This window comes from Motilimonas cestriensis (assembly GCF_021295315.1).
In the GTDB taxonomy this organism is placed as follows: domain Bacteria; phylum Pseudomonadota; class Gammaproteobacteria; order Enterobacterales; family CBDFNC01; genus Motilimonas; species Motilimonas cestriensis.
This window is the reverse complement of the sequence record NZ_JAIMJA010000004.1, coordinates 115344-173014: the sequence shown is the minus strand read 5'-3', so window position 1 is coordinate 173014 and position 57671 is coordinate 115344. Positions and strand designations below refer to the sequence as shown.

General features: G+C 45.0%; 60 protein-coding genes (2 of these 60 cut by a window edge). 23 read left to right on the top strand and 37 right to left on the bottom strand.

Features of this window, described 5'->3' with window-relative positions; translation table 11 throughout:
* The 23 genes from secY to K6Y31_RS05425 form a co-directional block, all read right to left on the bottom strand.
* Positions 1 to 756 carry the 5' portion of a preprotein translocase subunit SecY gene (gene secY / locus K6Y31_RS05535; protein WP_233051836.1) on the bottom strand. The gene continues 570 nt to the left of window position 1, outside the view, so 756 of the gene's 1326 nt are visible here — the first part of the coding sequence; it begins with the start codon at positions 754 to 756; its stop codon lies beyond the left edge, outside the window.
* 6 nt (positions 757 to 762) lie between these two features.
* Positions 763 to 1197, bottom strand: coding sequence for a 50S ribosomal protein L15 (rplO, locus tag K6Y31_RS05530; RefSeq protein WP_233051835.1), 435 nt, complete (start codon positions 1195 to 1197; stop codon positions 763 to 765).
* A 3-nt stretch (positions 1198 to 1200) separates the two neighbouring features.
* Positions 1201 to 1380, bottom strand: coding sequence for a 50S ribosomal protein L30 (rpmD, locus tag K6Y31_RS05525; protein ID WP_232800692.1), 180 nt, complete (start codon positions 1378 to 1380; stop codon positions 1201 to 1203).
* A gap of 6 nt (positions 1381 to 1386) precedes the next feature.
* Positions 1387 to 1887 carry a 30S ribosomal protein S5 gene (gene rpsE / locus K6Y31_RS05520; RefSeq protein ID WP_232800693.1) on the bottom strand — a complete coding sequence of 167 codons (501 nt, stop codon included), beginning with the start codon at positions 1885 to 1887 and terminating at the stop codon, positions 1387 to 1389.
* Between the two features lie 10 nt (positions 1888 to 1897).
* Positions 1898 to 2248, bottom strand: coding sequence for a 50S ribosomal protein L18 (gene rplR / locus K6Y31_RS05515; RefSeq protein ID WP_233051834.1), 351 nt, complete (start codon positions 2246 to 2248; stop codon positions 1898 to 1900).
* Between the two features lie 9 nt (positions 2249 to 2257).
* Positions 2258 to 2791, bottom strand: coding sequence for a 50S ribosomal protein L6 (gene rplF, locus K6Y31_RS05510; protein ID WP_233051833.1), 534 nt, complete (start codon positions 2789 to 2791; stop codon positions 2258 to 2260).
* A gap of 9 nt (positions 2792 to 2800) precedes the next feature.
* Positions 2801 to 3193 carry a 30S ribosomal protein S8 gene (gene rpsH, locus K6Y31_RS05505; RefSeq protein WP_233051832.1) on the bottom strand — a complete coding sequence of 131 codons (393 nt, stop codon included), beginning with the start codon at positions 3191 to 3193 and terminating at the stop codon, positions 2801 to 2803.
* A gap of 24 nt (positions 3194 to 3217) precedes the next feature.
* Positions 3218 to 3523 carry a 30S ribosomal protein S14 gene (gene rpsN / locus K6Y31_RS05500; RefSeq protein ID WP_232800697.1) on the bottom strand — a complete coding sequence of 102 codons (306 nt, stop codon included), beginning with the start codon at positions 3521 to 3523 and terminating at the stop codon, positions 3218 to 3220.
* 11 nt (positions 3524 to 3534) lie between these two features.
* Positions 3535 to 4074 carry a 50S ribosomal protein L5 gene (gene rplE, locus K6Y31_RS05495; protein ID WP_232800698.1) on the bottom strand — a complete coding sequence of 180 codons (540 nt, stop codon included), beginning with the start codon at positions 4072 to 4074 and terminating at the stop codon, positions 3535 to 3537.
* Between the two features lie 12 nt (positions 4075 to 4086).
* Positions 4087 to 4401: a 50S ribosomal protein L24 gene (gene rplX / locus K6Y31_RS05490; protein ID WP_233051831.1), complete on the bottom strand. Its 315-nt coding sequence runs from the start codon at positions 4399 to 4401 to the stop codon at positions 4087 to 4089.
* 15 nt (positions 4402 to 4416) lie between these two features.
* Entirely contained in the window at positions 4417 to 4785 is a 369-nt protein-coding gene (gene rplN / locus K6Y31_RS05485) for a 50S ribosomal protein L14 (RefSeq protein ID WP_232800700.1), read from the bottom strand.
* A 164-nt stretch (positions 4786 to 4949) separates the two neighbouring features.
* Positions 4950 to 5198: a 30S ribosomal protein S17 gene (gene rpsQ / locus K6Y31_RS05480; protein ID WP_233051830.1), complete on the bottom strand. Its 249-nt coding sequence runs from the start codon at positions 5196 to 5198 to the stop codon at positions 4950 to 4952.
* A complete protein-coding gene (gene rpmC, locus K6Y31_RS05475) occupies positions 5198 to 5389 on the bottom strand; it encodes a 50S ribosomal protein L29 (protein WP_232800702.1) in 192 nt (63 codons plus the stop codon). The genes rpsQ and rpmC overlap by 1 nt, the downstream gene beginning before the upstream one ends.
* Positions 5389 to 5799, bottom strand: a complete 411-nt coding sequence (gene rplP, locus K6Y31_RS05470) for a 50S ribosomal protein L16 (protein ID WP_232800703.1) — start codon at positions 5797 to 5799, stop codon at positions 5389 to 5391. Before rplP ends, rpmC begins: the two co-directional genes overlap by 1 nt.
* A gap of 12 nt (positions 5800 to 5811) precedes the next feature.
* Positions 5812 to 6501, bottom strand: coding sequence for a 30S ribosomal protein S3 (gene rpsC, locus K6Y31_RS05465; RefSeq protein ID WP_232800704.1), 690 nt, complete (start codon positions 6499 to 6501; stop codon positions 5812 to 5814).
* 3 nt (positions 6502 to 6504) lie between these two features.
* On the bottom strand, positions 6505 to 6840 hold the full coding sequence (rplV, locus tag K6Y31_RS05460) for a 50S ribosomal protein L22 (RefSeq protein WP_232800705.1): 336 nt from the start codon (positions 6838 to 6840) through the stop codon (positions 6505 to 6507).
* Positions 6841 to 6850: 10 nt separating this feature from the next.
* Positions 6851 to 7129: a 30S ribosomal protein S19 gene (gene rpsS, locus K6Y31_RS05455; RefSeq protein ID WP_233051829.1), complete on the bottom strand. Its 279-nt coding sequence runs from the start codon at positions 7127 to 7129 to the stop codon at positions 6851 to 6853.
* 15 nt (positions 7130 to 7144) lie between these two features.
* Entirely contained in the window at positions 7145 to 7972 is an 828-nt protein-coding gene (gene rplB, locus K6Y31_RS05450; protein WP_232800706.1) for a 50S ribosomal protein L2, read from the bottom strand.
* Positions 7973 to 7986: 14 nt separating this feature from the next.
* Positions 7987 to 8286, bottom strand: a complete 300-nt coding sequence (gene rplW, locus K6Y31_RS05445; RefSeq protein ID WP_232800707.1) for a 50S ribosomal protein L23 — start codon at positions 8284 to 8286, stop codon at positions 7987 to 7989.
* The gene (gene rplD / locus K6Y31_RS05440) at positions 8283 to 8888 is read right to left on the bottom strand and encodes a 50S ribosomal protein L4 (protein WP_233051828.1); all 606 of its coding nucleotides are present in this window, start codon (positions 8886 to 8888) and stop codon (positions 8283 to 8285) included. Before rplD ends, rplW begins: the two co-directional genes overlap by 4 nt.
* A 12-nt stretch (positions 8889 to 8900) precedes the next feature.
* The gene (gene rplC, locus K6Y31_RS05435; RefSeq protein WP_233051827.1) at positions 8901 to 9539 is read right to left on the bottom strand and encodes a 50S ribosomal protein L3; all 639 of its coding nucleotides are present in this window, start codon (positions 9537 to 9539) and stop codon (positions 8901 to 8903) included.
* Positions 9540 to 9563: 24 nt separating this feature from the next.
* Positions 9564 to 9875, bottom strand: a complete 312-nt coding sequence (gene rpsJ / locus K6Y31_RS05430) for a 30S ribosomal protein S10 (RefSeq protein ID WP_119909477.1) — start codon at positions 9873 to 9875, stop codon at positions 9564 to 9566.
* Positions 9876 to 10110: 235 nt separating this feature from the next.
* The gene (locus K6Y31_RS05425) at positions 10111 to 11601 is read right to left on the bottom strand and encodes a GGDEF domain-containing protein (RefSeq protein WP_233051826.1); all 1491 of its coding nucleotides are present in this window, start codon (positions 11599 to 11601) and stop codon (positions 10111 to 10113) included.
* 375 nt (positions 11602 to 11976) lie between these two features.
* On the opposite strand from K6Y31_RS05425, the gene K6Y31_RS05420 reads away from it, so the two are divergent.
* On the top strand, positions 11977 to 14118 hold the full coding sequence (locus K6Y31_RS05420) for a tRNA(Met) cytidine acetyltransferase TmcA (protein WP_233051825.1): 2142 nt from the start codon (positions 11977 to 11979) through the stop codon (positions 14116 to 14118).
* Between the two features lie 11 nt (positions 14119 to 14129).
* Here the strand turns inward: K6Y31_RS05420 and K6Y31_RS05415 are convergent, their stop codons facing one another.
* The 4 genes from K6Y31_RS05415 to aroE form a co-directional block, all read right to left on the bottom strand.
* A complete protein-coding gene (locus tag K6Y31_RS05415) occupies positions 14130 to 15341 on the bottom strand; it encodes a succinylglutamate desuccinylase/aspartoacylase family protein (protein WP_233051824.1) in 1212 nt (403 codons plus the stop codon).
* Between the two features lie 81 nt (positions 15342 to 15422).
* A complete protein-coding gene (dapB, locus tag K6Y31_RS05410) occupies positions 15423 to 16154 on the bottom strand; it encodes a 4-hydroxy-tetrahydrodipicolinate reductase (RefSeq protein WP_233051823.1) in 732 nt (243 codons plus the stop codon).
* A 115-nt stretch (positions 16155 to 16269) separates the two neighbouring features.
* Positions 16270 to 16533 (bottom strand): DUF1488 family protein, encoded by a 264-nt coding sequence (locus tag K6Y31_RS05405; RefSeq protein ID WP_233051822.1) that lies wholly within the window; start codon positions 16531 to 16533, stop codon positions 16270 to 16272.
* Between the two features lie 13 nt (positions 16534 to 16546).
* Positions 16547 to 17365, bottom strand: a complete 819-nt coding sequence (gene aroE / locus K6Y31_RS05400) for a shikimate dehydrogenase (protein ID WP_233051821.1) — start codon at positions 17363 to 17365, stop codon at positions 16547 to 16549.
* Positions 17366 to 17490: 125 nt separating this feature from the next.
* Here aroE and K6Y31_RS05395 point away from each other — a divergent pair, with 125 nt between their 5' ends.
* Complete coding sequence (locus K6Y31_RS05395) at positions 17491 to 17919, top strand: group II truncated hemoglobin (RefSeq protein ID WP_233051820.1); 429 nt, start codon at positions 17491 to 17493, stop codon at positions 17917 to 17919.
* Positions 17920 to 18163: 244 nt separating this feature from the next.
* Here K6Y31_RS05395 and hemF read toward each other — a convergent pair whose 3' ends face one another.
* The 5 genes from hemF to K6Y31_RS05365 form a co-directional block, all read right to left on the bottom strand.
* Positions 18164 to 19069 carry an oxygen-dependent coproporphyrinogen oxidase gene (gene hemF, locus K6Y31_RS05385; protein WP_233051819.1) on the bottom strand — a complete coding sequence of 302 codons (906 nt, stop codon included), beginning with the start codon at positions 19067 to 19069 and terminating at the stop codon, positions 18164 to 18166.
* Between the two features lie 94 nt (positions 19070 to 19163).
* Positions 19164 to 19718 (bottom strand): DNA topoisomerase family protein, encoded by a 555-nt coding sequence (locus K6Y31_RS05380; RefSeq protein WP_233051818.1) that lies wholly within the window; start codon positions 19716 to 19718, stop codon positions 19164 to 19166.
* Positions 19719 to 19869: 151 nt separating this feature from the next.
* Positions 19870 to 20343 carry a DUF494 family protein gene (locus K6Y31_RS05375; protein ID WP_233051817.1) on the bottom strand — a complete coding sequence of 158 codons (474 nt, stop codon included), beginning with the start codon at positions 20341 to 20343 and terminating at the stop codon, positions 19870 to 19872.
* A gap of 2 nt (positions 20344 to 20345) precedes the next feature.
* The gene (gene dprA / locus K6Y31_RS05370; RefSeq protein WP_233051816.1) at positions 20346 to 21452 is read right to left on the bottom strand and encodes a DNA-processing protein DprA; all 1107 of its coding nucleotides are present in this window, start codon (positions 21450 to 21452) and stop codon (positions 20346 to 20348) included.
* Positions 21439 to 22530 carry a LysM peptidoglycan-binding domain-containing protein gene (locus tag K6Y31_RS05365; RefSeq protein ID WP_233051815.1) on the bottom strand — a complete coding sequence of 364 codons (1092 nt, stop codon included), beginning with the start codon at positions 22528 to 22530 and terminating at the stop codon, positions 21439 to 21441. Before K6Y31_RS05365 ends, dprA begins: the two co-directional genes overlap by 14 nt.
* 102 nt (positions 22531 to 22632) lie before the next feature.
* Here K6Y31_RS05365 and def point away from each other — a divergent pair, with 102 nt between their 5' ends.
* The 6 genes from def to K6Y31_RS05335 all read left to right on the top strand — a co-directional run bounded on the left by def (position 22633) and on the right by K6Y31_RS05335 (position 29107).
* On the top strand, positions 22633 to 23133 hold the full coding sequence (gene def, locus K6Y31_RS05360) for a peptide deformylase (RefSeq protein WP_233051814.1): 501 nt from the start codon (positions 22633 to 22635) through the stop codon (positions 23131 to 23133).
* A 104-nt stretch (positions 23134 to 23237) separates the two neighbouring features.
* Positions 23238 to 24182 (top strand): methionyl-tRNA formyltransferase, encoded by a 945-nt coding sequence (gene fmt, locus K6Y31_RS05355; RefSeq protein WP_233051813.1) that lies wholly within the window; start codon positions 23238 to 23240, stop codon positions 24180 to 24182.
* Positions 24139 to 25476 carry a 16S rRNA (cytosine(967)-C(5))-methyltransferase RsmB gene (gene rsmB / locus K6Y31_RS05350; RefSeq protein WP_233051812.1) on the top strand — a complete coding sequence of 446 codons (1338 nt, stop codon included), beginning with the start codon at positions 24139 to 24141 and terminating at the stop codon, positions 25474 to 25476. The genes fmt and rsmB overlap by 44 nt, the downstream gene beginning before the upstream one ends.
* Before the next feature lie 58 nt (positions 25477 to 25534).
* Positions 25535 to 26911 carry a Trk system potassium transporter TrkA gene (gene trkA / locus K6Y31_RS05345; RefSeq protein ID WP_232800732.1) on the top strand — a complete coding sequence of 459 codons (1377 nt, stop codon included), beginning with the start codon at positions 25535 to 25537 and terminating at the stop codon, positions 26909 to 26911.
* 20 nt (positions 26912 to 26931) lie between these two features.
* On the top strand, positions 26932 to 28377 hold the full coding sequence (locus K6Y31_RS05340; RefSeq protein WP_233051811.1) for a TrkH family potassium uptake protein: 1446 nt from the start codon (positions 26932 to 26934) through the stop codon (positions 28375 to 28377).
* 1 nt (position 28378) lies between these two features.
* Positions 28379 to 29107, top strand: a complete 729-nt coding sequence (locus tag K6Y31_RS05335; protein WP_233051810.1) for a glycerophosphoryl diester phosphodiesterase — start codon at positions 28379 to 28381, stop codon at positions 29105 to 29107.
* Between the two features lie 463 nt (positions 29108 to 29570).
* Here K6Y31_RS05335 and rmuC read toward each other — a convergent pair whose 3' ends face one another.
* Positions 29571 to 30959 carry a DNA recombination protein RmuC gene (rmuC, locus tag K6Y31_RS05330; RefSeq protein ID WP_233051809.1) on the bottom strand — a complete coding sequence of 463 codons (1389 nt, stop codon included), beginning with the start codon at positions 30957 to 30959 and terminating at the stop codon, positions 29571 to 29573.
* On the bottom strand, positions 30959 to 31192 hold the full coding sequence (locus K6Y31_RS05325) for a hypothetical protein (protein ID WP_233051808.1): 234 nt from the start codon (positions 31190 to 31192) through the stop codon (positions 30959 to 30961). Before K6Y31_RS05325 ends, rmuC begins: the two co-directional genes overlap by 1 nt.
* A 376-nt stretch (positions 31193 to 31568) precedes the next feature.
* Here K6Y31_RS05325 and K6Y31_RS05320 point away from each other — a divergent pair, with 376 nt between their 5' ends.
* The 3 genes from K6Y31_RS05320 (at position 31569) to K6Y31_RS05310 (ending at position 34125) form a co-directional block, all read left to right on the top strand.
* Positions 31569 to 31778, top strand: a complete 210-nt coding sequence (locus tag K6Y31_RS05320) for a hypothetical protein (RefSeq protein WP_233051807.1) — start codon at positions 31569 to 31571, stop codon at positions 31776 to 31778.
* 516 nt (positions 31779 to 32294) lie between these two features.
* The gene (locus K6Y31_RS05315) at positions 32295 to 33359 is read left to right on the top strand and encodes a sensor histidine kinase (protein ID WP_233051806.1); all 1065 of its coding nucleotides are present in this window, start codon (positions 32295 to 32297) and stop codon (positions 33357 to 33359) included.
* Positions 33349 to 34125 (top strand): LytR/AlgR family response regulator transcription factor, encoded by a 777-nt coding sequence (locus K6Y31_RS05310; protein WP_233051805.1) that lies wholly within the window; start codon positions 33349 to 33351, stop codon positions 34123 to 34125. Before K6Y31_RS05315 ends, K6Y31_RS05310 begins: the two co-directional genes overlap by 11 nt.
* A gap of 3 nt (positions 34126 to 34128) precedes the next feature.
* On the opposite strand, the gene K6Y31_RS05305 is transcribed toward K6Y31_RS05310, so the two are convergent.
* Positions 34129 to 35049, bottom strand: a complete 921-nt coding sequence (locus K6Y31_RS05305) for a LysR family transcriptional regulator (protein WP_233051804.1) — start codon at positions 35047 to 35049, stop codon at positions 34129 to 34131.
* A 119-nt stretch (positions 35050 to 35168) separates the two neighbouring features.
* On the opposite strand from K6Y31_RS05305, the gene K6Y31_RS05300 reads away from it, so the two are divergent.
* Positions 35169 to 39737 (top strand): ATP-binding protein, encoded by a 4569-nt coding sequence (locus K6Y31_RS05300; RefSeq protein ID WP_233051803.1) that lies wholly within the window; start codon positions 35169 to 35171, stop codon positions 39735 to 39737.
* A gap of 344 nt (positions 39738 to 40081) precedes the next feature.
* On the opposite strand, the gene K6Y31_RS05295 is transcribed toward K6Y31_RS05300, so the two are convergent.
* Positions 40082 to 42508: a cation:proton antiporter gene (locus K6Y31_RS05295; protein ID WP_233051802.1), complete on the bottom strand. Its 2427-nt coding sequence runs from the start codon at positions 42506 to 42508 to the stop codon at positions 40082 to 40084.
* A 183-nt stretch (positions 42509 to 42691) separates the two neighbouring features.
* Positions 42692 to 43273 (bottom strand): HD domain-containing protein, encoded by a 582-nt coding sequence (locus K6Y31_RS05290; protein ID WP_233051801.1) that lies wholly within the window; start codon positions 43271 to 43273, stop codon positions 42692 to 42694.
* 363 nt (positions 43274 to 43636) lie between these two features.
* Here K6Y31_RS05290 and cspE point away from each other — a divergent pair, with 363 nt between their 5' ends.
* From cspE to K6Y31_RS05235, 11 genes are all read left to right on the top strand, one after another.
* Complete coding sequence (cspE, locus tag K6Y31_RS05285; protein ID WP_232800758.1) at positions 43637 to 43846, top strand: transcription antiterminator/RNA stability regulator CspE; 210 nt, start codon at positions 43637 to 43639, stop codon at positions 43844 to 43846.
* Between the two features lie 590 nt (positions 43847 to 44436).
* A complete protein-coding gene (locus K6Y31_RS05280; protein WP_233051800.1) occupies positions 44437 to 48672 on the top strand; it encodes a VanZ family protein in 4236 nt (1411 codons plus the stop codon).
* 165 nt (positions 48673 to 48837) lie between these two features.
* Positions 48838 to 50646: an asparagine synthetase B family protein gene (locus tag K6Y31_RS05275; protein WP_233051799.1), complete on the top strand. Its 1809-nt coding sequence runs from the start codon at positions 48838 to 48840 to the stop codon at positions 50644 to 50646.
* On the top strand, positions 50643 to 51878 hold the full coding sequence (locus tag K6Y31_RS05270) for a hypothetical protein (RefSeq protein WP_233051798.1): 1236 nt from the start codon (positions 50643 to 50645) through the stop codon (positions 51876 to 51878). Before K6Y31_RS05275 ends, K6Y31_RS05270 begins: the two co-directional genes overlap by 4 nt.
* A 42-nt stretch (positions 51879 to 51920) precedes the next feature.
* Positions 51921 to 52856, top strand: a complete 936-nt coding sequence (locus K6Y31_RS05265; protein ID WP_233051797.1) for a sulfotransferase family protein — start codon at positions 51921 to 51923, stop codon at positions 52854 to 52856.
* On the top strand, positions 52849 to 53853 hold the full coding sequence (locus K6Y31_RS05260) for a glycosyltransferase family 2 protein (protein ID WP_233051796.1): 1005 nt from the start codon (positions 52849 to 52851) through the stop codon (positions 53851 to 53853). Before K6Y31_RS05265 ends, K6Y31_RS05260 begins: the two co-directional genes overlap by 8 nt.
* A 2-nt stretch (positions 53854 to 53855) precedes the next feature.
* Entirely contained in the window at positions 53856 to 53993 is a 138-nt protein-coding gene (locus K6Y31_RS05255) for a hypothetical protein (protein WP_233051795.1), read from the top strand.
* 2 nt (positions 53994 to 53995) lie between these two features.
* Positions 53996 to 55138 carry a glycosyltransferase family 4 protein gene (locus tag K6Y31_RS05250; protein WP_233051794.1) on the top strand — a complete coding sequence of 381 codons (1143 nt, stop codon included), beginning with the start codon at positions 53996 to 53998 and terminating at the stop codon, positions 55136 to 55138.
* 1 nt (position 55139) lies between these two features.
* Entirely contained in the window at positions 55140 to 55745 is a 606-nt protein-coding gene (locus K6Y31_RS05245; protein ID WP_233051793.1) for a hypothetical protein, read from the top strand.
* 73 nt (positions 55746 to 55818) lie between these two features.
* Positions 55819 to 57324 carry a lipopolysaccharide biosynthesis protein gene (locus K6Y31_RS05240; RefSeq protein WP_233051792.1) on the top strand — a complete coding sequence of 502 codons (1506 nt, stop codon included), beginning with the start codon at positions 55819 to 55821 and terminating at the stop codon, positions 57322 to 57324.
* Between the two features lie 4 nt (positions 57325 to 57328).
* Positions 57329 to 57671 carry the 5' portion of a polysaccharide deacetylase family protein gene (locus tag K6Y31_RS05235; RefSeq protein ID WP_233051791.1) on the top strand. The gene runs 446 nt beyond the window's last position, so the window shows 343 of its 789 coding nt (coding positions 1-343); the start codon lies at positions 57329 to 57331; its stop codon lies beyond the right edge, outside the window.

Here is a 57671-nt window from a genome sequence, read left to right as displayed (position 1 = left end):
ACCTTGTTGACGCTTGGCATAGTTAACAACAATACGTCGCTGACCACGTTCAACAAACACCACAAAGTAGGTTACTGCAAAAACAATTGCTGCAAGCAAAAATAACAGTAACAAGTGTAATTCACCTTGACGAGCTTGCTCCGCCGTCTGACCAATGGCCGACGGAAGACCAGCAACAATACCTACGAAGATAAGGATCGAGATACCATTACCGATGCCACGTTCGGTGATTTGTTCACCTAGCCACATTAAGAACATCGTTCCTGTGACTAAACTGATTACAGCTGTCAAATAGAAGCTCATACCTGGATTAACAACCAGACCTGGGATCATATTTGGCAAACCAGTAGCAATACCAATTGCTTGGAATGTACCGAGCACCAATGTACCGTATCGGGTATATTGGCTAATCTTGCGTCGCCCTGACTCGCCTTCTTTCTTTAATTCAGCAAGTGGGGGGTGAACTACTGTTAGTAGTTGCACAATAATCGATGCCGAAATATACGGCATGATACCTAACGCAAGAATAGATGCACGTTCAAGCGCACCACCAGAGAACATGTTAAACATTTCAATGATGGTGCCTTTAGACTGCTGCATCAACTCAGCGAGGACAGCGGCGTCAATACCAGGAATTGGAATAAAGGAGCCCGTACGAAACACCAATATGGCACCTAGTACAAATAACAAGCGAGATTTAAGTTCACCTAAACCGCCTTGTGAGCCCTTCCCTTCTAACCCTGGTTTCTTAGCCATTTAATCTTATTCCTCGATTTTTCCGCCGACAGCTTCAATTGCAGCACGCGCGCCTTTAGTTGCCTTAAGGCCTTGTACTGTTACTTGGCGAGAAACCTCGCCAGACAATACAATTTTCGCGAACCGAATATTATCAGCAATGATACCGGCTTTTTTCAGAGTTTCTAGAGAAACTACATCACCTTCAACTTTCGCCAATTCACTTAGGCGAATTTCAGAAGTTACTAAACTCTTGCGAGAAGTAAAACCGAATTTAGGTAGACGTTGTTTCAAAGGCATTTGACCGCCTTCAAAACCTGGACGAACAGAACCGCCAGAACGAGACTTCTGACCTTTATGTCCGCGGCCACAGGTTTTACCTAGACCAGAACCGATACCACGACCTACACGTCTTGCTGCTGGTTTTGAACCTGCTGCTGGAGATAGAGTATTAAGTTTCATCAATTAATCCTCCACTTTAACCATGTAGTAAACTGAATTAACCATACCGCGAACAGAAGGAGTATCTTCTAGTTCAACAGTGTGGCCAATGCGGCGTAGACCTAAACCAGTTAACGTAGCTTTATGCTTCGGTAAACGGCCGATCGCGCTTTTAGTTTGAGTTACTTTAATCGTCTTAGCCATGGTCAATTACCCTAAAATCTGGTCAACAGTCAGACCACGCTTAGCTGCAACTTGCTCAGGAGCATTCATGCTCTCAAGCGCGTCGATAGTAGCGCGAACGATGTTGATTGGGTTAGTAGAACCGTAAGCTTTAGCAAGTACGTTTTGTACACCTACTACTTCTAGTACTGCACGCATCGCACCACCGGCGATGATACCTGTACCTTCAGATGCTGGCTGCATGTAAACTTTAGAGCCAGAGTGGCGACCCTTAATAGGGTGCTGAAGTGTAGTACCATTAAGCGTTACAGTCGTTAGATTACGGCGCGCTTTTTCCATAGCTTTCTGGATAGCTGCTGGCACTTCACGTGCTTTACCGTAACCAAAACCTACACGACCATTGCCGTCACCAACTACTGTTAGTGCCGTGAAGCTAAAGATGCGACCACCTTTAACTACTTTTGAAACTCGGTTAACTGCGATAAGTTTTTCGTTCAGTTCACCGGCTTGAGTTTGTTCTTTTGCCATGACCCGCCCCTTAGAACTGAAGACCAGCTTCACGAGCCGCTTCAGCTAATGCTGCAATGCGACCGTGATATTGAAAACCGCTGCGATCAAAAGATACTTTAGCAATACCTTTTTCTACAGCACGCTCAGCAACCAATTTACCGATTAGCTTAGCCGCTTCAACATTACCACCGTTTTTAACTTGACTAGCAACGTCTTTTTCAACTGTTGATGCAGTTGCAATAACTTTTGCTTCTGGCGAAATCACCTGCGCGTAAGTGTGGCGCGGAGTACGGTGAATCACCAGGCGAGTTGCTCCCAACTCTTGCAATTTCTTACGCGTGCGAGTTGCACGACGTAGACGAGATGCTTTCTTATCCATAGTGTTACCTTACTTCTTCTTAGCCTCTTTACGACGCACGTTTTCGTCAGCATAACGAACACCTTTACCTTTGTAAGGCTCTGGTGGACGGTAACCACGAATATCGGCGGCAACTTGTCCAATCAACTGTTTATCAGTACCTTTAAGTACGATTTCAGTATTTGATGGACACTCGGCAGTGATACCTTCAGGTAGTGCGTGCTCTACAGGGTGAGAGAAACCTAATGTAAGGTTTACTACTTTACCTTGAACAGCTGCACGGTAACCAACACCTAGTAGTTGAAGTTTGCGTTCGAAACCTTTCGAAACACCTTCAACCATGTTGTTAACGAGTGAGCGAGCAGTACCAGCTTGAGCACTTGCTCCAACTACACCCTCAACCCAAGAAAAAGTTAGTTTACCTTCTTCTTCTTTAACAACAACAGCGTTGTTAATAACACGGCTTAATGTACCGTTGTTACCTTTAACTGTGATTTCCTGGCCGTTAATTTTAACTTCTACGCCAGCTGGAATAGCAACAGGCGATTTAGCAACGCGTGACATATCTACTCCTTAAGCTACGTAACAGATGATCTCACCACCGATGCCGGCTTTACGCGCAGCACGATCGGTCATCACACCATTTGAAGTTGAAACAATTGCAACACCTAAGCCATCAAGAACTTTTGGTAGTTCTGAAGAGCTCTTATAGATGCGCAGACCTGGACGACTAACACGTTTAATGCTGTCGATAACTTTTTTACCTTGGAAGTACTTAAGAGTTACTTCCAATTCTGGTTTAGCTTCACCAACTACAGCGAAATCAGCGATGTAACCTTCCTCTTTAAGCACAGCAGCGATTGCTACTTTTTGCTTAGAAGATGGCATTTTCACTGCAACTTTGTTGGCCGCTTGACCGTTGCGAATGCGTGTTAGCATATCAGCAATAGGATCTTGCATGCTCATATTTGCTTACTCCGTGATAGTGGATTACCAACTAGCCTTTTTAAGGCCAGGAACTTCACCGCGCATCATGTGTTCACGCAGCTTAATACGGCTCATGCCGAATTTACGCAGGTAACCATGTGGGCGACCAGTAACGTTACAGCGGTTACGCTGACGACTCTTACTGGAATCACGAGGTAGCGTTTGTAGCTTAAGCACTGCAGCCCAACGGTCTTCATCTGATGTATTCACATCAGTGATCGCCGCTTTAAGCGCTGCACGTTGTTCAGCGTATTTGCTAACCAGTTTCTCACGTTTTGCTTCACGTGCTTTCATGGATTGTTTAGCCATAACCCTACACCTTATTTACGGAATGGGAAGTTGAATGCAGCTAACAGTGCACGACCTTCTTCATCTGAAGCAGCAGTAGTAGTGATAGTAATATCAAGACCACGTACTTTATCGACTTTATCGTAATCGATTTCAGGGAAGATGATTTGCTCGCGTACACCCATGCTGTAGTTACCACGGCCGTCGAATGACTTAGGATTCAAGCCGCGGAAGTCACGTACACGTGGTAGCGAAATGCTAACCAAGCGTTCGAAAAATTCCCACATCCGTTCACCGCGTAAGGTCACTTTACAACCAATAGGGTAGCCTTCACGGATCTTGAAGCCCGCAACAGATTTGCGCGCCTTGGTGATTAGTGGCTTTTGACCAGAAATTGCAGCCATATCAGCAGCCGCATTCTCTAGTGCTTTTTTATCAGCCAGAGCTTCACCAACACCCATATTTAGGGTGATCTTTTCAATCCGAGGGACTTGCATGACAGATTTGTAACCGAACTTCGTTTGAAGATCAGACGCTACTGTCTCTTTGTAAAAATCATGCAGTTTCGCCATCGTAAACTCCAATTACTTCACAGTTTCATTATTAGATTTAAAGAAACGAACTTTTTTGCCGTCTTCAAGTCTAAAACCAACACGATCTGCTTTACCCGTAGTAGGGTTAAGGACCGCAACGTTTGAAGCGTCAATTGCCGCTTCTTTTTCAACGATGCCACCGGCTACGCCCAATTGAGGGTTTGGCTTGGTGTGCTTCTTGATAGTATTTACGCCTTCGACGAACACTTTGCCGTTAGGTAGAACTTTGGTAACTTTACCTGTTTTACCTTTATCTTTACCGGCTAGTACGATCACTTCGTCGTCACGAATAATTTTTGCTGCCATTATTGACTCCGCCTTTTACAGTACTTCAGGTGCCAGAGACACAATTTTCATAAATTGCTCTGAACGAAGTTCACGAGTCACAGGCCCAAAGATACGTGTACCAATTGGTTGTTTGTTTGCATTCAAGATAACCGCAGCATTGCGGTCAAAACGAATCAAAGAACCATCAGGACGACGTACACCTTTTCTGGTACGCACTACCACAGCATTGTAAACATCACCTTTTTTAACTTTACCGCGAGGAATTGCTTCCTTAACAGTAACTTTAATGATGTCACCAATGGCTGCATAACGGCGGTGCGAGCCACCAAGGACCTTAATACACATTACGCTACGTGCGCCTGAGTTATCAGCCACGTCAAGCATACTTTGCATCTGGATCATTTCAGTGCTCCGCTATTATTACAACAAGATTTCAGCCTAATCTGAAATCATGGCTACCTTCCCTTTAGAGGGCGGCGCATTATAACACCACATTCTGGGAAAAGGTAGTATAAATAAAAAGCGGCCCCAATAAAGGCGCCGCTTTTTTTGAAAAAGCTCAAAAATTAAGCTTTTGCAATTACTTCAACCAATGTCCAAGACTTAGTCTTAGATAGAGGACGACATTCACGGATAATAACCCAATCGCCTTCAACACATTGATTTGTTTCGTCATGTACGTGTAGCTTAGTAGTACGCTTGATGAACTTTCCGTATAGCGGATGTTTCACTTTACGTTCAATCGCTACTGTGATGGACTTGTCCATCTTGTCGCTGATGACTTTCGCTCGAAGAGTACGAGTATTTTCGCTCATTACGCATCTGCCTTCTGAGTTAGCAAAGTTTTAACACGCGCGATGTTACGGCGTACTTCTTTTTGCAAGTGAGTTTGAGCCAATTGGCCTGTGCTCGCTTGCATGCGTAGGTTGAACTGCTCGCGTAATAGGCTTAACAGTTCAGCATTCAGCTCTTCAACGCTCTTAGTTTTAAGTTCGCTTGCTTTCATTACATCACCGTTCTAGTTACGAAAGTAGTACTGATAGGCAGTTTAGCAGCTGCTAGAGCAAATGCTTCACGTGCTATCGCCTCTGGAACGCCTTCCATTTCGTAAAGGACTTTACCAGGTTGAATTTGAGCAACCCAATATTCTACGTTACCTTTACCTTTACCCATACGAACCTCAAGAGGTTTTTCTGTAATAGGCTTATCAGGGAAAACGCGGATCCAGATTTTACCTTGACGCTTAACCGCACGAGTCATCGCACGACGTGCAGCTTCAATTTGACGCGCAGTCAAACGGCCACGTCCTGTCGCTTTAAGACCAAATTGGCCAAAGCTAACGTCTTGTCCTTTAGCTAGACCACGGTTACGACCGGTGTGCTGCTTACGGAATTTAGTACGTTTTGGTTGCAACATTTCTGAATCTCCTTACTTACCACGGCCTTTGCGTTTAGGCTTGGCAGGTGCTTCTGGTTGACCACCTAATGGTAGCGCGCCAAGAACTTCACCTTTAAAGATCCAAACCTTAACACCAATGATACCGTAAGTAGTTAAAGCTTCAGACGTCGAGTAATCGATGTCTGCACGTAGTGTATGTAGAGGCACACGACCTTCACGATACCACTCAGTACGTGCGATTTCAGCACCACCAAGACGACCACTTACTTCAACTTTGATACCTTTAGCACCAAGACGCATTGCATTTTGAACTGCGCGCTTCATAGCACGACGGAACATAACACGACGCTCTAGCTGAGAAGAGATGCTGTCAGCTACTAGCTTGGCATCTAACTCTGGCTTACGCACTTCGGAAATGTTGATTTGTGCAGGTACACCAGCCATTTTAGCCACTGCATTGCGCAATTTTTCTACGTCTTCGCCTTTCTTACCAATAACAACACCAGGACGAGCAGTGTGAATAGTCACACGGATACTCTTAGCTGGGCGTTCAATAGTAATTTTAGACAATGACGCATTTTTCAGTTCTTTAGTAAGGAACTGACGCACTTCGAAATCACCGTATAGGTTAGCAGCGAAGTCTTTTTCGGCATACCAGGTAGAGCTAAAAGGCTTAGTGATACCTAGGCGAATACCGTTAGGATGTACTTTCTGACCCATTACTTATCCCCTGTCCGATACCACAATTGTGATGTGGCTTGAACGCTTAAGAATGCGATCAGCACGGCCTTTAGCACGAGGCATAATACGCTTCATGGTTGGACCTTCATCAACAAAAATTTTGGCAACTTTTAGTTCATCAATATCAGCGCCTTCATTGTGCTCAGCGTTAGCAATAGCAGAATCAAGAACCTTCTTAACTAAATCAGCAGCTTTTTTGTCGCTGAAAGTTAAAATGTTTAGCGCTTTTTCAACTGGTAGACCACGGATCTGGTCAGCAACTAGACGTGCTTTTTGCGCCGAAGTACGAGCAAACTTATGTTTAGCTAAAGCTTCCATTATCTACTCCTTACTTCTTCTTCGTTTTCTTATCTGCGACATGGCCGCGATAAGTACGAGTTGGTGCAAACTCACCCAATTTTTGGCCGATCATTTCATCGGTTACAAATACTGGTACGTGCTGACGACCATTATGGACAGCGATGGTCAAACCAATCATATCTGGAATGATCATTGAACGACGGGACCAAGTCTTAACAGGCTTTTTGTCACCGCTTTCCAACGCTTTCTCTACCTTCTTCAACAAGTGTAGGTCAATAAATGGACCCTTCTTGAGAGAACGTGGCATGGCGTATTCCTCTAATTATTTCTTATTACGACGACGTACAATGTACTTATCAGTACGCTTGTTCGAACGAGTCTTGTAGCCCTTGGTTGGCACACCCCATGGTGAAACAGGATGACGACCACCAGAAGTACGACCTTCACCACCACCGTGTGGGTGATCAACCGGGTTCATTACAACACCACGTACTGTAGGGCGAACACCGCGCCAGCGGCTTGCACCAGCTTTACCTAGACGGCGAAGCATGTGCTCAGCGTTACCAACTTCACCAATCGTCGCGCGACAATCTGACTGAACTTTACGCATTTCGCCAGAGCGAAGACGTAGCGTTACATAGTCACCATCACGAGCGATGATTTGTGCGTAAGCACCTGCTGAACGTGCTAATTGAGCACCTTTGCCTGGTTTCATCTCAACCGCGTGCACAGTAGAACCTACTGGGATATTACGCATAGGAAGAGCGTTACCTGCTTTGATTGGCGCATCAATACCAGATAGTAGTGCATCGCCAGCTTGAACACCCTTAGGTGCTAAGATGTAACGACGCTCACCGTCTGCATAAAGTACTAGTGCGATATTCGCAGTACGGTTTGGATCATATTCCAAACGCTCTACTTTTGCAGGGATGCCATCTTTATTACGTTTAAAGTCGATTACACGATAGTGTTGCTTATGACCACCACCGATGTGACGAACTGTAATACGACCGCCGTTGTTACGACCACCAGACTTAGACTTAGTCTCAAGTAGTGGTGCGTATGGCTTGCCTTTGTACAGGTCGTTGTTTACCACTTTAACGACGTGGCGACGACCTGGAGATGTAGGCTTACATTTTACAATAGCCATTGATAAAGTTCCTCTTACTCAGCGCCAGCGAAATCGATTTCAGCACCGTCTGCCAGAGTCACGTAAGCCTTTTTCCAATCGGAACGACGGCCTACACGTTGACCATGACGCTTGGTTTTACCCTTAACAACAAGAGTGCTAACGCCAGTCACTTCAACTTCAAACAGTTTTTCAACTGCTGCTTTGATTTCTGCTTTAGTTGCAGTAGTTGCAACTTTGAACACAACTGTGTTGTCTAGTTCAGCAGAACGAGTGCTCTTCTCAGAGATATGTGGAGCACTCAGTACTTTCAGTAAACGTTCTTCACTGATCATGCTAAAGTCTCCTCAATCTTCTTAACTGCAGCAGCAGTAACAAGAACTTTCTCAAAGCCGATTAGGCTAACAGGGTCGATACCAGCAGCATCACGTACGTCAACTTTGTATAAGTTGCGCGCAGCTAGGAACAAGTTCTCATCTACTTCTTCAGTGATGATAAGAACGTCGTTTAGCTCAAGCTCTTTTAGCTTAGCTACTAGCTCTTTAGTCTTAGGTGTATCAACACCGAAGCTTTCTACTACCACTAGACGATCTTGGCGAACAAGTTCAGAAAGGATGCTTTGAACCGCACCACGATACATTTTCTTGTTAACTTTTTGGCTGTGGTCCTGTGGACGCGCAGCAAAAGTTACACCACCAGAACGCCAGATTGGGCTCGCTTGGCTACCAGAACGTGCGCGGCCAGTACCCTTTTGACGCCAAGGTTTTTTACCCGTACCAACGATCTCTGCACGAGTCTTTTGTTTACGTGTACCTTGACGAGCACCTGCAGCGTATGCAACGACAACCTGATGAATCAGGGCTTCGTTGAATTCACGTCCGAAGGTAGTTTCGGAAACTTCAAGAGCGCTTTGCGCGTCTTTCAATACCAATTCCATTACTATCTCCTGTTACGCTTTGACGGCAGGTTTGATGATGACGTCAGCGTTGATTGCGCCTGGTACCGCACCTTTTACAAGGATAAGGTTACGCTCAGCGTCAACACGAACAACTTCTAGGTTCTGAGTTGTTACACGAACAGCACCCATGTGACCAGCCATTTTCTTGCCTTTAAATACGCGACCTGGAGTTTGACATTGGCCAATTGAACCTGGTGCACGATGGGCAAGAGAGTTACCGTGAGTCGCATCTTGAGTACGGAAGTTCCAACGCTTAACAGCACCTTGGAAACCTTTACCTTTAGATTGACCAGTAACATCTACTTTGTTTACTTCGTTGAAATTATCAACGTTCAGCTCAGCACCCACTTGGATGTCTGCGCCTTCATTGTCTGCAAGACGAAATTCCCACAAACCGCGACCTGCATCAACACCAGCTTTAGCGAAAATACCTGCTTGAGGTTTATTTACGCGGCTTGCTTTTTTGGTGCCGGTGGTCACTTGAATTGCGCTGTAACCGTCAGTTTCTAGGCCTTTGACCTGAGTAACGCGGTTAGCAGTACATTCAATTACCGTAACTGGAATAGAAACGCCATCTTCAGTGAAGATGCGAGTCATACCAACTTTACGACCAACTAGACCGATTGTCATTGTTATAACCTCTTTCTCTTCCGTTTAGCCCAAGCTGATTTGAACGTCAACACCAGCGGCTAGATCTAGCCTCATTAGTGCGTCAACAGTCTTGTCAGTTGGCTCTACGATATCAATCAAGCGCTTGTGCGTACGAATTTCGTACTGATCACGCGCATCTTTGTTTACGTGCGGAGAAACCAGTACAGTAAAGCGTTCTTTACGAGTAGGCAGTGGAATCGGACCACGAACCTGAGCACCCGTGCGCTTTGCAGTTTCAACGATTTCCGCTGTAGAGTTATCGATCAGTCTGTGATCAAACGCTTTCAGGCGGATACGGATTCTTTGGTTCTGCATGGACCAAGGCTCCAATAGTTAAAAACATAAAAAAAACTCCACCAATCTACTTTACTTAAAATAAGTGATTAGTGAGGCTTAAACCATTAGCCACCCAAATCGGGGGCTCTGTGTGGCCAGTAATTCTGGCAGGGAGCTATTGCTCCACTTACTCTATTAGCAAGTGGAGCGCATTATACAGAGATATGGTGAATTTGCAATCGATGGAATGAAGTTAATTGTAGATTTTTGCAGCTTACGATTTCAGTTGCCCATATTCAGCCTGAACTGAAATATTACGTCCCGTCTGCTTTGCTTGATACAAGGCCTGATCGGCAATGCAAATCAGGTTTTTAAAAGGCATACCATTCACGGGTTGAATACAAACATGCCCCAAACTAATCGTTACTCTTTCTTTAATTCCATTTTCTGGATGTAAGATATTGAGCTGCTCAATTTTTTTACGACAAAGCTCTGCCAATACAGCTGTTTGCTCGGCACTGATACCAGGGCAAAGTAGGACGATTTCCTCTCCACCATAACGGGCAACGAGGTCTTTATTACCATTGACACATTCTTTTAAGGTTTGCGAAATACGTTGCAAACAAACATCACCTTCAGGATGACCGAACCTATCATTGTATTGCTTAAAGAAATCCACATCGATCAAAATTAACGAGATGTTGCTACGTTCACGCAGGGCGTTAATCCATTCTGACTCTAATCGTTCATCAAACGCTCGGCGGTTTGCTAAACCAGTCAATGAGTCAATCGCTGAAACCAGCTGAAGCGCAGAGTTAGCATCAGCCAAAGCGCGATAAGCTTGCGCCAGTTCGGTGGTACGCTCACGCACTCTCAACTCAAGCTCTCTATTAAGTAACATAACCTGCTCTTCGGCTTGCTTGCGCATAATCATTTGCGCGACCGTGGTAGCGAGAAGAATGAGCACTTCTTTTTGGTAATCTGGTAGCGGTTTATGATTAATAAAGTTGTCGCAGGCAATCCAACCTATCGTTTCATCACCATGCCATAAGGCAATCATCGCATTCCAGCCTGAGCCTATTTCCTTGGTGTCATGTAAAATAGGCGCATCATGCCACACGCTCAAATAGTCCTTTCGCGTTAATGCTTCTTGCACAAAGGGGACATTTGGAATGTTGTTTTGAAAATAGCTCTCATCAACAACCTCCCCTTGCTCGTTGGTACCATAAGTACCAAAATACATATCACGCTCGGTATCCATAATGAATACCGCCATACGATCAATATCAAGCCGAGTGGTGCCAGCCTCTACTGTATGGCGATACAATTCATCTAATGAATATAACTTAGATAGCTCAATGGTGATTTCATGTAGCTCTTTCAATTGCCCAGAAAAAGCCGCTGTTTGCTCGTCAGATTTAGCTAACGCCAGCTCCTTACGCTGTAGCTCTGATTGCTGAGTCTGATGTATTAGCGACAAACGGTAATTGTCCAACCCAAAACTAAGGGCCGCTAGTAAGTGCTCATTTACTTTTACCGATGTTCCCTTTTTCGCCTCGACAATTAATAAACCAATAATACCTTGTTGGTTTTCTAAAGGCAGGATCCCATCCACTCTTTTGCCTTCATTGATCACCGAATAACATGACATTAAAGGAAAGTCAGGCTCTTGGTATACCGATAAAGGCGTAGAAAAATACTGCACACCTTCATTAGAGTTAGCACGCGCGACTAAATATAAACTTTGATCATCAACCAATAACAAAGTACAGCCCTGATATAGGCTTGATAAGCTACCTAAGCCAGAATGACAGAAGCTTTCGAACCCCTTTGTTCTCGGTATATGTTGAACTAATGTTTGAAACATAAGATAAGTACGCGCATCCTTCGCTAAGTATGAAACCCGCTAACGGAACAGCGGTTTTAGCCATATTATCAAAGCGCTAGATACCAGTTAATTAATCCAACCTGAAATGAGACCTTCATCAATAAATAAGCACAAAATAATCATCAGTCCAAAAGTGTGGGCCTCTCTACATACATTCCATATTCTCGCATTCACTGCCATTTTCCAATATAGTGTCTGCCGTCTTAGGCAGGTAACCCAAATCAGGCGTTTTGTACAACAGGTGACATCATATTGAACTTACTTCCTTTGATTAATGTACTCATAAAACATGCGCAGCAGACCAATCATCGCCGCTTAGTTGTGATCAGCGGTGAACAAACATGGGCACATCAAACCATCCACCCCTGTATCGCGCCTGAATCTATTTTTGTTGGCTCTCACCGCCCCGCTGTTACCCTGCCCGCATCGGTTCGCCACTGTCAAGCAAACAAAACTCATCAGCTACTTGGCCAACAATGCTCACAACTCATCATCGACGCCTACGGCGGATTGTCAGCGGACGCGATTGGTGCAATGAGTGGCACGTTAACTGGCGGCGGACTATTCATCCTTATTTGCCCGCCACTGGATACATGGCCAAATTACCACGACCCGGATTACCAACGATTTATTTCCGCGCACTCACCTAGGCCCAAGCACAGCTTATTTTTGGCTCGTTTGGTGGCACTGTTGCAGCAAGATAGAAATGTAACCATCGTTGAGCAAGGCAAACCTCTCCCCCAAATTGACAGCGTAATGGGTACAGCAACAACTGCAGTAGCGGAATATCAAGCACCTTATAAAAATTCAGAACAAGCGGATGCTGTCGCACTGATCCATAAAGTGACCACCGGTAGAGCCAACCGCCCTTTGGTATTGACTGCCGATCGTGGTCGAGGCAAGTCAGCAGCACTCGGTATTGCGGCAGCGCAATTACTCAGTCAGCGCCAACAAATTGAAATAGCGCTCACCGCGCCCTCACCCCAAGCGGTACAAAGTGTGTTTGAGCTCGCTCAAGCCAACTTACCCGCAGCAGAAAGGGTTGGCAACAAGTTAAGCTACCAAGGAAATACCCTTACATTTTTTGCTCCCGACCAACTGCTTTTAGAACAGCCAGAAGCAACATTACTGCTCATTGATGAAGCGGCAGCTCTACCTATTCCTTTACTGCAACAGCTTCACCAGAATTACAAACGGGTGGTGTTTTGTTCAACTTTGCATGGTTATGAGGGCTCGGGACGAGGCTTCAGTCTTAAATTTATCCCCTATTTACAACGCGCTTCAAACGGGTATAAACAAACCCATCTCAAATCACCGATTCGCTGGGCTGAGGACGATCCAGTCGAGGCATTGATTTTTAATGCTTTATTACTCGATGCGCAGCTACCATCATTGAGCTTAACCCAACAAGATGAAGAGCTGGTTGTACGTCAGGTTATGCCACAAGAGCTAAGTAACAACGAAGCATTGCTGCGCGCTATTTTTTCGTTATTAGTATGCGCTCATTATCAGACCAAGCCGTCAGATTTAAGAGCGTTGCTGGATAACCCTGGTATTCAGATAATGGTACTGCAGCAAGGGCAAGGAATTATCGGCGCCGCCATTATTAGTAGTGAAGGTCAATTATCAGCGTCATTAAGCCAAGACGTTTATCACGGAAAAAGGCGCATTCAAGGTCATTTAATTCCCCAATCGCTGCTATTTCATAGTGGACAGCAAGCCGCAGGCGCTAAACATTATGCCCGTATTATGCGCATTGCTATTCACCCTAGCCTACAACAGCAGGGCTTAGGTCGCTATCTAGTTAAACAACTCAGTAAATGGGCTAGCGAACAAGGATATGATTTTCTCGGCTCTAGCTTTGGTTTAACCCTTGAACTCGGTCTATTCTGGCAGCGTTTAGGCTTTCAGCTCGCGCATTTAGGTTTAACGCAAGATAGCGCCAGCGGGTGTTATAGTGCATTAATGTTAATGCCATTAACCGCCGAGCAGGCCCCTTGGCTATTCCAGTGCCAAGAGCGCCTATTTAATCAACTTGGCGATTATTTTTGCGGACCATTCAAACACCTAACACCCGAGCTGGCTTGTTTTATTATAAATAGCCATCACACCCCCGCCCCAACTGACTTAATCAAAGATATTCAGACCTATGTGCAATATCACCGTCCGCTAGCATTTATCTTGCCCAATATTAAAAAGTGGCTAATTAAGCATGGGCGTGCTGAAGATGCCTCACCTTCAGAACAAGCCCTCTTAGCTCGGCTTATTTTGCAACAGCAAGGTTGGGCTAGTAGTATCAAGGACTCGTCGTATAGCGGCAAAAAAGAAGCAGAGGCAAGTCTTAAAGCGTGCTTGCAGCGATACCTTAACAAAGGCCCCGATTACGACAACTAAATGAACGGCACTTAGCCATCCATTTCCTCAGCATCATCGGATTCAACATCGCCGCCTTCCACTTCTGGCCCCCCATCTAATGCCTCTTTAGTGCCTTCCTGAATGTCTTCTTGATGTTGTTTTTGCTCTACTTGCTCCGGTGTCGTATTAATCGCCAAGTGAAAAACGGCAAAACCAGGATAAACAAACTGATTGATTGCTTTGCCAATTACCGTGCTATTTGACTCAGCTCGCACACGAAACGCAGCATTAGTGACGGGATCGGTTACCGTACCGAGGATATCACCTTTTTTAATACTGGCCCCAAGCGCAACATTACTCACAAAAATACCACTGTGATCTGAGCGCAGCCAAAATGATTCAACATAAATAGGTTGCACGTTACCACCACGATAGGGCTCTGGCAGCATATCCATGCTACGCATCAAACGTTTTATCGCAGCCACCCCGACCGATACACTGTCTAAATCGAGGCTCATCGGTGCCCCTAACTCCATAGTGACAGCTGGAATACCATGCTCCATCGCAGCGCCGCGCAAGGTACCGGCACTGGCTTTACTTTGCACTATGGTAATGTCGCCAAAACCTCGACTAAATTCAGCCAATGGCGGATGGCTTAAGTCAGCCCGTATTTGCGGCAAGTTAGTGCGATAAAACGAGCCAGTATGAAGGTCGACTAACGCATCACAATGGGTGATAACTTGACTAAAAAAGGAATGAGCAATACGTGACGCCGACGCTCCTTCAGTAGAGCCAGGAAAATAACGATTCAGATCGCGGCGATCTTTGAGGTAGCGTGATGAATTATGAAAGCCATCTAAATTCACGATCGGTACACCAATCACCGTGCCTTTAAGCTTTTTGGTATCTAATGGGTGTACCACTTGTCGGGTGATTTCAATACCATTTAACTCATCGCCATGCACCGCCGCGGTTAAACATAATGTGGGACCGGGCCGAGCGCCACTCGCCACCAATACTGGCGTACCGAGATCTATCCCGGTAAATGATTGCTCACTTGACCATGACAGAGTGCGAAAACTGTTTGGCTTGATCGTCGTTCCGAGTAACGTAAGGTTAGATTTAACTTCCTCGGCGTGAGCGTTAGGCGGCTCAATCTTAATCGACTCATGTGATTTGACCGTAACTTTAGGTGGATTATCAACAATCTCAGTTGCCCACGCAGAGATAGGCAGGAGCACAAGAGCTAAATATTTTTTCATCTTAACGCCTTAATCATCTACAAAAAAGGACTGAAAAAACAGTCCTTAGTCATTATTTTTACTGGTATTAAAAATGCTTATTTAGTCCATTAAATGCTCTAGGCCATAAACTAATTGCTGGCGCGTCATCACTTGCTTACACGCTAGGCAAATGCCCGGCATAAATGATTCACGATGTTGTGAGTTATGCTCAATTTTCAGGGTTTCACTTAAGCCGCCAAAAAATACCGTTTGCTGCGCAACCACACCCGGTAAGCGAATAGAGTGTAATGGCACGTCGTGTAAGTTAGCGCCGCGAGCTCCTTCAATTAACTCTTTATCCGAGGTTGGCAACGGTGCTTTCGTACGTGCTGCTGCAATTAGCTCGACCGTGCGAACGCCAGTACCTGAAGGGCTCTCTTCCTTTTGCGGACTATGCGCTTCAATGACTTCAACATCGGGTAAATATTTCGCCGCTTCCGCAGCAAACTTCATCATCAGCACGGCGCCGACTGAAAAATTTGGGGCAATCAGACCACCTAGTTTTTTCTCTTTCGACAGCGCAACTAGTTCATCAACTTGATGCTGCTGGAAACCACTGGTGCCAATGACTGGTCGAGCGCCCGCATTCAATATAATTTGCGTGTTGTTAAAACCGGCTGATGCCGCGGTTAAATCGACGACCACTTCGGCTTGGCATTGCGCGATCTTAGCAGCAAGGTCATCACCAAAGTCCGCTTCACCAACTAAGGTTAATTCAGGATCGTTATTGATCGCCTTAACCGCTTCACTGCCCATTCGGCCCTTGGCACCATTTACTAATACTTTAACCACGCTACTCTCCTCAATTACTGTATCTGCTTCACTGCATCTTTCATTTTGCTCAGGTTAATAATCTTAAGCTAACTTGTCTATAACGCTTATCACCCACGGCGCTCAAATATTGCTATCACGTTAAGCTAATGTCGCCATTAGTATCAAAGTCTTCATTAGCTATTTTTTCTTCGACTAATTCTTCTAAGTCAAAACGTAACTGCTCGAATAAAGCTAATACACTGGCGGCTGATGAATCCACTAGCTCACCGTGCTGCGTCAAAAAATTCAGGCTTACATGACATTGAATAAGCTGCCCGCCATTTAACGCGGGGAACACGACGATGCCTTTCGCTTCATGCCATTGCTGTTGATCTGGAAATTGAATACTTTGGTTCATCTCAATTCACCTGCTATACCGCTAAGTTACGACGCAACTCAGCCATCACTTGCTTGCTGCCAGGGCGAATACCGCGCCATACCGCAAAGCTTTCTGCCGCCTGACCCACCAACATGCCTAAACCATCAAGTGTTAAACGTGAACCAGCCGCTTTCGCCCATGCTAAAAACACCGTATCACCCGCGCTATACATCATGTCATAAACCGCTGTTTCAGGACGCACAAGGCTAGACTCAATCGGCGGTAAATCGCCCGATAAGCTCGCTGACGTGGAGTTAATGATTAAATCAAAGTCGCCACTTAAACTAGAAAATTCTGCGGCGCTAATATTGCCTTTCTCGGCAAAGATGTCAGCTAAGGTTTGCGCCTTACTAAAAGTGCGATTAGCAATGATTAACTCGGCGGGTTGCTCATCTAATAAAGGACCACATACGCCACGCGCTGCGCCGCCAGCTCCTAACAGTAAAATACGCGCACCTTGGATATCAACATGAAAGTTCTTTAAATCTTGAACCAAGCCAGCCCCGTCGGTGTTATCACCAATGACGAGGTTATCGTCGGTTAGTTTTAACGTATTGACCGCACCTGCTAACTGGGCACGAGGGGTGAGAATATCCGCCGCAGCAAACGCTTGCTCTTTAAACGGCACCGTCACATTACAACCTTTGCCACCGGCGGCAAAGAAACGCTTTAACTCACCCGCAAAGTCATCTAAAGGTGCCGCGATGGCTTGATAACTGATATCCTCATGTGTCTGGCGAGCAAACAAAGTGTGAATAAAAGGTGACTTACTGTGACCGATGGGATTACCAAATACTGCGTACTTATCCATGTTCTACCTTTTTGATCGTTAATTCGAGATTCGATAGCTTGATGCTGATGAGCCGATAATCGATAAATCTGGTGCGGCTAAACCGCTACTGCCGTTATTATTCCATTTACAGCAAAATGTTAACAATGAATTTGATAAAAAAACTGTTTCCAAAAAAAGTCGAAACAACACCTGTTGAACCATTAACTGCCTATCAATTACTCGGCGGAGAAGCGGGAGTGCGCGCACTGGCCAATGATTTTTATGACATTATGGAATCAGCACCAGAAGCGGCGGACTTATATGCTATCCACCCATTACCTTTAGATGCCATTAGACAAAAGTTCTTTGAGTTTTTATCGGGCTGGACCGGTGGGCCACCGTTGTTTGAGGAAAAATATGGCCACCCACGTTTAAGAGCGCGTCATTTACCCTTCAAGGTCGACTGTAAAATGCGCGATCAATGGATGTTTTGCATGAACAAAGCGCTTGATCGCCAAGTGGGTAACGTTGAAGTACGAGAGCAAATGCGCGCCTCGTTAGATCAACTCGCTAGCCATATGCGTAATCAATAATATTCAGCTAGGTAGGTTAATTTAAAGACGCGTTAGAGACTGCGACGTGTTTTGCTGCGATTTAGCGAAAAAACACGCCGTGTTCGATATTTGTTAGCAACAGTTACAACCAATCTCGTGGCACTAAATATTGCGCTAGCTTGGCCTCTAAACTGTCTGGCTCGATTTGCAGATTGTACTCCCAACGAGCTCGTATTGACGGCATCGACATTTAAGCTGCATATAACGCAGCTTTAACACTCGCTTACAACCAATCTCGTGGCACTAAATATTGCGCTAGCTTGGCCTCTAAGCTATTAGGTTCAACCTGTAGATTGTATTCCCAGCGAGCCAGCGGTGGCATCGACATTAAAATCGATTCCGTGCGACCACCACTTTGTAAACCAAACAAGGTGCCGCGATCCCAAACCAAGTTAAATTCTACATAGCGGCCACGACGGTATAATTGGAACTGGCGTTGCTGCTCGGTGTATGGGGTATCTTTTCGACGCGCCATAAGCGGCAAATAAGCATCACAATAGCCATTGCCTACCGCTTGTATAAATGCAAAGCAATCTTCAAATGGCCACTGATTCAAATCATCAAAAAACAGCCCACCCACACCACGGGTTTCATTGCGGTGTTTTAAGAAAAAATACTCATCACACCACTTCTTATAATCGCCATAGACATGCTCACCAAACGGCTGGCATAAATCATGGGCCACTTGATGCCAATGTTGGCAATCTTCATCCACGGGATAAAATGGCGTGAGGTCAAAACCACCACCAAACCACCACACCGGATCTTCACCGTCTTTTTCTGCAATAAAAAAACGTACATTGGCATGGGAGGTAGGCACATGAGGGTTGTTAGGGTGGATCACTAAAGACACCCCCATCGCTTCAAAACGTCGACCTGCTAATTCAGGCCGATGAGCAGTTGCAGAGGCCGGCATTTTATCGCCAGAGATATGGGAAAAATTAACCCCACCTTGCTCAATAACGGCGCCATTTCGTAACACGCGGGTGCGACCGCCGCCGCCTTCTTCACGTTGCCATTTATCTTCAATAAACACACCCGAGCCATCGGCTTGCATTAATGATTCACAAATTTGATCTTGTAGCTTAAGTAAGTAGACTTTTACTTGGGCTTTATCTGGCAATGCCATTTACAACTGTCCTTCTTTTTCAATACGGCGTCGAGGTTTTAATCAATATTTTTTCTAACGGCAAACTCGCAACGCACTCTTTCATTATGGCGGGTTAAAAGGTTTCGCTTTTATACTTACATGATTTTTGAGGACACACTAAACGCAGTCCAGCAGCGGTTTTTTTCTCAGTCAAGATGCCCCAGCCACAATCTGGACAAGGCTGCGCCACAGGTTTTTCATTCACCGCATACTTACACTTAGGGTAGCTGTCGCAAGCATAAAATAGCTTACCAAAGCGAGATTTTCGCTGCACTAAACGACCGGATTTGCAATTGGGGCAAGTGATATCGGTTTTATCCGCATGGGCTAATGATTCGATGTGGTGGCAGTCTGGAAAAGCAGTACAACCAATAAACATACCATAACGGCCTTGTTTGATAGCTAATTCACTATGACATTCAGGGCAGTCACTACCAGCAAGCACTTTCGTAATATCGCCATGATGATGTAAGGCGCGCTTGTAATCACATTGCGGGTAACTGCTACAACCAAGAAAGGGTCCATGTTTACTGTTTTTCATCTGCAGTAAACCGCCACATTCCGGGCAGGCTTCTTTTTCTAAAGCATGTTCATGTGCAGAAAATAACGAGTGATCGATTTTGGACACTTAAGCCTCTTTAGTGAATAAAAAACATGCAGATTCTAACAAACTAAGATTAACTCTGGCAGTCAATTTTTAGGGATAGTGCAATTAGATGTAAAGCAAGCTGGGGACGGGGAAGGGAAAGGCAGGCCTTTCCTCTACACCCGGAAGTTAATTAATGTAAAGGACCTTCATTAACATCGAATAACAAATCTTCCATTTGTTGATAGGCGTTTTCACTGCCAGGCACATTAAATAGTACCATCAGCACAACCCATTTCAGATCTTCAATATCAAATTCGTTGTTATCTAACTCCATCACTCTATCGATAACCATCTCTCTGGTTACAGAACTAAGGAGTTTTATCTGTTCCAAATATAATAAGAATCCTCGGCACTCTGTATCGAGGCGAGTCATCTCTTCCTGAGTGTAAATTCGAATTGAGTTTTGTACATCGCGACAAAGATATGGATTCTCATCACTGTTTTGTAAATCAGCCAGTTTTTCTAGCCAATCCAATGCTTTGTATATCTCTTCTTGATGAAAACCCGCTCGGGTTAGTTCTTCGGTAAGTTCCTCCTGATCCACTAATAATTCAGCATCGCTGTGTATATATGTTTCAAAAAGGTACATGAGGATGTCGAACATAATTAATCCCTCCTCAGTCTGACATATCCTTCGGGCACTTGTGCAATCCAACCCTCGAGTTCCAATTCCAGCAGTTGACTTTGTACTTGTTGCACAGGCTCTCCGCTACGTTCCACCACCAAGTCAATCGAGGTGGCTTCAAAACCTACACTATCCAACAATCTTGGAAATGGCAACGTATTTCCCGTGTTTTTCTCCTCTAGTAAAGCCAGCTGAACTGGCGGTGGACTTACTATTAATTGTAGCTCATCTATTATATCGGCCAGCTCAGTAACAAGTTTAGCGCCCTGCTTAATTAGCCAATGACAGCCGCAGGCTTGAGCATTGTCAACTGACCCTGGCAGCGCAAATACCTCTCTGTTTTGCTCTAATGCATATTTTGCGGTGATCAGCGAACCACTTTTAATCGATGCTTCAATCACTAACGTGCCAAGGGATAAACCTGAGATTATTCGGTTACGTCGTGGGAAGTTTTTCGCCAGAGGGGGCGTATTCGGCAAAAATTCGGATAATAATAAGCCCTGAGCCTTAATCTCTTGGGCTAAACCAAGATTGCGTTTAGGATAAATATTCCCGAGCCCAGAGCCTAACACAGCAATCGTTTCGCCACTGCCCTGCAGCGCACCTTGATGCGCGCAAGTATCCACTCCTAACGCTAAGCCACTGGTAATCACTAAACCGACTTGGCTTAATTGTCGCGCAAAATCAGTTGCCTTATCCCGCCCATAGTAGGTCGCATTGCGACTGCCTATTACCGCTATTTGTGGTTGCGTTAGTAGCGCTAAATTACCTTGGGCAAACAACACTAAGGGCGGAGTAGAAATTTCTTTCAAGATGGCTGGATATGTTTCATCACCATAACAAATAATGGCGCACTCGTTCTCGCTTGCCCAAGTCATCGTTGCGTCAATAGCGCGCCAATCAGGGTAGCAAATGCCGTTAATTTGAATGGGGTTTAAATTGAAAGACTGGAGCTCTACGGTACTGAGTTGAAACAGTTGCTCAATTCCACAGCGAGCAACTAATTTGAGGGCTTTGGCATTGCCCAGCCCTGGTATAGCTTGAAGAGCCAACCAGAGCCGAGTGTCAGCAGGATTAGAAGTCAACACCTTCAATATCAAAGTGGCGACCAACTAATTCTCTACCACGAACAATAATAGCAATACTCGATTTTTCATATACTTTAAACACCATCATCATGCCAATGGTCTCTTCAGGTAGCGTTAAGCTATCGTCACCAGAGAGGAATATTTTTTCAAAAGTATTCGCATCTTCTTTATAAACAACCTTGTCACCGCGCTCAACTATCTGTGCTCCAGGGCGCTTAATACTAAAGATAGCACCTGGTTCAATTTGTTCACGGCGACCTTGGTTAATCACCACGATATCACCACGTCCGAGTGCGGTTTTTTCCGACAGAGAATCAACGATATAACCACGCATATCTTGCGGCGTAGAGGTTGGGATAAAAAATGCGGGTAGCACGTCATATTCAGGGATCGGTAGTATAATGTCGCCTAACTTCGCTTCAGTGGTACTTTTCGTTACCAGCATTGGCGTAACACGCTCAGTAGCGGTGACATTTTCAGACTGACTGACCTGAGCTGATGCAATGTAAGTTAATCTAGAGCCTAGGACTTCTTTAGTAGTTTTATCAGTAAAAGTTGTACCGACACGATAGATACCATAGTGGACATTGGCGTCAAATTGGCCTTCACCATAAAAGATATCGCCTTTCATGATACGCGTACTTTTACTGTTTTGCCCCATCACTCGCGGCGCACCTTTCAACAAGCTCTCATCTATGATGTGATCTTTAGTTAAAAAAGGCTCAATAATATTCAATGGAATAGTCGGTACCGCCGAGCGTTTTTCATCGATACGCGGCTTAGGCGACATCTTTTTAAGACGTTTACGTCCCAACTGAGGCTGACCATCTACCCATGTTAGGTATAATTTATCGCCGGGATAGATAAGATGTGGATTCTTAACCTGAGGGTTGGTTTGCCACAATCGTGGCCAAAGCCATGGCGAATCTAAGAAATAGGCTGAAATGTCCCACAGGGTATCGCCCTTTTTGACGATATAACTATCGGGATGACCTTCCTTTAACTTTAAAGTATCGGCCGCTACGGAAAACGACAGCAAAGCCCCAAATAAGACTGCCGCAGCTTGTTTAAATTTCATAACTCTCCCTGTGTAGGCATTTAGTCTGTCAATTCGTCGAAGAAGTGTCTAGAATTGAAACAATCCATATAATCACATTTATAGTTGTATCAAGATAATAACATGGCTTTGCTTGAAGTATTACATTTTCCAGACGAACGTCTAAGAACAGTTGCGAAACCTGTTGCACAGGTCACACCTCAAATAAAACAAATTGTTGAGGATATGTTTGACACTATGTACGAGGAGGAAGGCATCGGCCTTGCCGCAACCCAAGTTAATATACATCAACGCATTGTGGTGATTGATGTATCAGAAGAACGCAATGAACGCTTAGTGCTAATCAACCCCGAAATCATCGAAACATCAGGGATTGAGACAATGGAAGAAGGCTGTCTTTCAGTACCTGACACCCGCGCCGATGTTCAACGAGCGGATCATATTAAAGTTCGCGCCTTAAATATTGATGGTGAAACCATCGAATTTGAAGCTGACGAATTACTGGCCGTTTGTATTCAGCACGAAATAGATCACCTCAATGGCAAATTGTTTATTGATTACTTGTCGCCGTTGAAGCGTCAACGCATCAGAAGCAAGATCGAAAAAGCGATGCGCCGAGGCTAACCAGCCTGGTTTTCATTATGATATTCACTGTCACCGCAACTTTATCAGCTAGTTGATAGCTTGCGGTGCAGCTTGACCTGCCAATTTACTAAGATGGAAATGCCTTGAAATCACTTAATATTGTTTTTGCCGGCACCCCAGATTTTGCCGCCCGCCACTTAGCCGCCTTGATCCAAGCTGATTGCAATATTGTCGGCGTTTACACGCAACCGGATAGACCTGCCGGGCGTGGCAAAAAGCTTACTCCCAGCGCCGTAAAAAGTCTCGCCGTTGAGCACAACCTAGCTGTATTCCAACCTGAAAACTTTAAGTCTGATGAAGCTAAAGCTGAGCTAGCGTCCCTCAATGCTGACTTAATGATAGTGGTTGCTTATGGCTTACTACTGCCATTAGCGGTACTAAACACTCCAAAATTGGGCTGTATTAATGTACATGGCTCGCTACTACCTCGCTGGCGCGGCGCGGCGCCGATTCAACGTGCCATTTGGGCTGGCGATGCCACTACCGGTGTAACCATTATGCAGATGGACGAAGGCTTAGACACTGGCGCGATGCTTAGTAAGAGCGAATTACCCATCCTTGCCAGCGATACCAGCGCAAGTATGTATGACAAGCTCGCAGAGTTAGGACCGAATGCATTACTTGAAACTGTTGCAGCGATTGCTAATCAAACAGCACAAGCACAGCCGCAAGACGATGCTTTAGCCAATTACGCAAAAAAACTATCAAAAGAAGAAGCCTTAATAAACTGGCAAGACAGTGCCGTATTTATCGAGCGTTGCGTACGCGCATTCAACCCTTGGCCTTGTTCGTACTTTCAGTTAGATGGTCAAAATATCAAAGTTTGGCAAGCTGATGTAATCGAACAAACGGTTGATGTTGCCGCAGGCACGATAATGTCAGCTGATAAACAAGGTATACAAGTGGCCACAGGTGACGGTATTTTAAATTTACAGCAAATCCAGATCCCGGGTAAAAAAGCCATGGCTGTACAAGACGTATTAAATGCAAAACAAGACTGGTTCACAGTGGGGCGTCAACTTGGCTAATCAAAATGTCAGAGCGGCAGCCGCTCAAGTATTAAATAATGTGGTTGAGCGCGGAGAGTCACTCAGTAATGCTCTACCTCTAGCGCAACAAACCATTGCGGTAAGAGACAAAGCCCTGTTGCAAGAGCTTTGCTACGGCGTATTACGCTGGCTTCCCCGATTAGATTTTTTCTGCAAAAGCCTGATGGACAAGCCGTTAACCGGTAAAAAGCGTCCGTTACATTATCTAGTATTAGTTGGCTTATACCAATTACTTTATACGCGGATCCCTGCTCATGCCGCAGTCGCCGACACAGTCAATGGGGTAAAAGAGCTAAAAGCACCGGCCCTTAAAGGTTTAATAAACGCAGTATTACGCAATTTTCAGCGTCAAGAAGAAAGCTTAATAGCACAAGTAGAAAATAACATTACACTAACTTACTGCTACCCAAGCTGGATTGTAAAACGCTTACAGGCTAACTACCCAAGTAATTATCAAGCCATTCTTGAAGCGGGTAATGAGCGTGCGCCAATGTGGCTTCGGGTTAACCGTCGTCATTACTCACCCGAACAATATCAAACTTTACTAGCAGAAAGCGACATTACCAGTGAAACCTCGACTATCTCAAGCCAAGCGCTGCGCTTAGATAAACCCGTTGATGTTACCAAACTCACAGGTTTTGACCAAGGTGCGAGCTCGGTACAAGACGCTGCCGCGCAAATGGCCGCCTTGTTACTTGATGCTCAGCCGGGTGAACGGATCTTAGATGCCTGTGCTGCTCCTGGCGGAAAAACAGCGCACATTTTAGAAAACCAGCCAGATCTACAAGCCATGACAGCGATCGACTTTGATCAAAAACGCCTATTGCGCGTGCAAGAAAACTTAGACCGTATCGGCTTGAATGCAAGCTTGATCCATGGCGATGCCAGCTTGCCCGAAACCTGGTGGGATGAGCAACAATTTGATCGCATCTTACTTGACGCCCCTTGTAGTGCAACGGGCGTAATAAGACGCCATCCTGATATTAAGTGGCTACGGCGTGACTCGGACATTGCTGAGCTAGTCCAGCTACAAAAAGCCATCTTAAAAGCCAACTGGGCACTGCTCAAATCAGGTGGAACCTTGCTTTATGCCACCTGCTCAATTTTAGCTGATGAAAACACACAACAAATCAAGGGCTTTTTAGCCGAAAATAAAGACGCTATACTGCAACCCATCAATCCTGACGACACCCCAGAAAATCCGGGATGGCAGATTTTGCCGGGGCAAGAATACATGGATGGGTTTTATTACGCTAAGTTGCGTAAAGCCTAGATTGCTTAAAGCTTAGTTAATCGTCAAACCGGCCTACTGGGCCGTTTAAGGGTCAGTAATGAAGATTATTATTCTCGGTGCAGGTCAAGTGGGTGGAACGCTGGCTGAAAACTTAGTTGGTGAAAACAACGACATTACAATCGTTGACCAAAATGAAGAAAACCTGAGAGATTTACAAGATAAATTTGATCTTCGCGTGGTGCAAGGTCATGCCGCTCACCCTCATGTGTTACGAGAAGCCGGTGCAGAAGATGCCGATATGTTAGTCGCGGTGACCAACAGCGACGAAACCAATATGGTTGCCTGTCAGATTGCTTATACCTTATTTAATACCCCAAACAAAATCGCTCGGATCCGCTCAGCCGCACTCCTACGCGAAAAAGATCGCTTATTTAATAATGAAAACGTGCCCATCGATCACTTAATCGCGCCCGAACAATTAGTCACAGACTATATTAAACGCTTAATTGACTATCCAGGCGCACTGCAAGTGGTGGATTTTGCCGAAGGCAAAGTCGGCCTAGTTGGCTTAAAAGCCTATTATGGCGGGCCTTTAGTGGGTAATGCGCTGGCTGCTCTTAAACAACATATGCCCAACATCGAGACCCGCGTGGCGGCGATCTTTCGTCAAGGCAACGCGATTCGCCCGCAAGGCACTACCATTATCGAAGCAGATGATGAAGTGTTTTTTGTGGCCGCTAGCGCCCATATCCGAGCCGTAATGAGCGAGCTGCAAAAGCTAGAGCGCCCTTATTTGCGCATTATGATCGTCGGTGGCGGTAACATCGGTGCGGGCTTAGCGAAAGCACTCGAAAAAAGCTATAGCGTTAAGCTGATTGAGCGAAACCATAAACGCGCTGAACGCTTATCTGAATTATTGGATAACACCATCGTATTTTGTGGTGATGCCTCCGATCATGAATTATTAACTGAAGAGCATATAGACCAAACCGACGTATTCATTGCCGTGACTAACGATGATGAAGCGAACATCATGTCGGCCATGCTCGCCAAACAGCTTGGCGCGAAAAAAGTGATGGTATTGATCCAACGTGGCGCCTATGTTGACTTAGTTCAAGGTGGCCCGATTGATATAGCCATATCGCCGCAACAAGCCACCATTTCAGCCTTGCTCACTCATGTTCGAAAAGCAGACTTGGCCAACGTTTATTCATTGCGGCGCGGCGCGGCAGAGGCTATTGAAGCCATCGCACATGGTGATAAAATAACCTCGAAAGTGGTTGGCAGAAAACTCAGTGAGCTTAAATTGCCTCCCGGCACTACGATTGGCGCGATAGTGCGCGGTGACGAAGTATTGATCGCTCACGACAACACAGAAATAGAACAAGATGATCACGTGGTAATGTTTTTAGTGAATAAGAAATTTATTCCTGAAGTAGAGCGCCTGTTCCAACCTAGCCCATTTTTCCTCTAAGCCAATAAAGGGCTAGCCAGATGCTAAACTACAAGCCGCTTTTTTTTATCACCGGGTTGATATTATCTAAGCTTGCCTTATTTATGTACATTCCGATGCTACTGGCCTTGTTCACTGCAGACGTCGGCACGCAGGAATTTTTTCTCTCCATTGTTTTAGGCCATACCGCCTCATTTTTACTGCTTCATTTTGGCCGAGTACAACACTTTCGCTTAGGCGTTCGCGAAATGTTTTTACTCACTACCTTGGTGTGGGTGATAGGCAGCGCCTTTGCAGCATTGCCTTTTATGTTAATTGAGCACATGAGCTACACCGATGCCTATTTTGAAACAATGTCTGGTATCACCACCACCGGCAGTACCGTGCTTAGTGGCTTAGATACCATGCCCCATAGCGTGTTGATGTGGCGTTCTATTTTGCAATGGCTAGGCGGCATCGGGTTTATTGTGATGGGCGTGGCTATTTTACCGTTTTTAAACGTTGGTGGTATGCGCTTATTCCAAACCGAGTCATCAGAGTGGTCGGATAAAAGCACGCCAAAAACCCAACAACTTGCATGGCAAATATTACAGGTTTATCTGGTTCTCACTATTTGTTGCTACTTCGGCTACCTTGCCTCTGGCATGACTCAATTTGAAGCGATTAATCATGCCATGACCACCTTATCCACTGGCGGATATTCGACATCAGACAGTTCAATGTCACATTTTAGTGCTGCCGCACATTGGAATGCGAGTTTGTTTATGTTCCTAGGTGGGCTACCCTTTTTACTGCTTATTCACGCCTTCAAAAAGCGCAGTACTAAGCATATTTATCGCGATGCTCAAGTGCTTGGCTTTGTTAAGCTAGTGCTGGTTAGTACCGCGTTAATCACGTTATTTCTTTGGTGGCATAACACGTTTCCGCTAGCTGATGCGGTGCGCATTAGCTTGTTTAACGTCATCTCAGTGATCACCACCACTGGCTTTGGCTTGTCCGATTTCAGCGCGTGGGGTAACTTTGCCACACTCATCTTTTTCTTCTTAATGTTTGCTGGCGCTTGTTCTGGGTCGACCTCTGGTGGGATAAAAATATTCCGCTTTCAAATAGCTGCTACACTACTCAAAAAACAAACTCAACAACTGCTACACCCCCGTGGAGTGTTTCCACAAAACTACAATAAACGTCGCGTTAATGACGCTATTATTCGCTCTCTTGTTGCCTTTATACTGTCGTATTTCATCACCATCTTAATTACTGCCGCGATACTCGCTGCATTTGGTTCTGACTTAGTGGTCTCTCTAACTGGCGCGATCACCGCGGTGTCTAATGTCGGTCCCGGTCTCGGTGAATTGATAGGCCCATCGGGCAACTTCGCCAGTTTACCTGACGCATCAAAATGGGCGCTAAGCGTGGCAATGTTAATGGGACGACTCGAAATTTTAACGGTTACCGTATTATTTTTCCCCGCATTTTGGCGAGGCTAGTATGAGCAATAACATCACTTTCCCCCCTTTGATTGGGCACCGAGGAGTGAAAGAGCTCGCGCCGGAAAACACCCTAGCTGGGTTTGAACGCGCCGCAGAGCTGGGTTTAACTTGGATTGAAATTGACACAACGCTATGCGGATCAGGTGAATGTGTCATCATGCACGATGACACATTAGACCGATGTAGTAATGGCCATGGTGCCTTAATAGACTTTAATTTCGAGCAATTACAACAGCTAGATGTCGGTGCTTGGTTTGCACCTAGTTTTCAAGGAGAGCAGCTACCAAGCCTGAGTCAAGCGCTGCTTTACATTGATCGCTTAGGTTTAAATCTAAACCTGGAAATCAAAACCTATCAACAATCTCCCAAACACATGGCTCAAGCGGTTTGCCACGCACTAAGCCAAGTGGAATTTAGCCACAGCCTAGTCATTAGTAGCTTTTGTCATGACACCTTGGCAGAACTAAAAGTGTTACGCCCTGATTTAGCTCTCGGTGTATTATTTGAAGAAGTCCCCACTGACTGGCTTTGCATTATGCGACGCCTTAACGCTGTTAGTTTGCATTGTGATAGCGATTTGCTCAATGAAACACAAGCAAAGGCTATTACCGCAGCTGGCTATCCGTTACTTTGCTATACCGTTAATAACAAAAAACAAGCTGAGCAACTTTGGCAAATGGGCGTCACCAGCATTTTCACCGACAATCCGCTCATTTTTAATAAATGATCCCAAAGCGACTAACCAAGCTTATATCGACACCACTTACCTTGCCGAGGGAAAAGCATGAAACGGCAAGCCGTGATCTTGATTTAATAATATGGCATGAAAAAAGCTTAATAAACCAAACTATGTTATAGATCCAGTGAAGTGAAATGTTGTACTAGCTTAAAAAGATAATAAATAATGAAACAAATTTTAATAATTGGCTCTCTTATCGTCCTATTTAACCCTGTAAGTTTGCTTTATGGGCAGTGCTTTCTAGTCTCACAATTACTGGGAGGGACAAAATCGCCTATCGAAATAGTACGCACACCAGCACCCGAGCAATCACTGCAAGCTAGACTAGAAGCATTACAATCACTAGAACGAGAATAAGCGGCTGCACTTTGATTCTGGCAGTGCCGGCCCTAAGCATAACTAACCTCAGATTTACTTATCCAGAACTCTGGTTAACTATGTCAAAATCGGCTTATTCAGACACCTTAAATAAAGCTGTACTTGCTGGCGCGATATCTTCTACATCGGCTTCATCAAGCAACTGAGATGGCAGGGATTTATTCACCTCAGCGCCTAAACTCTTTAATTGCTCAGCCTGCTGTACAACATTGCCTCTACCTTGCGAAAAACGTTTAAATGAACGCTGGTAGGACGCTTGTGCTTTATCAATAGACATACCGACTTCAAGCAAATCTTCGCTAAACAACCTGAGCTTTTCATACAACTTACCCGCTTTTTGCGCAATAAGCTGAGAGTTGTCTTCCTGCCTTTGGTAGCGCCAAAGGTTTTCGATCGTGCGCAGCGCAATCATTAAATTGGCAGGGCTAGCGAGCAAAATATTATTGTCTAACGCAGTTTTAACCAAGCTAGGATCTTCTTGTACCGCCAGTAAGAAAGCAGGCTCCACTGCAATAAATAACAACACATAATCTAATGTTTTCACGCCTTGCAGCTTATGGTAATCCTTTTGCCCTAACCCCTTAATGTGGGACCGCACTGATACGACGTGTTCGTTCAATGCTTGCTTCTTAGCCGCTTCCGAATCGGCATTAAAAAAGCGTTCATAAGCGGTTAAGGAGACCTTAGAATCCACCACTATGTCTTTACCTTTCGGTAAATGAACGATGACATCAGGTTGATAGCGCCGTCCATATTCATTTTTTAAACTTTGCTGGATATGATATTCATGGCCTTCTCGCAAACCTGAATCTTCTAAAATACGCTGTAAGATAACTTCGCCCCAGTTACCCTGCTGTTTATTATCCCCTTTTAGGGCTTGAGTTAAGTTCGCCGCCTCTTCCACCATGCGCTGATTAAGGTTAGCCAGTTTCTCCACTTCCACTTTTAAGCTAAAGCGCTCTTTAGCTTCGTTGTTGTAGGTCTCTGTTACTTGAGATTTAAAGCCCGCCAATTGCTGCTGTAAAGGATTGAGCAACAACTCTAAGCTATCGCGATTTAATGACTTAAACTTAGCGGTTTCTTCGGCATAAATGCGCTGAGATAAACGCTCAAATTGCTCTGTCAGCTTTTGCTCTGAGGCCGCTTGTTGGGCTAAGCGCTCTTCGCCTCGCTGGCGTTCGTTATGCAGCTGAACCTGTACCTCACGAAAACGGGTCGTGAGCTTAGTAATGTGCTCTTGTTGCAAATCGCTTTTAACTTGCAGCTCTTTAAGTGTTAATTGCAACTCTGCTTTATCGTTACTGATATCTTCTAAGCGTTGCGCCAATAACGCATTTTCGGTGTTGAGTTGGTTACTGGCTTGTTGATAGCGTTGATTTAAAACTATCACCACTATCAAGCTGATTATTCCAGAGATGGTAAGCGTAATCAGTGGATAGAGTAAATAAGGCTCTAATGCCATTAGCGTCTCCGACTTAAGAAGCGCAGCACTTTTGGATTAAGCCACCACCAAGCGAGGATCAACACTAGGTACAACGCGAAAATAATCATTTTGTGTATATTTGTTCCAGCATCCAGCTGGGTAAAGCTTAAGCCCGTCCCTTTCAAGTAGCCCCAAACTAACAATGGAAAAGCTGCAAGAATAAGCAACTTCCAGATTACCCTTAACACCGGCAATCGATATTCAATGTCCATAAAGCCCCCCACCAAAATAGCAGCCGTTGAGCCAAGCAACGCCTTTCATTAGCTACAAATAAACGCCCTGATCCGCCACACCATAATTTCAGGGGCAAGTTCACGAACCTATGTTTCATCATTCGTGATGCCTCGTTATAAAAGTTAACCTTTAAGTGCGCACCACTTCCATTGAGTGATTAAGTCTCACCAATCAATATTCATAAATAAGGGTAAGCTTAACACTAGGCTAAAAGAAGCCCAAACAGATCACAGCCTAACTGAATGAATTACGAGGCCTTAGCGCGAAAAATATTTTTTACTTCACTGTTTTTGTGGTCTCGCTCAGGTAGAATGCTCATGCAAATTTGCTCAAGGAAATTCTCAAGGAAGAATTATGTTTAAGGTCTTGTTCGTTTATCCGTTAGTTGCCTTTATTTTACTGTGGATTTGCAGTGATACAAAAATTGGCGCATCTCTGTACAAGTTTGAAGATAATTACGTTGAGATCCATTTTCCACGCCAAGAATGGTCTGAAGAATACCTATTTGAATTCGTTTGGAATGCCCAAGAAATTCACGAAGATGTAAAACAAATCAATAAGTAACTCCCTTCATATAGCGTGAATAAAATGAAAAGCTTCATCGTTTTGTGTCTATTTTTATTTACGCTGATGCCGGCAGGCTTTTACTTCGCAAATGCCTTGGATCGATTGGTCAATATTGGGCCATGGATAGGCGCGGCCTCTATTGCTCTATGGCTTTTTTATGACCTTTACTCAGGATCAAAACAGTAAACTAGCCCATTTCCATTTATCCGCATAAGTTACCAACTATCTGAGAAGCTTTACTTTCTGTCGCATTGGCATAGTCAGCCAGATCATTTGCTATATATTAATCTTAGTTTTTTTGAAAACTGTCTAAAACAAACTTTGTGCGCCTACACACTCTTAATTACGAAGCTCCCTGCATGCGTTGAGTGACTTTATAGGCAAATGCCATCACTGGTTAAGGCCCATACTAGTGATGGCTTTTTTTTAAGATAGCTTTTACGAAATAACAACATCACAGTAAGATCATAATAACAAATCATTGGTAAGCATTGATTCAGGGCAACTTAAGTTATGTCACATTTTTCTCATACACCTGCTGTCTGCTTAAAGCTACTGTTGCAAAGAACAGGGTTAGTGGTGCTTATATTTTCACTGATTGGTCTCTCTAGTTCTGTTTTTAATGTCATCTCGACCCCCATTTGGACAACCTTGCTTATTTTCAATGGGGTTGGATTATTAGTACTTATTCCACTGTTCTGGTTACCGTCAAAAAAACGGGATTATTTACGCGTCAGTCGAGCAGCACTTCCTTGGCTACTCTGTTTACCTTTTGGCATCATTATTGGCTTTTGGGTACATCATCTCGCCCATAGCGATAGCCTCAATGTCGCCATCTTTGCGAGTGTAAAAGTATTCATCGCTGCCACGTTATTTAGCTTGGTTATCGCTTGGTATTTCTACGCCAGAGAGTCTTCATTTAAAATAAAAGAACAACTTAAACAAGCCCAACTCGATAAATCTCAGCACGAAAAAGAACTTATCCTTAGCCAACTTCAGCTACTACAAAGCCAAGTAGAGCCACATTTTTTGTTTAATACCTTGGCCAACCTGCAAGCGGTGATCCCGTCCGACCCCGATAAAGCGCTCGAGCTGCTTAACTTGCTAACCAAATTACTCAGACAGAGCCTGACTGGCTCTCGAAAAAAATTAGTAAGTTTAAAAGATGAGCTTAACTTTATTAGTGCTTACCTCTCTATTCATAAAATTCGCTTAGGTGAGCGTTTAAACTACAAAATATCGGTCAACCCAAAATTAGATAATGAACTATTAATACCACCACTACTGCTGCAACCTTGGATAGAAAATGCCATTATTTATGGTATTGAACCGGCTTTAGAAGGCGGTACAATTAATATAGAAATCACTGGCCTATGTGAAAACAATCAACTCCACAAGTTGAAAGTGATCATTAGTGATGATGGCGCGGCGGGTCGGTGTGAACGCTTGTCGGGGCTCAGTATTCATAACACCAAGCAACGGCTATTAAGCCTATTTGATGGCCATAGTGCGTTACATTTTCAAGAACTTTCGCAGGGTGGATTTAAATTAGAGATGGAAATACCTTATGCACAATAATATCACTGCGTTAATAGTAGATGACGAACCGCTACTGAGAATTTACCTTGATAAACTACTCGGGGATAACTGGCCAGAGCTTAGCATTATTGGCAGCGCAGGTGACGGCAACAAAGCTCTGGAGATGGTTGAGGAACTTAACCCTGATATTATTTTTCTCGACATTCGTATGCCAGGACTAGACGGCATCGAAGTGGCGCGAAGATTAAGTCATCAACCAAACTCACCTTTGATCGTATTCACTACTGCCTATGACCAATATGCCGTAGAAGCATTTGAACATGAAGCGGTTGATTACCTACTCAAGCCCATCTCGGAAGATCGTCTGGTTCGTTCAATTGAAAAAGTCAAATTGCGCTTGCAGTCAAAGCAAAGCGACCCAGAGCCTGAAAAAGAAAACCTTAATAAACTGATTGCTAAGCTGAGTAATCCGAACGGCAACTATCTTGAGTGGCTTAAGGCAAGTCGCAAAGATAACATCCATATCATCGCCATTGCCGACGTATTATGCTTTCATGCCGAGGACAAATACACCACTGCCATTACCCATGAAGGTGAGTTTGTTATCCGCACCCCCATCAAAGACTTGGCTCAACAGCTAGACCCACAAAATTTCTGGCAAGTTCATCGTAGTAGTATCGTTAACGTATCTGCTATTAAACATGTGAACAAAGATATTACCGGCAAGATGGTGGTGCACTTAAACAATGTGAAACGCCCTGTGGCCGTTAGCCGCAGTTTCCAGACTTTGTTTAAACAGATGTAACCTTTAGCGTACGCTACGCATGAGCGGCTGTAATGATTCATGGGTAGCAAAGTGTTGGCAGAAAAAATCCAAAAAGCTGGTAATTTTATTCGCCAGCTGGCGTCGGCTTGAATAGACACCGTAAACCTTAATTGGCTCTAACGGATAATCAGCAAGCACCCTTCTCAATTCACCCGACTGCAGTTCTTCATGACACACTGATTCAGTTAACATTGCAATGCCAACGCCCGCTTTTGTCATTTGTTTCAATACCGTATTACTATTAACTCGCACCTTACGCTCAAACTGCACCATGGTTTTTTCTGCGCCAACTCCGATTGGCCAAATCGCCGATGAACGAGGTGTGCCTAGTAACAAACCTTGATGATTCGCTAAATCTTGTGGTGTAGCGGGTGCACCGTGGGCTTTTAAATATTTGACACTGGCCACTAGCACTGGCTGGCGCTCGACTAATAATCGAGCAATCAGATCAGAAGCATCTAACGGGCCATATTTGATAGCAATATCATAGCCTTCCCCAATGAGGCTGACTTCGGCATCGATAAATTGAATATCTAAATCCACTTTCGGATATTTGCGCAAAAAACCACTGCATAACGTGGCTATCGCATCTTGGTGAAACGACACCGGCAGCGCAATGCGCAGCATGCCGGTAATGTCTTGATGGGTATTTTCTATTGTAGCTAACGCTTCTTCCATCTCTTGGACAATATTGGCGCAGTGCTGATAATAAAGCGCACCAACATGAGTGAGACTCAAACCGCGAGTGTTTCGCTGCAACAGACGAACGCCTAACGTTTCCTCTAATTGAGAAATTTTTCGGCTAATAGTCGACTTCGGCAGTCCCGTTAAGCGCGATGCTTGAGAATACCCTTTTGCTTCAACTACCTTGGCAAAGATTGCCATACCATTCAGATCTGTCACACTTTTCCTTGCTGTTCCATATATGGAACATGCTGTTTAATAGCAAAGCATAGTAACACATTTAACTTTGATGTAGATTATGCCTCCTATATACGTATATGAAAAAATAAGGATAATGTATGGCTGGTAAACCAACATCCTCGTTTCTGGAAATGACCAAAGGCGCAGACCCTTTATTTATCCAGGCCGAACATTTAGCGAAAGACTTCTCCCTGTTTCCTGACGACAGCTTGCCTTCTGTTGTAGCCCAACTAGACGGGCTCATTGCTGACGATAAAATTCAGTCGAATCTAAAAGCCATCAAAAAATTGGATGTTGATGCCTACATAGCCCGAACAGTGCAGCCTGCTGAAGACAACAAGCGCCCAAGTGCCAAAGATGTGATCTCAGGTTTTAACGGTAAAATCATTAGTGAAACCAGCAAAGGTCCATTTTACTGTGCTGAGATGGATTTGGACTTTGGTGGTTACACTCGCCGCGTCGGCCTTATTGCACAGGAGCGCAGCACCAACAATGGTGCTTGGATGCCAGAGCACCATAAAGCGGCTAGCAAGGCGATTCGTAAATATTCAGAAATGGCATTGCCAATCGTTTACCTAATCGACACCCCGGGAGCAGATGCTGGTGAAGCAGCCAATGCCGGTAACCAAGCTCATAGCATTTCACAAATGATTGCTGAAAGTGCCAACGTAGACGTGCCAACCGTCGGTATCATTATCGGTGTCGGTTACTCAGGTGGCGCCATTCCACTGGCAACTGCAAACATTCTATTATCAGTTCGAGATGGTATTTTTAATACTATCCAGCCAAAGGGCTTGCAAAGCATTGCTCGTAAATACAACTTATCTTGGCAAGAATGTGCCAAATTCGTTGGCGTATCCCCAGAAGAACTATACACCAACGGCTGTATTGACGGCATTGTCGACTTCTCACCCGTTGATGAAGATGAACGCCAGCGTAACCTGCAAAAGGCCATTGTTTCGTCAATCAACTCGATTGAACAAGCGTCTATTGAATTTGTTCGCAAGTATCCTGATATTCTTGAGCATTATCATCGCAGCTTAACGCGTTACTTAAATCCGTCTAAGCACTTACAAGCAGTTGAAGATGCCTCTTCATTCCACTTAGCGAAAAACCCAACAGTGCATAATAACGCCTTCGGTTTAGCATATCGCTATATGCGTTACTTAACACTGCGCTCTCGTATTCATTCTATTCCAGAGGATCAATACGGCCGTTTATCGAAACTAGAAGTACCTGAAGGTGATTTAAAAGCGCGGATCAAAGAAGATCAAAAACGCGTGTTTGAATCTTGGTTAGACGCCCCCGACAACATCAAGTACGACGACCAGCTCAGTAAAGACTGGAAAAACTTCATCGCCAAGCGAGAGGAAGTAGGCACAGAGCGTAACGTGCTGACTAAATTAATCCTTGGTGAGCCAAAAGAAAACTTTGAAAAAGCCAAGCAAGCGTTACTGTTTAACTTAAGCTTGTCTTTATACAACCGCTGGAAATCAAGTGCGACGAATAACTTCCGCGCGCTGATTCGCTACTTGCAAGATGATAAAGCGAATCCTATCACCAAAGGCTGGCCTGATCTTAATGAGCTAACGGTCGTTGATGTGATTGTTCATAAAGAGCTGCGTGAAGACTTTATCCAAGAATGTCGTAACATTCTGATCTTCAACCAACTATACGATATTGCTATCGGCAATCTAGCCAGTATTGCAAAAGAAGCGATGGATAACCAAGCGCTATCGCGTACCTCTGTATCTAAGTTGATGAACGAATCACTCGAAGCAGCACTAGAGAAAGTCGGTAAAGGTGATCCGGTTGAGCAAAAAGCCGCATTTAACCATTGGTTAAAATTCTTCCTGAATCAGTCTCACCGTGGCGATCTACTGTCAAAAGTAGAGCAGTGGAAGAGTATTGGTTTCCCGCAATTAAACGACAGTTTATTTGTAATTCTTACTTACTTTTTCGAGCGTCTACTGCCTGAGTACTACGAAACTGAAAAAGATAAGTCGAGCTACAAGGGTGCCATTAACCCTATGCGTATCGGTCGTCGTAAAGACTTCTGGAACCGCTTAACCATGGGTTACCAAGACTTGTTAATTCAAGGCTTATTGCGCACTGAAAAACAAAAGAATAATAAGAACTACGAGCAAATCATCGCTAAGTTCTTTACCAACTTTAAAGAAATTAACGGCAACCAAATCACCGCCAACATGTTGGACTTCCCTGGTTTCCGTCTTTCTGTTGAAGACGCGCTGGATAAAGGCATTAAACCTTGTGGCTTAGTCACAGGTTTTGCAGACTTCCAACTCAGCGAAGGTAAAAACCAACGCGTCGGTATTGCCGTATCTAACACGGCATTCCAAGCCGGTGCGTTTGACATGGCCAGTGCCGAAAAATTCTGTGCCCTACTAGTAGAATGTGCTAAGCAACATCTGCCAGTGATTGCATTTATCAGCTCAGGCGGGATGCAAACCAAAGAAGGTGCCGCTGCGCTATTCTCAATGGCGGTGGTGAACGACCGTATCACGCGTTTTGTACGTGATAACGAACTCCCCATCGTGATGTTTGGTTATGGTGACTGTACGGGCGGCGCGCAAGCTAGCTTTGTTACCCATCCATTAGCGCAAACTTATTACCTATCAGGCACTAACATGCCATTTGCCGGTCAAATGGTGGTACCAGCGTACTTACCGTCAACCGCTACCCTGTCGAACTACCTGTCAGTAACGCCGGGCTCAATGGCTGGTCTTGTTAAAAACCCGTTCTCTGACGATCTAGACCACAAGCTGCGTGATATTGACGTTGCTATGCCAATGCCAACCAACACCATAGAAGAAGTGGTGAACCGTGCTCTTTCAGGCTTTGTGCCACAGCCAGATGCTGAGTTCAATGACGTGAAACAAGTGGATCCGGTTGAACTGATGAAGCCTGTAAAACGCACCTTGATCCATGCGCGTGGCTGTACCGCAGTGAAACTGATCCGCAAGGCACAAGAAAACAACATCGACGTGGTATTAGTCGCATCAGACCCAGACATGACGTCAGTGCCTGCCGATATGCTGCGCCCTAACGATCGCTTAGTTTGTTTAGGGGGTAACACCTCAGACGAAAGCTACTTAAACGGTTACTCAGTACTGCGCGTTGCAGAGCATGAACAAGTGGACTCACTGCACCCTGGCATTGGCTTCCTATCAGAAAGCCCACAGTTTGCTAGCATGTGTGTGAATCACGGCATTAACTTTATTGGTCCAAGCACGCAAAGCATGTCAACCATGGGTAACAAGTCAAACGCGATTAAGACCGCGCAAGACAATGACGTACCTGTGGTACCTGGCTCACACGGCATTCTAAGCAGCGCCGAGCAAGCTGAAGACATCGCCGAGAAAATTGGCTACCCAGTACTGCTTAAAGCCGTTAACGGCGGCGGTGGTAAAGGTATCCAAGTGGTGACCCAAGCTGAAGATATGTACGAACTGTATCATCAAATCACCGCCGAAGCGCGTGCAGCATTTGGTAACGGTGACTTGTACCTAGAGAAATACGTGACCTCACTACGTCACATCGAAGTCCAGTTACTGCGCGATAAGTTCGGCAACACCCGCGTACTCGGTTTACGTGACTGTTCAGTGCAACGCAACAACCAGAAAGTGGTGGAAGAGTCAGCCTCAACCATGCTGCCAAAAGATCTGGAAGAACGCGTTTACAAATACACCGCAGCCATTGCAGATGCAGTGAACTACTTCGGTGCCGGTACCGTGGAGTTTATCTACGACCTAGATGCAAACGACGTGTACTTCATGGAAATGAACACTCGTCTACAGGTAGAACACCCTGTGACAGAAGCTACCTCTGGTGTTGATATTGTTAGCGCACAATACAAGATAGCTTCAGGTGAAAGTATTGAAGACATGAAGCCAGTACTGGATGGCTATGCTATCGAAGTACGTGTTACCGCAGAGAAAGCCGCGATGGATTCAAACGGCATCATGCAGCTAGTGCCTAACCCAGGCTTAGTTACAGAATGTGTATTACCTGAGCGTGATGATGTTGAAATCATGGCAATGATCGCAGAGGGTAAAGAAGTATCGCCTTACTACGATAGCTTGATTGCGCAAATCATCATCAAAGGTAAAGATCGTGAAGACACGGTTGAGAAGCTATACGCTTACCTAGACTCAGTGGTAATTAAAGGCATTGCCACTAATATTCCGCTACTGAAGCGCATCTTAAAAGATGAGACCTTCCGTCAAGGCGTTTACGACACCAACTACTTACCTAAGTTGATGGCAGAGCTAGACCAAGATGCCTTGATTGCAGAAATGGAAGCCGCAGCAACGGTTGCTGGTGCATCCTCTGCGGAGTCAATCAAAGTAGAAGGCTCTGATGAGCTAAAAGTGATCGCACAAAGTGCGGGTATCTTCTACACTGCTTCATCACCAAGCGAGCCAGACTTTGTTAAAGAAGGCGATATCGTGAGTGTGAATCAAACGTTAGGTTTGATGGAAGCAATGAAGATGTTCTCTAAAGTCACGCTAGCCGGCTTTAACCGTAAAGATGCGGTGATTTACCCTGCTGATCAGAAATACCGCGTAGAGCGCATTATGAACACCAGTGGTCAACAAGTATCAACGGGCGATCTACTCTATATCGTTAAGCCGATAAAGAAATAAATCTAATCGACTGCTAAGCCAAAAGCACAGCTTCGGCTGTGCTTTTTTGTGCGCGGCTGTTTTATACCCAAGACACCTCAAGATGCAGTATTCAGAGCCGCTCATTCTGTTTAGTTTGAGGCAAAAAGACGAAGGAATGGCCAGCCCTTTCGAGGCTTTTTAACGAAAAAATGAACATAATGAGCGGCTCCCAAAGGGCGAGTTTTGTAGGCTGTTATGCTTTGTTGCTGATTTTCAACGTAGAATAACTATGTCTCAAATCAGCGTCGCGCCTAACAGCCTACAAACTCTCGCTGAACAAGCATCTTGAGGTAACTTGGGTATACATTCCCAACATTGAGGGCTCAAGGTGTTAATTCTTGATGCAATTGCTGTTCTATGACCTGAGCAAGGGCAAGATCACGTGCAATAATGTGCCTTAGCTTAGTAATATCAAACCAAAGCAGTTCAACGGGTGTCACAGCCTTGGCACTGTCGTTATAACGCCCCGACAATAAGCCATAAGTGCCGATTATGTCGGCCCGACTAACCACTATTTCATGCTCGACTGACTGTCGCTCAACTTGCCCGCGAATAATCACACCGATCAACTGGGCCTTAGTGTGCTGTTTATAAAGCAATTCACCACTGTTAAAAATTTGTCTAATCGCTATTTTACCAAGTTGATCTAACGTACTCGGCTTTAAGCCCTCAGCCCAAGCCAAAGTAGAGAGTATTTCTGATATTAATTTCGCCGATACCATATTCGGCTGTTTGCGCAAGCCGGCTAATTGCCGCTCTAATTCTGTTACTAATTTCTCTGCTTCATTATTAGCCAGCACCCCTTCATTTACCAAAGTCTCAATATGCGCCCGCTCTAAATTAAGCATTAAACGGTGCGCAGTGTGCGTTTCTAAGCTGTAAGAAATATCCGGAAAGCAATCTCTAAGCTCTTCAATGCGTCGCCGTGTGGCTTTTTTATTTTGCTCAATTTCGGCTAATACTGCTTCCTTGTCTGCATCGCTAGGCGCTAAGGAAGCTACATAGGGAATAATCTCTTCCTGGGCTTGAACAAAAGATCGGGCCGTATCATAACTCAGCGCAAGTCGCTCAAAAGCAAAATGCAATGCCACTCGATTTAGCAATGGATAGCGACTGCAAAACAATACAATCCAAGGCGTACGCCATAAACGAAGCAAGGAATCGCGAGGCGCTAACTTTGGCTCACCGTCCAGCGCTTTTTCCACCGCGTCCACCAAATGCTCAGTTGCGGTCCCTGTTTGTTCACCATTGGCAAACTGGCTCCAATAAAACTTACGTTCGGCTTCTAGTATGCGGCGACGAAATGCAATAGATGAGTCTAGGGTTTGCTCGGTCTTTGGTGGCGGTATTTTTTCATAATCACCAATCAGTTTCTCCCAATTAGCCCGCTGTAAAAATTCATTTTTCTTTAAGGTAGGAATAGCCAATAACAGCTCTTGTTTCACCGAATACTTAACCTTCTCAACCGTAAGCTGCTGCGCCGCAGGCAATTGATCTAGCTTTAATTTCGCTAATACCCAGCGCATCGAAGAAGAGTTAATCACGATGGTCATCACCACAATACCCGCGGTTAAAAATAACACCTGATCGCCCAACTCTTTGGGCAATAAACTATCTTGAGCAATAATCAAGGCCAATGCCAGCGAAACAGCCCCCCTTAATCCTCCCCAAATCAACACCACCGCCTTGTCACGGTTAATACCAATACCAAACCTTGAAAGCAGTGGCATCAAAATAATCACACACAAGGCGCGGATCAATTGAATGCCAATGTATAGCAGTAGCAAATTGAACCACCAGTCCACCACATCAAGCCGAATCCGAACTGCAATAATAAGCCCGACCAGAATAAAAATTAGGGTATTCGCCACATGGGCCATCATTTGCCAAAAATGATGAAGAAAGTCAGCCACTTCGGGTGAAATTTTAGTCCGACCAAGAGCGGCTAACATCACTCCCAAGCTCACCACGGCAACGACTCCAGAAGCATGTAATACATTTTCAGCAATATAGTAAGCTAGGTACGCTGCCGCGATGGTTAGTGTAATTTCAGTCGTCAGTTGATTGAATAACTTAGCAATCCAAAGTAATACCAAGGCCCCAATTACGATGCCAATGAAAAAGCCCAGAACAACTACGTAGATAAAACTGCCCGAGAATTCAATAATACTAAAGCTACCGCCACCTTGACTCAACAAGCCATAAAACAAGGCAAACAGTACAATGGCAGTGCCGTCATTAAGAAGCGATTCACCTTCGATTAAGATTTCCAAACGCTTTCGTGAACTTACCTCTTTGAGTAAAGCTACAACCGCAACCGGATCGGTCGCACTGATTAAAGCGCCGAATAGTAAGCATATCGTCCATGACCACTGCCAAGGAAACAAATAATAAGCCAAGGCCCCGGTTAATAAGGTGCTTAGCAACATGCCCGGCACGGCTAAAATAGCAATCTGACTGAACATTCGCTTAAATAAATGAGGCTCTAATGAGAAAGCGGACTCGAAAATTAAGGTGGGTAAAAATAGTAATAAAATAAGGTGCGGCTCGATGCTAGCAAGATTGTGCACCGCCTGTTCAATACTACTCATGGCTGAGTCACGCCCTGCTAAGCCTGCCCCCAACCCAATAATCAACAAAGCCACACTGTAAGGAACCGGAATAAAACGCGAGCACGACTTCAGCAATGCTCCAACTAACAATGCGGAAATAACAAACAGCAGCACTAACACACTGGTGTCTTCAGCCATAGAGGTACAAACCGTTGAACTTGCTCATAACATTGAGCATAGCAGTCTAACCTCAGTTAGCTGTCATCTGTTTGAGATCCAAAGCGTATCAGTCAGCCAAATGTACTATTTCAGGCAGGGGCAGACGGTGAATATTAAAAAAAGTGATAAATTAACGCATGCGCCGGCTTTGGCCAGAGAGGGTTACTTGAGTAGCCCCTCGTCTATTGCAGCTTGCAACTTTTCTTCAAGCAGCTCCCACAGCGGCTTACTGCCTTTGGCAATTCGGCTATTTACTTTAAACACTTGCTCTTTCGTAACCTTGTTAGCTTTCCAGCTATGACCCTCACCGTGCAAGTTATGCAATAACGGCGGCACGCGATCGATGGCTTTAGCAAACTGAGCATCATTACTTGCTCCGGCCTCAAACTCGAGCCAAAGTTCGATGTATTGCTCGGCTTGACCCGCGGGTAACAACGCCATCACACGCTTTATGCCCGCTAACTCTAATGCTTTATTCTCGGGGGTTTCAGTGGCATAAATAATGGTATCGCCAGCGTCAATTTCACCTAAATCATGGATTAGCAGCATTTTAATAACGCGATCAATATTCACTGGCTGATTAGCGTATTGTTGTAGCATCAGGGCCGATAAACATACATGCCAGCTATGCTCTGCTGAGTTTTCATAACGCGCAAGCCCGACGGGCTTGGTTTTTCGGTGCACATCTTTGAGCTTTTCAATTTCCACCATAAAACTTAATACTTGTTCAATTTCTTGAATCACTTTTTGCCACCTGAATATTTTTTAATCACGCAAATACAGTACAAAACTAGCTGCATCACCATGATAACATATGAGAAAAAACCATAACTCTAGATAAATAAAAGAGAATTTATCTGATTAAATAAAATTATATTGGTTTACTTTAGATTTAACTGTGTTATTGTCGCTCTCGGCCTGTCAGACAGTCCTTTGTTTATATGTAACATCGTAATTTTATGCTTTAGAAACCTTCGTTCCATCTGTATTACAGTTAGTGTCATGAAGTCTTTCCTTTCATACTTTTCGCAACACATAAATAATTATTTTCTGGCTACTACAACGCATTTTTATGCAAATTATTTTATAAAAAAGTTAGGAGACATTATGTCTAACACTACTGGTATCGTTAAATGGTTCAACGAAGATAAAGGTTTCGGATTTATCACTCAAGACAACGGCGGCGCTGACGTATTCGTACATTTTCGCGCAATCGCTTCTGAAGGCTTCAAAACTTTAGCTGAAGGTCAAAAAGTTTCTTTTGACCTAGAGCAAGGTCAAAAAGGCCCTCAAGCTGCTAACGTAATCGGTCTTTAATTAGAACCCTTACTTAGTAATAATGCTGGTTTCGGCCAGCATTAATTTTCAACTAACACTTTTATTGCTTTCATTTATACGCTCCGAACACTTCTTACCTACGTCCTCCGTTGTATCTAAGTCTTCCGTCGATAAACTCTCAATAATTCCCCTTATGCTACACATACATTATTTTGGATAACATTATGGCTAGAACTACTGGCACAAAACGTTTTTGGTTTTATCAAACGCACAATGGTGCGGTAAAACAACAATCAAATACGCCGATCAAACAAAACGCATAACTGATAAATCTGATTAAGCTGATTAAGCTGATTAATAGTCGTTGGCATTGAACGACTAACGCCACATTTATCAAATAACCAAGCAAACAAACAAAACGCATAACTAATAAAGCTGATAAATAGTCGTTGGTATTGAACGACTAACGCCGCATTCATCAAGCTAACAAAACACGTAACTGATAAGTTGTGGTATTTGAATACCTAGTGCCACACAACCAAACCTCCTACTGAGTAAATTTCCCCTCCATTAGCGCCAGACTGACTAGACTTGTTACAACGCTGTTTTCTGTTGTGCAAGGATGCTTTATGGAGCCGACTCCCAACCCAGCTTATCCTCAATCAAAAACGCCACTTTGGCCACTGGTTCGATACCAGGTAATGCACCTACTACCACTATTTGTTGCATTCATTGCACTATTGTTTTTTTTGCCTTACCTACCTTTAGGTAAAAACCTCAACGAGCTAATTTCACAATCAAATATTATTGGCTTAAGTTTGGCGCTCGTTATAGCCCTTTACCTCATTTTTGTATTCCCAATTAGTTTGTTACGTGCTTCCGTCTCAATCGGCCGCATACTCAGCTACTTACTGATAAGCCATGGCTTACTGTGGCTTATTCTAAGTAGCCAAGTAGCAGCTGAGAGCTTGTTTGATATTTTAGGTAATCCCATTTATCAGTGGCCGTGGGAGACCGAATTAATGATGCGGTTTTTTGCTTGGCTTTGGCTAATACAGCTTAGTTGGCTGCTGGCCACGTTAAACAACCCGCTAAAATGGCTTTGGTTGGCGCTATGCCCTTTCATTTACAGCTTTAGTTACCTTGTAATTATTACTTTTGCCGCCACCGACAATATTACCGAACTGCTGCACCAGCCTTTTGGGCTAGTTGGTATCACCTCTGCACTGCTCGTACTTTTTCTTTCTGCCGATCTACTTAGCCAGCCCAATCACCTAGGGCGACGAGTGCTTATTTACTTATTCACTTGGTTAGTCAGCTTTGGCTTAATTTGGCTCAGTACAGCAAGCCAAATTGAAAAATACGGTAGTCAGTATTCTGCTTTGAGCTTTATGCTGGGATTTGACCGTCAGCAATCAGTTTCAATGGCACTTATAACCTTATTATCACTGCTGCCCTATATAGTGCTGATGACGGGATTGGTACAGTTACGTAAACTCAGTGTTCACAACATTGATTACTCTGCTGACGTATCGACAGCAGCATCATCTCGCCTTGTCCACATTAGTACTTGGCCGTTGGTTTTATACGCTATTTTAATTACTTACGGCACCTTGTATCCTTTTAGCCACTGGCAAAGCATAACAATGCCCAGCTTGTTTTCAGTTTTTAGCAGTCAACCTTCAGGGCTAAGCAGTACTGACATTTTAGTGAACAGCATCATCTACCTGCCTTTTGGTTTTATGCTACATCAACATTTTTATGGTGCCACCGCCAAGCGCCATTTGTGGGTGTTGCTTTGGGCATTTTTACTTAGCTATAGCTTGGAGTACTTGCAGCATTTTTTACCCGAACGAAACACATCCCAGCTGGATTTATTACTCAACACCTTGGGTGGCGGCCTAGGCAGCTTAATTGCCGCTCGCTACCACCCAGACAGTGATTACTTAGATAAAATAAACCGTTTCTATCAGCGCTATATTATCGACAGCCCCAGTAGCTTGTTAGGCATATTGAGCCTAGTTTGCATGCTCGTTGGCTACTTTAGTCCACTGCAACCGAATCTCAGCCCTTTTGGCGTGCTGCAGAGTATTAAGCCACTGTTCGCACCGCAATTATACGATTTTAGCGTATTCAAATTGGTGAGTTTTTTTCTGCAGCACCTGATCATGGGCTTACTACTACGCGCCATTTTACTGGAGCATAAGCGCTGGTTAGCTTGGCTGCTTCCCTTAGCCCTAACCTTATTACACCCCTTTATTCTGTATCATTCATTGAGTTTAGATTTAGTGTTGGGCAGTATCAGTGCGAGTTTCATTTTGCTACTTGCTTGCCAGCAACAGCAAACGAGTCAGCGACAATACTCAGTAGTGGCAGGCATCATTTTAGCTTGGCTATTAATTAAAGCGCTGATGCCCAGCACTGGCGAGATACAAGCCTTTAATTGGGTGCCCTTTTTCTACCAACTGCAAAACTTAGCCTTTGCCACCACCATGTTTAACGTAGTGTGGCCAGTGTTGGCGCTGGCTTTCTGCGCGATGCAGCATCATGCCGATTGGTTTGTAAAGCGAGAGCTTATTTGCGCCCTTGCGGTTGCATTATTCTTTATTGCTCTAGAAGCACTACAAGTGGGACAGCCGGGTCGTTATCCCGATATCACCGATGCCATTATTGCTAGTATTAGCTGGATTTTTATTGTCCATTTTTGGCGCAATCGTTACACCCGACAAGAACACCAGCAACAACTCCGCGTACCCTATTGGCCTATCACTGTTTTTTCTTTGTGCTTACTGCTCATCGGGGCAATCCTCAGTATTCATCAATTCAGCCAACCCCCGGCACCACTACAAGCATCAGCGAATAACTACCAGTTTAAAGGGAAGACATTTAATGCCTTGCGACCTCGACTACCCGCTCCGACGGCAAAAGAAATGGTAACGCTAAAAAATGATGGCCAATACCTACGCTCACTGACGATCCTTAGTCAACGTGGTAAATTAGAAAGCCAAGTACAGCTCGCTTATTTAGCCCCCGAATTAGTGGATTTAGCGCAACTGCATCAGAGCTTAATGGCGCTTGAGTTCAGCGGTCGCGGTAATGTACAAGTAAAACCCCTAGCCCTTGCTTATGACTGGCTTTATAGCCGCTGGAGTGAACAACAACTAACTGAGCTAAAAGGTAAATTACTGGCAGGCTGCCAATTTACCCAAAGCTATATTGTTACTGAGCAACTTTCACCCTATAACGTGTATTTGTATAACAGCCCGTTGCAAGCCTTAATGGCCTGCGCCATTGCTGGCTATCAAGAGTCGCCAGAGTTTGATGCTGTGATGTCCTTTACAGCTTACACTTGGCTAGAGCAGGTATTACCGGTTTGGCGCCAAGTAATGGGCCAACATGGCGGTTGGCATGAAGGCGCTGAATATGTCGGGATAGGCATAGGCCAAGCCATCTATCAACTGCCTGCTATGTGGCGCAAAGCCACTGGTGAAGATTATTTTAACGAGCCCAGTATCCGCGGCTTTGCCGATTTTCTACTCTATCGCATTCGGCCCGATGGCAGCCAGATTCGCTGGGGCGATGGTCGCTTTTTCGATCGCGGCGTACCCGATCAGCTCGCCCTCGCCCTTGAGCTGGATCACCAAGCCAGTTTGGTCAGGATCAGCCATAAACATCTCGCTCCCACCTCGTGGCCTTGGGGGCCACTCGCAGGGGAAATGACTCCTGCGGCTCAACCCGCGCCAATCCCTTGGGCTAAATGGTTTGACGGTATAGGTCACTTAATCGCGCGCAGTAGTGAAGATGAACAAGCCACTTTGGTCAATTTTCGTGCCGGTGATAATTATTGGTCACATCAACATTTGGACCAGGGCAGTTTCACCCTTTATAAAGGTAGTCCACTTGCCATCGACAGTGGCTTCTACGGTCCCGGCTATGGCGCTGACCACCACTTAAACTATAGCTATCAAACCATTGCGCATAACACCCTGACCGTTACCGACCCAGCTGATAACCAGCCAATGCCAGCGAAAAGATCAGGCCAAGCCGATCGCGACATCGCCAATGATGGCGGACAACGGCGCATTGGCTCAGGTTGGGGCAGCGCCGCCCCCGTTAGCCTTAAACAATGGCAACAACAGCAAGATACTTATCACACCGCAAAGGTGTTAGAGCGACTGCAAACCGACGATTTTGTCTTAGTATATGCCGACCTCACACCTGCCTATACCAATTCCGCATCAGGGCGCGGTGAGTTTTCAGCCCGTACCCGCAGAGTAGAAGCCATCAAGCGTCTATTTATTTATGATAAGTTCTTAGATAGTGTCATTGTGTATGATGCGGTGCAAGCCAGTGATAGCGCGTTCACTAAACGCTGGCTACTTCACACCAATCAAGCGCCACGCCAACAAAGTAATGGTGACTGGCTAGTACCAAGCCACCCCCAATATAAGCATCAACAAGATGCAAACTTACGAGTGTCACCCTTGCTACCACAAAAATCGTACGTGCTCACCTTAGGAGGTCCGGGGTTTGACTTTTACATCGATGGCAAAAACTACGACGAAGCGGGAAAAATCAACACCATCATCAACAAACAGCGCCAACCTAAACCTGAGCCGGGTCAATGGCGCTTAGAGATAATCCCAGAACAGCAACAACTTAACGATGAATTTCTGGTGGTGCTCAAGCCCGAATTAACTAATCAACCCAACACCACAGTGCACACATTTTCCACAGAGCGAGATCAGCACCAGCTCAACCTGTCACGGGCCAACTATCAGTTATCCATAACCATTACCGCGCAACAAATCGCACTAAAACAACGGCAGGCTCAACAAGAGAAAATCTGGAACATAAAGAAATAACTCCCGCATTGGCCGGGCCGGAGTGACAGCTCCAACAGGCTCAACCTTGCTGAACTTTCGTTGTGTTATACCGCACCACCTAAAGTATGAAAATACACAGATTTGCACTAACAAAATTATTTTTGACTACACTTAAAAAACGTTCAATTTGGCAGGAAAAAGCGCATGGATGCTATGGTGGGCATTTCAGGGTCCCCTAAAATTAGGGTTAATCAAGCACGACAGTTAACCCTCATTGACAGGCCTAACCTAAGCCTTGCAACACAGCAGCCTGAATTAAGTTTTAGTTCAGATCAACTTGGTTTTTACTGTTTAATTGGCCATCCAACCTGGCAGCAATCTGCGCTAACGCAACAAAGCGCACAACAAAACTTCAGCAGTCAATTTTCGCAATCTCCACAACAGGCATTAAATCAACTAAACGGACGCTTTGCGTTAGTTTACAGCGATGCCAAGCAATGCATTATTGCCAGCGACCCCTTTGCCAGCCAATGTATTTACTACACTCAAGTTGAGCAGCAACTCATATTTGCCACCAGCATGAACATGCTGTTATTGCAATTACAGCAAGCCCCAGCAATCGATAACCAAGCAATTTTTAACTACCTATATTTCCATATGATCCCCAGCCCACAGACCATATTTAAGGGCATTTACAAACTAAAACCCGGCGAAATGCTACGCTTCAGAGATGGTCAGCTAGAACCTCTGCAATATTTTGTTCCCCAGTTCTACGAAGACAAAAAGCAAAGTCAGCGAGAATTACAACAAGCATTACGCAACACCTTGGAAGAAGCCGTGCAGCGCCAGCTGCCTGAACGTGACGAGCAAGTGGGCAGTTTTTTAAGTGGCGGTTTAGACAGCTCGACGGTTACCGGCTTACTCAATAAAATTAAGCCTAATAGCCCGAGCTTCTCAATTGGCTTTCATGTCGAAAAGTACAATGAACTGCCTTGGGCAGAGCTATGCGCCGAGCATTTTTCTAGCCCGATGCAACAATTAAAAATCGAGGCCGACGAAACCGCAGATGTGATAGATAAGATCACCGCATGGCAAGATGAGCCCTTTGGTAATTCCTCTGTCGTGCCCACCTATTTTTGCGCCCGCTTAGCCAAGCAGCATGGTATTAATACATTATTCGCAGGCGATGGCGGAGATGAACTATTTGCTGGTAACGCACGTTACGCCAAGCAACAAGTTTTTGAAATTTATCAACAACTACCTAGCTCGATACAAAAAAACTTATGTGACCCATTATTGCAATCCTCTACCTTGAAGCAATGGCGCTTAGGACAAAAAGTACAAAGCTACCTGAATCAAGCTAAAGTAAAGCTGCCAACGCGATTAGAAAGTTACAATTTTATGCATCGCCTAGGCCCAGAGCACTTTTTTACCGCAGAGTTTTTAGCTCAAGTTGACGTTGAGCAGCCCGTGCAGCAAAACCAAACTTGGTTTAATGTGCCAGAGCCGGCCAGCCAGCTTAACCGTATGCTTTGGCTAGATTGGAAACATACCTTAGCCGATAACGACTTACGCAAGGTTAGCAGCATGTGCCAGCTGGCCGACATAGACGTGCGCTTCCCAATGTTAGACCGAGAAGTGGTCGATCTTAGCTGCCGCGTGCCGAGCCAATGGAAATTACCTTTTGGCAAACTTCGCCATTTCTACAAACAAAGCTTTAAAACATTTCTACCCCGTGAGCTGCAAAAAAAACCAAAACATGGCTTTGGCTTACCCTTTGGTATTTGGACTAAAGAAAACCAAGCGCTGCAAGATTTAGCTAGCACTGGCATCAATACCCTTGCTGGTCTCAATATTTTTTCACCTCAGCTACTCAGCCAAGTCCAACAACTTCATCAACAGGAGCACGCCGAATACTATGGCGAGCTCATTTGGATTTTAATGATGCTAGGGTTATGGCTGAAAGCGCACCAGCAGCTTAAGCTAAAAACCAATAAGGAAGCCGCTGCATGATATTGCTTTTACTTGAAATTATCTGTGTGTGGCTAATTGTGGGTAACCTAATCTTATTGTTTAGCTATCGCCAAGCCCTAAGACAATTTTGGTTAGAGCCCATGGTTAAACAACCTATCATTATTTTTGAAAGTGATGATTGGGGGCCCGGTCCAGCCGAGCATGGCCAAGCTCTACATAAGATCCACCAGCTGCTTACTGAGTTTAGAGACTATCGCGGCCACTGTGCCCATATGACCATAGGCGCAGTACTATCCATTCCCGACGCAGAAAAAATTCAACAAAGCCAGTACCAAGCATATGCTGGTCTCGATCTTAGCCAGCCACAATTCTCTGATGTTCTTGGCAGCCTCAAGCAAGGCCAGCAAGCGGGTGTATTTTCATTGCAGTTACATGGTCGCGAACACTATTGGCCGCACACATTACTTTCCGAGATGCAGCATAATAATGATCTAAAGGAATGGCTTGCTCATAATAGCGCTTATACCGAAAAGCTCCCGTCGCCATTACAAAGCCGCTGGAACCCACCGCTGAGCATTGCCGATATTGCGGTGGCGGTAAAACAAGAAGTCGACTTATTTAAACGTTGCTTTGGTGTTGCTGCCGAAGTCGTGGTGCCTCCGACCTTTGTCTGGAATGAAGAAGTCGAAATTAGCTGGCGTAGCCATGGTATTCACACCATCATCACCCCTGGCCAGCGCTATTATAAGCGCAGTGAAACCCGCTTTTGGTCTGACAAAAAACGCATTGTTAATCATCAAACATCAGCCACAGGGCAAACATACCTAGTAAGAAATCAATACTTTGAGCCCGAGTTCGGCCATCAGTGGCGCGAGGCTATAGACAAGGTAACCAGCAGCATTAAATTGGCGCGGCCTTGCCTATTTGAAACTCATCGATTTAACTTTGTAAATTCCGAAGAAGGTTGCCAGAACAGCTTGTACCAAATGAGATCCCTACTGGAGCAAGTAACCAAAACATGGCCTGATTGCTGCTTTCTATCAAGCCTAGAACTGGTGCGTTTGCCACAACACGATCCCGACAAATTGCTGATCCACCACTGGCGCCATCGCTTGCAGTGCTGGCGAAACCGGGCTTTTACCCTGCCAAAGTTTCGTTACCTTGCAACCTTAACCGGACTTAATTTAGCGTGCTGGCTCATCGTGCAAGTAAAACCGGTTACTGATTTTAGTCTGTGGCAACACCAAAGTGACAAGCCCAGGTCAAACTAAACAAGCAATAAAACTGTTAGTACACACAAGGATGCCTACACCATGGACAGCAACATCTTGCAAAAGCTCACCAGCGCAGATTACCTGCACAAAAACCTGACGGCATTAAAGCAGGAGATCAAAGGTCAATGGTGGCAACTCACTCAACCCAACACCCCTGATCCTATTTTTATTATTGGCTGTTCACGCAGCGGCACCACGGTTACCTTTGAAACCTTAGGGGAATCAAACGAAGTTGTTTCCCTAGGTTATGAAACCCCGCAACTCTGGCACCAACTACACGGGCCTGCGCATAATCAATGGCACTCCGAAGCCGCTACCGCAGAGGATGCGCAACCAGCCCATCGAGATGCGTATTTTAAGCACTATTACCAACGACTTAGCCACGGTCAAATTCTAGATAAAACCTGCATCAATATTTTGCGCTTGCCCTACCTTTATCAGCTATTTCCAAACGCCAAATTTGTCTATTTATACCGTAACGGGCGTGACAATATCAGCTCACTAATGGATGGCTGGCGCAACAACAACCACTTTGGTCTCAATCAATTTCTTGGTGAGAGCCCAGAGCCGGTCAATATAGAGCAGGGCGAGTTCGACCAATGGCACTTCTTTTTACCGCCCCAATGGCGCAACTACAATCAAAGTAGCCTTGCTGAAGTGTGCGCGATGCAATGGCTCACCGCCAACAGCTTAGCGCTAGAGGCAAAACAAATTATTCCAGCCCAACAATGGATAGAGTTAAAATATGAGCAGTTTATTGCACAACCCGTGGCGCAAATAAGCCGTGTTTGCCAGCAGCTCGAGCTTAGTTTCAACCCACAAATGCAGCAGCACTGCGAACACTTGTCATCAAGACCCACCAGTATGGTTTCAGGAGAGCCCGAGCCTGAGAAATGGAAAAAACGTAACTACGACGCTATCGTGTCCATCCAAGATACCATTGCACCATTAATGCAGAAGCTTGGTTATGAATAACCCCTCCGATTGCCTCGACCCCACCAAGAATACGCCAGGGATTACCGACGCAGTCACTCGCGCCCAATACCAACCTAAATTTTCAGTGATCGTGCCGTTTTATAATGCAGCTGAAACATTAACCAAAGCTATATATTCTATCTTGCAACAAAGTTGGCCAGCTTATGAAATTATCTTAGTGGATGATGGCTCGACCGATAACAGCGCCAAGATCGCTACCGCATTTAAGTCACACCAAGTGCATTACTACTACCAAGAGAATCAAGGGGTTTCCGCAGCACGAAACTTTGGCGTGGCGCGAGCCAGTGGCGACTGGTTATGTTTTTTAGATGCCGACGATTGGTATTATCCAGACCGTCTAACGTTACATGGGGAGTGGATCCAACAGCAACCAGAGCTAGATTTACTCACTGGTGACTTTGATTATTGGGTTGATGGCGATAATGCCATTAAGCGATCTTTAGCGCAGACCCCAGCGGGTCAATACCTATTAAAAAAATTCCCAAATCACACTCAGTTGATCTTTGACGACCATGCGCTCAGCCTGTTTGTTGGTAAGCATTTTGGTGACACCCACACCCTTAGTGTGCGTAAAACATTATTCCAGCAAAGTGGCGGTTATCCCACAGAGTTTAAGGTGTGTGAAGATGTCAGCTTACTCATTCGTCTTTGCCAACAAAGTCACCGCATCGGTGCTGTTACCCAGCCCTTGGCGGCATATTATATTCATCCAAGTAGTGCCACCCGCGCCAATCCATTATTTGCCCAGCAACAAACACTGGCCGCCTACAAAAAGCTAATTAAAGAGCCCTTTAAACCCGCTATCCATGCTGGGATAAAAATTGCCTTGCGCTCAGCCTATTTAGACTTGGCCTATTGCCAACTTAATCAACACCTAAACTGGGCTGCGCTTAAAAGCATGAGCCAAGGTTTTTTTAATCGCGAAGTCACACTGCGTGATTTGTTATCTGTTACTAAATCGGCGCTAGGGAACTGAACATGGTGATGAAACATAGCATTTTTGTGTTCAGTACGTTGTTTTTACCAACCATTTATCAACACAACCGCTATACAGGGCTAAAAAGCAGCGCGCTGTTTGATTGGCTATCTGTTACTAAATTGGCGCTAGGGAAATAAGCATGGCAACGAAAAAAGGCATTCTAGTGTTGAGTGAGCTATTTTTACCGACCAAAGGCGGGACAGCCGTCTGGTTTGACCAAGTCTATCGACGTCTTGGCGGTAAGGAGCATCACATCATTACCGCCGATGTCGTAGGCGCAGCGCAACATGATAGCGCTCACCCCAATACCGTGCATCGCATCAACCTCACTCGCGTGAGCTGGCTAAAACCTGAATCCCTTTGGATGTACTTGAATTTTTTCTTTCATAGTTGCTGGGTTTGCATGCGTTATAACAGCCGGGCAATACACGCAGGTCGTGTACTACCCGAAGGCGCAATAGCCCTACTGTGCAGTCGAATCTTTCGCATTCCATGCGTGATTTATGCTCATGGCGAAGAGATCACCACTTGGCGACAAAAAAACAAATTCAAAGCCATGGTCTACGTCTATCAACACTGCGACACTATTATTGCAAACAGTGAATTCACTCGTGAAGAACTACTAAAGCTTGGTATCGCCAAAGCGAAAATCTCCTTGATCCACCCAGGGGTTGATACCAGCACCTTCAAACCTGAATTACCCTGTCTTGATTTAAAACAGCAAATTGGCTTACAGCCACAAGAGCACTTATTGCTTTCTGTTGGCCGACTCAGTCGGCGTAAAGGGTTTGATAATGTTATTCGCGCCTTACCACTACTGGCCCAAGAAGGAATAAAAGTGCGCTATGCCATTATTGGTATCGGCGAAGATGAAGCCTATCTAAAGCACCTTGCCGCCGAGTTAAAAGTGAGCGAACAAATTAGCTTTCTTGGCCACGTCGACGTCGATGATTTGCCCCGTTGGTATAACGCCTGCGATATTTTCGTCATGCCTAATCGAGAAATAAATGGCGATACCGAAGGCTTTGGTATGGTCTTTATTGAAGCTGCAGCCTGCGGTAAAACCTCCTTATCAGGTATCGTTGGTGGCCCGCCGAATGCCGTGTTACATGAAAAGACGGGCCTTAATGTTGATGGCGAGGATATTGCCGCATTAAGCCAAGCCGTGATCCGCTTGCTCCAAGACAACCAATCTTTCGCCAGCCACGCCTATCAACGTGTACTAGATGAACTAAGCTGGGAAAAAGTAGCGCAACAAACCCAACAACTTGAAGGGGTATAAAATGAAATGGCTTTGGTATGTATTATTTTTCTCTTGCTCCGCTCAAGCGGCAGTGAAAAACATTTCACCTGATCCGAATGAACTCGCCTCATTACCTAGTTACTGCAAAGCTAAAATAGGACTAGCATCCGATCATCCAACCACCCTTTATTGGAAAAATATTATCGGCAAAGACTTTGTGCACATACACCACCACTGCTTTGCCTTGGCCGATTTAAATCGCTTTTATGCCAGTGCCCACGCCGGAGAGCGCCAAGATTATCTTAATCGGGCAAAAAACAATATTGATTACATGATGGAACACGTCGGTAAACAGTATCCCCTTTGGTATGATACCTACCTACTTGACGCTAAAATTGCGCACTTTGATAAACGCCACGATGATGCCTTAAAGTCGTTACAACATGCCCTAACCTACAAGCCAAAAGGCATCCGCGCCCAATTGCTAGAAGCGGATATTTATACTGAAATAGGCGAATTCGCTTTGGCGCAGGCTAAATTAGATGAGATCAAACTTCTGGCGCCAACCTTACGCACTCTCACGCAACGACAACAGCGGATTAAAACGTTACAAGCCGAGCAAAGCAATGCTGCCAACACACAGTAAATACCAGCTTAAACCGCCCGCGCACGCTCATTTATTGGCTTGCTTTCACTTATTGATAGCGCAGGTCTAACTCATGAGCTCACCGAACAATCTACGCAAAAGCGCGTCTTGGGTTGCACTGGGAAATTTAAGCTGCCGCTTTATTGAGTTTGGTTTTTCTATTGCGCTGGCGCGTATCTTGTTACCCGAACATTTCGGCCAAGTCGTCACAGTGCAAATATTTACTGGCTTCGCCTCTCTATTGGCAGGCGGTGGACTCGGTCAAGCGCTAGTGCGTCAACACGAAATAACAGAAGATGACCGTCGCACTGTTTTTACGATTCAACTGTTAACGGGATTCGGTTTTTTCGGTTTTTTTACCGCTATCAGCCCAAGCTTTGCCGACTTTTTTAAACAAGATATTTACCTAAGCCTAATGCCACTCGCCGCCGCCATCTTCATCGCCCGGCCTTGGGTCAACATTCAAGGCGTACTACTGCAACGAAACTATCAGTATCACCACATTACCAGAATTAAAATCATCACCTTAATCGCCAGTTCAATCATCAGCTTAGTACTTGCTTTAGTCTATCGCACCCCACACAGCCTGATCATTGGCGGCTTAGTTAGTAGCTTAATATCATTTCCACTGCTCACCCGCTGCAGTCATTGGATGCCCAAATTGGGCTTGAAACGCTCTTCGATAAATAAGTTAGCCAACTTTGGCGCCACCTTTACCGGCAACAATTTACTGTTTTATTTCCGTAATCAAATCCCTCGCTTTTTGGTTGGCAGTTTATTAGGCCCCAGCTCACTGGGCTTAATGAATAAAGCCGATAGCTTAGCCGAGACCCCGTTAATGGTATTTGTTAATGCGTTAGCCCAACCTAACTTTCGCCGCATGTCAGAGCTCCGAGATCAACCCCAAGCCTATCAAGATCTCTTTATAAAAGTTTGTAGTGTGTTGCTGCTCTACATTGGCCCCATCTATATCAGCCTGGCACTGCTATCTAAGCCGTTTATCTCTCTCGTCTTTGGTGAAAACTGGGCCATATCAGGGGAGCTACTAGGCATTCTTGCTTGGGGTGGTTTTATCCGCTTAATGATAAACCCCGCCAGTACAGTACTTTCTAGCAAAGCAAAACTGCTAAAAGACATGAGAATAAATATAGAGATTATTATTTTACTGGGCATTTATTGTGCTGCGTTTTGGCAAAGAGATCTCAACAGCTTGTGTTATGCGCTGGTCGCTGCCAGTGGTTATAACTTAGTGAGAACGCAAAGCTATGCCCTGCCTTTGGTGAATTTATCTCTGCGAACGTGGTTGCACCAACTTAGTGGTGTTTTTGTTTTTTTACTCGGCTATTTGGGCCTTTCTCTTCTACTCTTAAAAGGGATGAATATGGCTAACATGGATGTCAATACGCCGACTGGCTTTATCCTCTGTTTAGTCTGCTCACCATTACTTGCGCTACTTTTATTTTTTACTCTGCCTTCTACAGCTATTGCAGCGGAGCGAGACAGGTTTTTAACGGCAGTAAAACCTGCCATTAAAAAGTATAAAAATAAGTTAGCGATTGGCTGCAACATGAAAGGATAGCCGGATGCTCAACCCATTATTTGCCGCTAATCTTTTAGACCGTCCACGTAAAATAGTGCTGATGTATCACAGCGTGCCAACACTGTCGCAGCAAACCACCCAATACGACAGCACACTCGCTCAGTTTAAGCAGCATCTTGCTTTGCTAGCTCAACTACATAGTCAAGTTGTCACTCTCAACACCTTGATGACAACCCCAGATAGCCAAGGCCTGCAAATTGCGGTTACCTTTGATGATGGCTACCTTGATAATTTAACCAATGCGTTACCGGCACTCACTGAATATCAATTTCCAGCCACCTTATTTATGGTCACTCGCGCGGCACCCGCTGTGAGCCAATGGAGCC

Coding starts and splice junctions, on each gene's coding strand:
- rplO (WP_233051835.1), bottom strand. CDS start 1,197: ATGAAACTTAATACTCTATCTCCAGCAGCAGGTTCAAAACCAGCAGCA.
- rpmD (WP_232800692.1), bottom strand. CDS start 1,380: ATGGCTAAGACGATTAAAGTAACTCAAACTAAAAGCGCGATCGGCCGT.
- rpsE (WP_232800693.1), bottom strand. CDS start 1,887: ATGGCAAAAGAACAAACTCAAGCCGGTGAACTGAACGAAAAACTTATC.
- rplR (WP_233051834.1), bottom strand. CDS start 2,248: ATGGATAAGAAAGCATCTCGTCTACGTCGTGCAACTCGCACGCGTAAG.
- rplF (WP_233051833.1), bottom strand. CDS start 2,791: ATGTCACGCGTTGCTAAATCGCCTGTTGCTATTCCAGCTGGCGTAGAA.
- rpsH (WP_233051832.1), bottom strand. CDS start 3,193: ATGAGCATGCAAGATCCTATTGCTGATATGCTAACACGCATTCGCAAC.
- rpsN (WP_232800697.1), bottom strand. CDS start 3,523: ATGGCTAAACAATCCATGAAAGCACGTGAAGCAAAACGTGAGAAACTG.
- rplE (WP_232800698.1), bottom strand. CDS start 4,074: ATGGCGAAACTGCATGATTTTTACAAAGAGACAGTAGCGTCTGATCTT.
- rplX (WP_233051831.1), bottom strand. CDS start 4,401: ATGGCAGCAAAAATTATTCGTGACGACGAAGTGATCGTACTAGCCGGT.
- rplN (WP_232800700.1), bottom strand. CDS start 4,785: ATGATCCAGATGCAAAGTATGCTTGACGTGGCTGATAACTCAGGCGCA.
- rpsQ (WP_233051830.1), bottom strand. CDS start 5,198: ATGAGCGAAAATACTCGTACTCTTCGAGCGAAAGTCATCAGCGACAAG.
- rpmC (WP_232800702.1), bottom strand. CDS start 5,389: ATGAAAGCAAGCGAACTTAAAACTAAGAGCGTTGAAGAGCTGAATGCT.
- rplP (WP_232800703.1), bottom strand. CDS start 5,799: ATGTTGCAACCAAAACGTACTAAATTCCGTAAGCAGCACACCGGTCGT.
- rpsC (WP_232800704.1), bottom strand. CDS start 6,501: ATGGGTCAGAAAGTACATCCTAACGGTATTCGCCTAGGTATCACTAAG.
- rplV (WP_232800705.1), bottom strand. CDS start 6,840: ATGGAAGCTTTAGCTAAACATAAGTTTGCTCGTACTTCGGCGCAAAAA.
- rpsS (WP_233051829.1), bottom strand. CDS start 7,129: ATGCCACGTTCTCTCAAGAAGGGTCCATTTATTGACCTACACTTGTTG.
- rplB (WP_232800706.1), bottom strand. CDS start 7,972: ATGGCTATTGTAAAATGTAAGCCTACATCTCCAGGTCGTCGCCACGTC.
- rplW (WP_232800707.1), bottom strand. CDS start 8,286: ATGATCAGTGAAGAACGTTTACTGAAAGTACTGAGTGCTCCACATATC.
- rplD (WP_233051828.1), bottom strand. CDS start 8,888: ATGGAATTGGTATTGAAAGACGCGCAAAGCGCTCTTGAAGTTTCCGAA.
- rplC (WP_233051827.1), bottom strand. CDS start 9,539: ATGACAATCGGTCTAGTTGGTCGTAAAGTTGGTATGACTCGCATCTTC.
- rpsJ (WP_119909477.1), bottom strand. CDS start 9,875: ATGCAGAACCAAAGAATCCGTATCCGCCTGAAAGCGTTTGATCACAGA.
- K6Y31_RS05415 (WP_233051824.1), bottom strand. CDS start 15,341: ATGAAAAAATATTTAGCTCTTGTGCTCCTGCCTATCTCTGCGTGGGCA.
- K6Y31_RS05405 (WP_233051822.1), bottom strand. CDS start 16,533: ATGAACCAAAGTATTCAATTTCCAGATCAACAGCAATGGCATGAAGCG.
- aroE (WP_233051821.1), bottom strand. CDS start 17,365: ATGGATAAGTACGCAGTATTTGGTAATCCCATCGGTCACAGTAAGTCA.
- K6Y31_RS05395 (WP_233051820.1), top strand. CDS start 17,491: ATGAATTTGATAAAAAAACTGTTTCCAAAAAAAGTCGAAACAACACCT.
- hemF (WP_233051819.1), bottom strand. CDS start 19,069: ATGGCATTGCCAGATAAAGCCCAAGTAAAAGTCTACTTACTTAAGCTA.
- K6Y31_RS05375 (WP_233051817.1), bottom strand. CDS start 20,343: ATGTTCGACATCCTCATGTACCTTTTTGAAACATATATACACAGCGAT.
- K6Y31_RS05365 (WP_233051815.1), bottom strand. CDS start 22,530: ATGAAATTTAAACAAGCTGCGGCAGTCTTATTTGGGGCTTTGCTGTCG.
- def (WP_233051814.1), top strand. CDS start 22,633: ATGGCTTTGCTTGAAGTATTACATTTTCCAGACGAACGTCTAAGAACA.
- rsmB (WP_233051812.1), top strand. CDS start 24,139: ATGCAAAACAAGACTGGTTCACAGTGGGGCGTCAACTTGGCTAATCAA.
- trkA (WP_232800732.1), top strand. CDS start 25,535: ATGAAGATTATTATTCTCGGTGCAGGTCAAGTGGGTGGAACGCTGGCT.
- K6Y31_RS05340 (WP_233051811.1), top strand. CDS start 26,932: ATGCTAAACTACAAGCCGCTTTTTTTTATCACCGGGTTGATATTATCT.
- K6Y31_RS05335 (WP_233051810.1), top strand. CDS start 28,379: ATGAGCAATAACATCACTTTCCCCCCTTTGATTGGGCACCGAGGAGTG.
- rmuC (WP_233051809.1), bottom strand. CDS start 30,959: ATGGCATTAGAGCCTTATTTACTCTATCCACTGATTACGCTTACCATC.
- K6Y31_RS05325 (WP_233051808.1), bottom strand. CDS start 31,192: ATGGACATTGAATATCGATTGCCGGTGTTAAGGGTAATCTGGAAGTTG.
- K6Y31_RS05320 (WP_233051807.1), top strand. CDS start 31,569: ATGTTTAAGGTCTTGTTCGTTTATCCGTTAGTTGCCTTTATTTTACTG.
- K6Y31_RS05315 (WP_233051806.1), top strand. CDS start 32,295: ATGTCACATTTTTCTCATACACCTGCTGTCTGCTTAAAGCTACTGTTG.
- K6Y31_RS05310 (WP_233051805.1), top strand. CDS start 33,349: ATGCACAATAATATCACTGCGTTAATAGTAGATGACGAACCGCTACTG.
- K6Y31_RS05300 (WP_233051803.1), top strand. CDS start 35,169: ATGGCTGGTAAACCAACATCCTCGTTTCTGGAAATGACCAAAGGCGCA.
- K6Y31_RS05295 (WP_233051802.1), bottom strand. CDS start 42,508: ATGGCTGAAGACACCAGTGTGTTAGTGCTGCTGTTTGTTATTTCCGCA.
- cspE (WP_232800758.1), top strand. CDS start 43,637: ATGTCTAACACTACTGGTATCGTTAAATGGTTCAACGAAGATAAAGGT.
- K6Y31_RS05280 (WP_233051800.1), top strand. CDS start 44,437: ATGGAGCCGACTCCCAACCCAGCTTATCCTCAATCAAAAACGCCACTT.
- K6Y31_RS05275 (WP_233051799.1), top strand. CDS start 48,838: ATGGATGCTATGGTGGGCATTTCAGGGTCCCCTAAAATTAGGGTTAAT.
- K6Y31_RS05270 (WP_233051798.1), top strand. CDS start 50,643: ATGATATTGCTTTTACTTGAAATTATCTGTGTGTGGCTAATTGTGGGT.
- K6Y31_RS05265 (WP_233051797.1), top strand. CDS start 51,921: ATGGACAGCAACATCTTGCAAAAGCTCACCAGCGCAGATTACCTGCAC.
- K6Y31_RS05260 (WP_233051796.1), top strand. CDS start 52,849: ATGAATAACCCCTCCGATTGCCTCGACCCCACCAAGAATACGCCAGGG.
- K6Y31_RS05255 (WP_233051795.1), top strand. CDS start 53,856: ATGGTGATGAAACATAGCATTTTTGTGTTCAGTACGTTGTTTTTACCA.
- K6Y31_RS05250 (WP_233051794.1), top strand. CDS start 53,996: ATGGCAACGAAAAAAGGCATTCTAGTGTTGAGTGAGCTATTTTTACCG.
- K6Y31_RS05245 (WP_233051793.1), top strand. CDS start 55,140: ATGAAATGGCTTTGGTATGTATTATTTTTCTCTTGCTCCGCTCAAGCG.
- K6Y31_RS05240 (WP_233051792.1), top strand. CDS start 55,819: ATGAGCTCACCGAACAATCTACGCAAAAGCGCGTCTTGGGTTGCACTG.